We start from the raw sequence: 41605 nt of genomic DNA on the forward strand, positions 1-41605 counted from the left end.
ACAGGTCGTCCCACCACTTCATGGTGACGAGGTCGCCAAACCACATGTGCGCCATCTCGTGCAGCACCGTCTCGGCGCGCCGCTCGTACGAGTAGCGGGTGACCTTGGACCGGAACACGTAGTCCTCGAGGAAGGTGACCGCGCCGGCGTTCTCCATTGCGCCCGCGTTGAATTCGGGCACGAACAGCTGGTCGTACTTGCCGAACGCGTACGGCACCCCGAAGCTGCGGTGGTAGAAGTCGAAGCCCTGCTTGGTCTCGGTGAACAGTCGCTCGGCGTCCATGTGCTCGGCGAGCGAGGCGCGGCAGTAGATGCCGAGCGGAATGTGGCCGTGCTCGTCGGAGTAGCTGTCACTCCACCGCGCGTACGGACCGGCGATCAGCGCGACCAGGTAGGTGCTCATCTTCGGGGTGGTCCGGAACTGGTGCACGCCGGGCGTCGCGGCGAGCGTCTCGACTGTCGCGGAGTTGGAGATCACTTGCCAGTCGGCCGGGGCGGTGACCCGAATGTCGAAGGTGGCCTTGAGATCCGGCTGGTCGAAGCAGGCGAACATCCGCTTGGCGTCCGCGGTCTCGAACTGCGAGTACAGGTACACCGCCTGGTCGGTCGGGTCCACGAAGCGGTGCAGGCCCTCGCCGGTGTTCGAGTACTCGCAGTCGGCCTCGACGACCAGCTCGTTGTGCTCGGCGAGGTCGGTCAGCGCGATGCCCTCGGATTCGTCGTACCCGCTGACGTCCAGGATGCGCCCGTTGAGGGTGGCGGTGCGCACCCCGCGGGCGACGAGGTCGACGAAGGTCTGCCCGCCGGCCGTCGCGCCGAACGTGACCGTGGTCCGGGACAGGAACGTCTGCTCGCCGGGCGCCCCGCTGCCGTCGGTGAGGTCCAACTCGATGCTGTAGTTCTCGACCGTCAACAGCTCCGCGCGCTGCGCTGCCTGGTCGCGGGTCAGGTTCGGTGGGGCCACTTCGGGACGCTCCTCGGGAGTCGGGGACAGGTGCTCGGCTCCATCCCATCACGAGGCGCCGACGGCCACGACCCGCTGCCGTCAGAGGGGCGAAGACGGGTCCGACAGCCGGGCCGGATCGACCGGCTCGCCCGAGGTGATCAGTTCCTTGATCCGATCGGTCACGTCCCAGACGTTCACGTTCATCCCGGCCCGCACCCGATGGTCGCCGTCGAGCCAGAAGGCCACGAACTCGCGCCGGACCACGTCGCCGCGGACCACGACCCGCACGTAACTCCCCGCGGGCGCGTGCCCGACGTACTCCATGCCGAGGTCGTACTGGTCGGTGAAGAAGTACGGCAGGTTGGTGTACTCCTCGCTGCCGCCGAGCATCGCCCCGGCCGCCACGGCGGGCTGGTTGAGCGCGTTGGCCCAGTGCTCGACGCGGATGCGGGTCCCGAGGACCGGATGCTGCTGCGCCGCGATGTCGCCGACGGCCACGATGTCGGGATCGCTGCTGATCAGTCGGGCGTCGACCAGGACCCCGCCGTCGACGGCGAGGCCCGCCTCGCGCGCCAGTTCGACGTTCGGCGCCGCGCCTACCGCGACGAGTACCGCGTCCGCGGCCAGCACGTCGCCGGTGGCCAGGCGCACCCCGGTGGCCCGGCCGGACTCCGCGACGATCTCCTCGACCGTCGCACTCAGCCGCAGGTCGACACCGTGCTCGCGGTGCATTTCGGCGAACACGGTGCCCATCTCGGCACCGAGCGAGCCGAGCAGCGGCAACTCCGCGGCCTCGACCACCGTGACGGTGACGTCGTGCCCGCGGGCGGCGGCGGCGACCTCCATGCCGATCCAGCCGGCGCCGATCACCACCAGGCGCGAGCGCGGCTGCAGCGTGGCGAGCAGGGCGTCGGACTCCTCGACGGTGCGCAGGTAGTGCACGCCCGCTGCGTCGGAACCGGGGATCGGTGGTCGCCTCGACCGTGACCCGGTGGCCAGCGCCAGCTTGTCGTAGTCGATGGTCGATCCGTCCGGGAGGGTGACCCGGTGCGCGGTCGGGTCCAGTGCGGTGACGGTGGTCCCCAGCCTCAGGTCCACCCGGTGGTCGCGATACCAGTCGCCGTCGTGGACCGTGAAGTCGGCGAGCGCCTTCGCCCTCGTGAGGTGTTCCTTGGACAGCGGTGGCCGCTCGTAGGGGAGGTGCTCCTCCCCGCTGAGCAGCACGACCTTGCCGTCGAAGTCCCTGTCGCGAAGTCCCTCCGCGACTTTCGCTCCGGCGAGCCCGCCGCCGACGATGACGAACGTACGGTTCGGTGACATCTGCCACGCTCCGTTCCCGGGGGTCTCGTACCGTCGACGGTACTGCGCCGGACGCACCTCGGGAAGCAATCGCGGCGCTTCGCGGTTGTCGTGTGACGAGACCGGAATTCGATCCGTGGACCCAACCGATGGAGAGCGCCAAGTGAGTGAGACGAAGAAGGACACCGCCGATTTCTGGTTCGACCCGCTCTGCCCGTGGTGCTGGATCACCTCCCGCTGGATTCTCGAGGTCGAGAAGGTCCGCGACGTCGACGCGAAGTTCCACGTGATGAGCCTGGCCGTGCTGAACGAGGGCAAGGAACTGCCCGAGCAGTACCGGGAGCTGATGGACAAGGCCTGGGGTCCGGTCCGGGTGGCGATCGCGGCGGCGAAGGACCACGGCGACCAGGTGCTGCTGCCGCTGTACACCGCGATGGGTACGCGCATTCACGACCAGGGCAATCAGGACCTTCCGACGGTCATCGCGGAGGCGCTGGCCGAGGTCGGTCTGCCGGCCGACCTGGCGTCCGCCGCCGACACCGACGTCCACGACCAGCAGTTGCGGGCCAGCCACAAGGCGGGCATGGATGCGGTCGGTCCCGACGTCGGCACCCCGACCATCCACGTCAACGGCGTCGCGTTCTTCGGTCCGGTGCTCTCCCGCATTCCCCGCGGCGAGGACGCGGGCAAGGTGTGGGACGGCGTCGTCGCGCTGGCCTCCTACCCGCATTTCTTCGAGCTCAAGCGCACCCGTACCGAGGATCCCTCCTTCGAGTAGGCGCCACCGCCCGTGAGTCCTTCTCGTCCCTACGGGGGCCAGAAGGACTCACGGGGTGCCTGGTTCGGTCAGGACCCGAACCGCCCACCGCCCTCGGAGGACCCGGGCCGTCCGACACCGTCGGGATCGTCCCTGCGCCTGCGTTCCAGGACGAACTCGTCGACGGGACGCAGCTCGGCGAACGGGCCCTCGAAGGTGTAGTAGGTGACTTTCAGGCGGGTCTTGTCGCCGGGTCCGCGGCCCGGATCGACGTCGAAGGCCGCGAATCCGTGCGGGTTCGCGCGATCCTGGAAGGACGCCCACGGCGCGTCCTCGTTGACCCAGACCGAGTCCTTGTGGCCGGGCAGGATCGGGCTGTCCTTGTCGCTCAGTGCCACGATCACCCGGGCCTCCGGCCGGTCGTACAGGTCTTTCTCCGAGGTGGCGAAGTTACCGCCCCCGCCGATCACCATGTGCACCGTGCCTTTCTCGGTGTCGATCAGGTCCCTCCCGGTGTCGACCGGGATGGGTGTCGCGGTGTCGTTCCCACTCGAACCCCGGACGGCGTGGGATCGCTCGTAGTGGTGCTCGTGCCCGCACACCACCAGGTCGACGCCGTACTGATCGAAGAGCGGTCCCCACGCCTGCCGCACCCCGAGATCGCTGCCGTTGCTTCGTTGTGCGCTCGAGATCATCGTCTGGTGCATGCACACGACGATCCAGTCGATCCCTTTGTCGGCCCGGGCACCGCGTAGCTCGGCCTCCAGCCAGCGCCGCTGTGCGCCGCCGGAATAGCCCCGGATGTAGGAGTCGCCTGCGTCCTGGATCGCGACGTCGTCATTGCTGACGCTGATGATGCGGACCGAACCCGCGGTGAAGGAATACCAGAGACCCTGGAATGCGGGGTCGCCGCCGTTCGAGGGCAGAGCAAACATGTTCCGGTACGCGTCGAACCCGAATTGCCCGTTCGCCCTTTCGTTCTCGTGGTTTCCCGGACACGGCATCCACGGCCGGTACCGCGTCGACCTGCTGTTGCTGATGAACCAGTCGGACCAGGTTGGGGTACGCGGCTGGCCGAAGTAGGCCCCGATCGCCGCGTAGCACAGATCGCCGTTGAGCAGGTTGAACAGGGGTGATGCGCGCTCGATTGCCTGCACGATGTCGGCCGAGGCCTGGCTGCCGACGTCGCTGCTCGTGTAGACCGGGTACGGCCCGTTGCCGCCTGGAGTGCCGGGCGGAAACGCCTTCGCCTGGCGCAGGTTGACGGTGCCCTGGTCGCCGAAACTGGTGAATCGCAGCGGCTTGCGGCCCCTCGGCCCAGTAGTGAACACCCCCGTGTCGGGGGTCGCCCCGTCGTGCGTGGCGAAGTACACGTACCGGGTGTCGGGGGACAGGTCGCCGATGCGGGCGTGGTGTGCGAACAGTTCACCACCGTCCACGCCGTCGCGGTAGCGCCTGGTCTCCGCCTGCACCGTCCGCCCGGGGCCCCCTGTGACGGTGCCGAACTCGACGCGCGGATTCCGGACCGCGGCCGGCGTGATCCACGAGACGGTCATCTCGCGGGACGCATCGGATCCGAACTGCAGGTGTAGGCCGGTGACGCTCGGTGCCCCCAGTGCTCCCGTCTGCTGCCAGAGGTCGGGATTCCACCGCTTCTCGGTCTGCTGTCTGCCCCCGAGGATGCCGGCGCCGAGGGTCGCCGCGCCGCCGGTCAGTACTGAACGTCTGGAAAGTTCGAACATGTCCACCTTCCTGCGATGTGCGCTTGGCACCCGTGAGTCCTTCCGGTCCCTGCCGGGACCGGAAGGACTCACGGGCGGCGGAGCCGCCTCAGTTCTGGGGCAGCACCAGGATCTTCACGTGCTCGTCGGGGTTGCGCAGCGCGTCGAACGCGCCGGCGACGCCGTCGAGACCGACCCGGCCGGTGATGATCGCCTCGGCGTCGATCTCGCCGTCGGCCAGACGCTGCAGGGTGATGTCGTAGGCGTCCTCGTACGGGCCGTGGCCGAAGTTGATCGCGATCCGCCGGAACTGTCCGACCACGGGGATCACGACCTCGTCGCCGAACGGCGCGGCCAGCACCTGGATTCGCGAGTTGAACGGCATGGTGTGCATCAGGGTGCCCAGGATGCCGGCCCTGCCGCTGCACTCGTAGGCGATGAGGATGCCGGCGCCGGCCTGACCGACGAGCGTGTTGCCCTCGGCCACCATCCGGTTCCACAGCTCGATCGGGTCCTGCTCGTTCGGGTCGACCACGATGTCGGCGCCCATCAGCTTCGCCAGCTCACGCCGCTTCGGCGACGGTTCGGACGCGATCACCACCTGGGCGCCGCGGGCCTTCGCCGCGACGATCGCGCCGAGACCGATGGTGCCGCAACCGATCACCAGCGCCGAGTCCGCCGAAGTCAGCCCCGACTGCTGCATGTGCATCTCGCCGACGTGCAGCGGCTCGGCGAGCGTCGCGTGCTCGAGCGACAGCCCCTCGGGCACCTTCCGCACCCAGAACGCGTCGACGACGATGTGCTCGCCGAACGCGCCGTGGTACTCGTTGGAGAACCCGATGATCTTCGGGATCCCGGTGCTGGTGTCGGTCGCGAGCCCGATCCCGGTGACCTTGTCGCCGACGGCGAAATCGGTTACACCCGAGGCGATCTCGGTCACGATGCCGGCGTACTCGTGTCCGAGGACCACCGGGCGGTCGGTGTCGAAGGTCGCCAGCGGGTAGCCGGCGTTCTCCGCGACGTGCACGAACCGGCACGGGTCCTTGGACATACTCAGGTCGCTGCCGCAGATGCCGCAGGCGACGATCTCGATCCGAATCTGCCCGGGTCCGAGCGCGGGTGCGGCCGGGACGTCGGTCACGGTGAAGGTGCCGTCGTGGAACTGCGCCGCCCTCATGCCGGCGCCCCGGCGCTCTCGACGGGCTGGCCGTAGTAGTCGGTGTGGGCCTTGGTGATCGCGCCGACCAGGCCGCCGATGAGGTAGTCGCGGTTGTCCTCGGCGAACTGGAGGCTCGCCTCGCGGCCTCGGTTGCGGTTCTTGAAGTGCGGGATCACCTCGGACGCGAACAGCTCGTAGCTGCGCTTGGTGTCCTCCCAGTTCGCCATGTCCACGTGCAGGATCAGCATGGTGCCGAACCCGCCGGTCTTCTCGATCAGCCGCTCGATCTGGGCGATCGCCTCGTCCGGGGTGCCGATGATGGCCTGCCCGAACTCGCCGAGGGTGTCGTTGCGCCACTGGTCGATGACACCCTCGGGTGTCTGTGCCCAGTCCGGGTTCTGCCCGGTCTGGCGGTTGACGTATGCCGCCATCGAGCCGATCCGGCGGCTGACGGCCTTCTCGGCGTCGGCCCTGGTCTCGGCGAGGAACATCGGGTTGACCAGCCGCCAGGTGGACCGGTCGGCAACGTGGCCGTGCTCGGCGCAGACCTTCTCGTAGACGCCCCAGTTGCGGTCGAGGACCTCGAATCCGCTGGGGGAGCTGGCGGCGAGCGACAGCAGGGAGAGGCCGTGTGTGCCGGCCAGGACCGAGCCGTTCGGCGACATCGTCGACGCGGTCGCGATCTCGATGCCGGCCGGGTTGTACGTCGGCAGCTGGGCGCGGGCATCACGCAGGGTGAACCAGTCCGTCTCCATGTTCACCACCTCGCCGCGCAGCAGCGGCAGGATCGCCTCGAGCGCCTCGCCCTGCATGCGACGCTGGTCCGAGGGGTCGATGCCCATCATGTGCGCGTCGAGCGGGATCTTGCCCGGCCCGGTGCCGAGGATCAGCCGGCCGCGGGTCTGCAGGTCCAGCTGGGTGATCCGGTCCGCGGTGACCAGCGGGTGGTGGTACGGCAGCGAGGTGACGCCGGTGCCGAACCGGATGCGTTCGGTCCGCTCGGCCGCCGCCGCGATGAACACGTCGGGGGCGGGCACGATCTCGGCGCCGGTCGAATGGTGCTCACCCATCCACGCCTCGTCGAAACCGAGGTGGTCGAGGTGCTGCATGAGATCGATGTCGCGACGCAGCTGCAACGCGGGATCGGCGTTCAGCGGATGGTACGGGGCGAGGAATGCCCCGAACTTGATCGAGTCTGTGGTCCACATGGGCGGGCTCTCCTGGGAGTGGGTGGGGCGCCGTGAAATGAAGAACGTGAGCGGCATCACATCGATGCCGGGTTTCGTTCTATCACCGAGTTGGATCAAGTGATCCATAAATGTCCCGCTGAGCGGGCAACCCGGCGCGTGGCGGCGGGCGTGAGGGGGAGTACTAGGTGCCCAGCAGTCGGTCGAGACCGCCGACGACGAAGTCGACGAGATCCTCGTAGAACGAGGTCAGGCCGTCGGGTGACGGGTGCCTGCCCTCGCGGTTCCATTCGTCGACGCGGCCGAGGGCCTGCAGGAAGCCGGTCACCGAGATGGCCCAGCGCAGTTCGAGTCGGTTCGGGTCGGAGTCCGGATACGTTCGGCGAACCTCGCGCAGCAGCGCGGCCTCCACGTCCTGGCCGGTCGAGCGCAGTGCCGGATGACCCTCAGGGGACAGTTGCGCGATGATCTTCACCCATCGAAGGCCTCGAATTCGTTGCTGCAACAGCAGTTCGAGGTACGGATCGGTCAGCGCGCGCACCAGTGCCTCGGTGTCGGCGGGCTCCGGGTCGGCGGCGAGTGCAGCAACGTTGGCCGCGATCCGGTCGCGTACCGGACCGCCGAGGTCGACGAGTACCGCCGAGAGCAGGTCGTCCTTCGAGCCGAAGTGGTAGTGCACCGAGGCCGGTCCGAGTCCGGCGGCGGCGTTGACGGCGCGCACCGACACCGCGTCTACGCCCTGGGCGGCGAAGAGTCGCTCGGCCACCTTGACCAGTTTCGCGCGGGTTGCCGTGCCCTGTCGGTTTCCGGTGGACATGGCCCGAGCATGTCACACCTTGACGGACACCCGGGGTATGACTTCCAATGGGAAAGAATTGGATCGACTGATCCAATTCTTGAGTCGACGATGTCGAAGGAGGCGTGCGCGCCATGCAGCTCGAGGTGGACCTGGAATCGGCCGTTGCGGAGGTCGTGCTGACCGGGGTCGACGAGTACACGAGGCTCGCAGTGACGGTGGTCGGCGATCCCGACGCCGATCGTGTGAACGCCGCGCTCGCCGACTGGGGTGTCGTCGAGGACGAGTACGTCTGGCTCGAGATCGGCCGGCTCGAGCGTGCCCTCAACTCGCACCCCGACCGGCTGCCGGACTGGCTGCCGCGATTCGTCGCGATGATCGACTACGCCGCGTCCAAGGGTTGGGTCGACGAAGACAACCGGCGGGTCCGGGCCCACCGCGAACGCTAGCGCGGTCGGAAGAACAGCTGGCCGTGCCGCGAGCGGTCCCGCAGCGCGTGGGCCCGCCAGGTCAACACGGGATGGCCGGACAGCAGGTTCACCAGCCAGGGAAAGAAGCCGCGCTCGGTGACGGCGCGATCGGCCATCTCGTGGAAGCCCACCAGGTTCATCAGGTACTTGCCCGCGCCAAGCACGCCGATCGCACCGGTGGCGCCGTCCGGGCGATTGCACAGGCCGTGATTGTCGGCGGTGTACTCCTGGGCACGCGAGAGCGACGAGCCGATCACCGGGACGTAGTTGGACGCGAACATCCCGAGTTGACGCCAGTACGAGGTGTGCCCCGCGGCGATGTGCCCGACCTCGTGGCCGATGATGAAGGCGAGGGCGTCGGGATTGCGGGCGTGACCGCCGATCTCGAACAGGTCGCTGTACACCACCACGTACCGGCGGAACCCGTGCCCGGAGGCGAACGCGTTGATCCGGCCGTTGCCGAGCACGACGTAGCCGTCGGGCACCTCGCGCATACCGAATCGCGTCGCCGCCTCGACCAGCATCCGGTGGCCGTCTGGGAACTGGGTCGGCGTCATCTTCACGCCGTTGACGCGCTGGGCGGCGTACGTCTGCCCACGCACGACGAAAACGACGACGGGGGCGAGCAGCAGCAGGATCACCCAGTAGTCGAGCCGCCCGGTGAGCAGCAGTGCGACGGAGGTCAGGTAGGCGACGGCGGTGACGGTGACCGCCAGCGCCAAGAGCGGGATCTCCAGCCGGTGGCGCGCCGGCATGCCCCACGGCGAGAGTCCGCACGACGGAAGGCCTTGCGGCGGAGGGAAGCCCGGGGCGGGTGCCTGCGGCACGGGATGCGCCGTGACCGGCGTGTACTGCTCCATGGCATCCGACTGTAGGTGTGGTCGGCGCGGGCCCGCGTGGCGCGAGATGTCAGAATCGACACATGCGCGTATACCTAGGTGCCGACCACGCCGGCTTCGAACTCAAGAATCTGATCAAGGATCACCTCGTGGCGAACGGCCACGAGGCGGTCGACTGCGGTGCCCACGAGTACAACGCGCTCGACGACTACCCGGCGTTCTGCGTCGAGGCGGCTCGTCGGACCGTCGCGGACGAGGGCAGCCTCGGCATCGTGCTCGGCGGCAGCGGCAACGGCGAGCAGATCGCCGCGAACAAGGTGCCCGGTGCCCGCTGCGCCCTCGCCTGGAGCGTCGAGACCGCTCAGCTCGCGCGTCAGCACAACAAGGCCCAGCTGATCGGCATCGGCGGTCGCATGCACTCCACCGAGGAGGCGTTCGCGATCGTCGACGCGTTCCTCGAGACCCCGTGGTCCGGTGAGGAGCGGCACCAGCGCCGCATCGACATCCTCTCCGAGTACGAGCGCACCGGCGTCCCGCCCGCGCTGCCCGAGGCCTGAGTGCCCGAGGGGCACACGCTCCACCGATTGGCACGGGAGCACCAGCGACACTTCGCCGGTGCTCCCGTCCGCGTCTCCAGCCCCCAGGGTCGATTCGAGGCCGGCGCCGCCCTGATCGACGGTGCGGCGCTCGAGTCGGCCGAGGCCTGGGGTAAGCACCTGCTGCACCACTACGACAACGGCCGCATCGTGCACGTCCACCTCGGTCTGTACGGCAAGTTCACCGAGCTGCCCCTGCCGATGGGTGCGCCGGTCGGACAGGTGCGGATGCGGATGGTCGGCGCCGAGGTCGGCACCGACCTGCGCGGTCCCACCGCGTGCGAGATCTACGACGAGACGCAGCTGACCGCGCTGGAGAACCGGCTGGGTCCCGACCCGCTGCGGCCCGACGCCGACCCGGACCGGGCATGGCGTCGAATCTCGAAGTCCCAGACCGCGATCGGCGCGCTGCTGATGGATCAGGCGGTGCTTGCCGGCGTCGGCAACGTGTATCGGGCCGAGGTGCTGTTCCGGCACGGCATCCACCCGGATCGGCCCGGCGCGAAGGTCGGCCGATCCGAGTGGGACGCAATCTGGTCTGACCTGGTCGAACTGATGGCCGTCGGCGTCGACGCCGGGGTGATGCACGTGGTGCGACCCGAACACGACACCGGCGCGCCGTCGTACGCCGTCGACCGCCCGCGCACCTACGTCTACCGGCGAGCGGGCGAGGCGTGTCGCGTGTGCGGCACGCCGGTCCTGCATTCGGTCATGAAGGCGCGCAACCTCTTCTGGTGTCCCAGCTGTCAGGCGACGTGACGAGGAACGGCCCGGGTCGGGAGACCCGGGCCGCCTGATTCAGAAGTCGAATCCGCCGCCGTCGAATCCGCCGCCGTCGAATCCGCCGCCGTCGAACCCGCCCCCGTCGAATCCGCCGCCGTCACCCATGGCGCCGTAGTCGGTGTCGCCGCCCATGTCGCCGCCCATGTCGCCGCCCTGATCGCCCATGTCCCCGCCCGCCGCGTCCAGGCCGTCCTGGTAACCGTCGCCGTAGCCGTTCTCGAACGCCTGCGCGTCGTACCCGACACCGGACATGCCGCTGAACATCGCGGAGAACAGGACCATCGAGCCGACGCCCCACGCACCGGCGACGAGTGCGGGCTTCCACCACGGCTCGGAGTACCAGCCGGCCGGCACCGGACGGCCCGCGACGCGACCGCCGGGGTAGTAGTTCGGGGTCTGTGCGGAGGGGTTCGGCGACGCCGCGACCTGGCGTCCCTCGAACTCGACTTCGCGGTCCTCCGTGACCGAACCCGCGGACTTCTGGCCGTCGATGCTGGGCACCTCGGGACCCGGGTCCATGCCCATCGCGGTCCGCGCGGCGCGGATGTAGTACAGACCCTCGAGCGCGGTCTGCTTGGCCAGGCGCGCCTGCGCCGGGGTGCCCGCCTGCTCGATCTGGGAGCCGGCCGCGGTGTAGCGCTCGGAGGCGTCCGCGAGCGCCTGCTTCGAGGCGGTGTCGGTGCCGGTCAGGTTGTACACCTGCCCGCCGAGGCGTTCGATCGCCTGCCGGGCGTCCGCCTTCGCGTCGTCGAGCTGGTGGGCGGTGTTGCCGGCCGAGCGCTTCTGGCTCTTCATGACCAGGAAGACGACGGCGGCGATGATCACGAGGATCAGAAGGAGTTCCACAGGAGACCTTCCCGAAAGGACAAACCGGACACCGGCCAGTTTACCGGGGCCGCCGGTGTCGGTGGTTGATGCGAACATGTGTTCGTGTCCCACTCCGAGCGTCCCCCGGCGGATCACGCGACGATCCTGCACGCCGATCTCGACGCCTTCTACGCCTCCGTCGAGCAGCGCGACGACCCGTCGTTGCGGGGCAGGCCGGTGATCGTCGGCGGCGGGGTGGTGCTCGCCGCCAGCTACGAGGCCAAGGCGTTCGGGGTGCGGACGGCCAGCGGTGGGGCCCAGGCGCTGCGACTGTGCCCGCAGGCAGTGGTCGTGCGGCCCCGGATGTCCGCGTACGCGGAGGCGAGCAAGGCGGTGTTCGAGGTGTTCCGTGACACGACCCCGCTGGTCGAGGGCATCTCGATCGACGAGGCCTTCCTCGACGTCGGGGGACTATCGCGAATCGCGGGCAGCCCCGAAGAGATCGCCGCCCGGCTGCGACGCGACGTTCGCGAGCGGGTCGGGCTGCCGATCACGGTCGGGATCGCCCGGACCAAGTTCCTCGCGAAGGTGGCCAGCGCGGTCGGCAAACCTGACGGGCTGCTGCTTGTCCCGCCGGACCGGGAGCTCGAATTCCTGCACCCGTTGCCGGTCGAGCGACTCTGGGGAGTCGGCAAGGTCACCTCCCGCAAGCTCCGCGACTACGGCATCGAGACGGTTGGGCAGATGGCCATGTTGCCGGAACGTGAGTTGATGGCCGTCGTCGGGCAGGGGGCGGGCAGACACCTGCACGCCCTCGCGTGGGCCCGTGACCCGCGGCGGGTGCAGACCACGGGGCGGCGCCGGTCGATCGGGGCCCAGCACGCGCTCGGCCGCCGACCCAGGTCACTCGACGAGATCGACGCGACTGCCTCGGCGCTGGTCGATCGCGTGACCCGGCGGCTGCGGCGGGCGGGTCGGGTCTGTCGCACCGTCGTCGTGCGGATGCGGTTCGCCGACTTCACTCGCGCCACCCGTTCGCTCACGCTGCCGCAGGCGACGGCGCGCACCGAGACGATCCTGACCGCGGTGCGCGTCCTGCTCGACCAGGCGCGGCCGCTGATCCTCGGGCAGGGGCTGACGCTGGTCGGTGTCGCGCTGACCAATCTCGACCGCGAGGGTGCCGAGCAGTTGGCGCTGCCGTTCGAAACCGAAACCGAGACCGGGACGGCCGAGCGGCCGCCGCGCGACCTCACCGCCCTCGACACCGCGCTGGACTCGGTCCGTGACCGGTTCGGGGTGGTGGCCGTCACCCGAGCGGCGCTGCTCGGGAAGGATCGAGGCGAGAGCGTCCCGATCCTTCCCGACCAGTGATCGTCAGGCGCTCGCGGCCTCGTTCAGCCGCTCGAGGGTGCCGGTGGCCTCGAGGTACTCCTGGACCCACCGATCGATCACCGCGGCGGTCTTCTCGACCTTGGTGAACTGACCGACGACCTGACCGACCGGGTTGAACGCGACGTCGACGGTCTGGTCCGGGTACTTGTGGGTTGCGGCGACGGCCATCCCGGAGACCATGTACTGCAGCGGCATACCGAGCGGTTCGGGGTTGCCCTCCTGCTCCCACGCGTCGGTCCAGTCGTTGCGCAGCATCCGGCACGGCTTGCCGGTGAACGACCGGCTGCGCACGGTGTCCCGGCTGGACGCGTTCGCGTAGGCGGCCTGCTGGACGGCGGTGTTCTCGGCCTCCTCGACCATCAGCCACTGCGAGCCCGACCAGGCACCCTGCGCCCCCATGGCCAGGGCCGCCGCGATCTGCTGGCCGCTGCCGATACCGCCCGCGGCGAGCACCGGCACCGGGGCAACTTCCTTGACGACCTGCGGCCACAGCACGATCGATCCGACCTCGCCGCAGTGTCCGCCGCCCTCGCCGCCCTGGGCGATGATGATGTCCACGCCGGCGTCCGCGTGCTTGCGGGCCTGGTAGGGCGAGCCGCACAGGGCCGCGACCTTGCGGCCGGCCGCGTGGATGTGCGCGATCATGTCCGCCGGCGGCGTGCCGAGGGCGTTGGCGATCAGGGTGACCTTCGGGTGCTGCAGCGCGACCTCGACCTGGGGGGTGGCGGTGGCCTCGGTCCAGCCGAGAAGCTGCAACGCGTTATCGCTGCCGGCGTCGGGCAGGGGCACGCCGTGGTCGGTGAGAATCTTGCGTCCGAACTCGAGGGTTTCCTGCGGCACCATCGACTGCAGCATCTTTGTCAGCTCGTCTGCCGACAGGTTCGAGTCCATGCCCTCGTACTTGTTCGGAATGACGATGTCGACGCCGTACGGGCGGTCGCCGATGTGCTCATCGATCCACTTCAGCTCGATTTCGAGCTCTTCGGGCGTGAATCCCACCGCGCCGAGCACGCCGAAGCCGCCCGCCTTGCTCACGGCGACCACGACGTCGCGGCAATGTGTGAACGCGAAGATGGGGAACTCGATTCCGAGATCGTCGCAAAGGGGGGTGTGCATGCGGCATTCCTTCACTGGGCGGGGGCAGACTGAAACAGGTTCCACCCTAGATCGGCGTGGCTCCGGATGGTGGCGGTCTGCGAATGTCGCTGGTGAAGGTCGCTCCGGCGTCCCGAACACGACAAAGCCCCCCACCTGCCGGAGCAGGTGGGGGGCTTTGGGTCGGCCGATGGGCCGAAGCGAGGGGATGACGGGAATCGAACCCGCGTAGCTAGTTTGGAAGACTAGGGCTCTACCATTGAGCTACATCCCCGAGCACACGACGTCCTGGGATCGCCATGACTGTCGTCTGCGTTGGAGACTGTACATAACCTCGCTTTGGATTCGCCAATCGGGTGGCCGTAGGATTCCCATTCGGTAGCGGCCCGCGGTTCTCACCCGCGGTCGCCGATGCTCGCGGACCTAACGGGGTGTAGCGCAGCTTGGTAGCGCATCCGCTTTGGGAGCGGAGGGTCGCAGGTTCAAATCCTGTCACCCCGACCAGGGACAACGTAAGGAAAGCGTGAGTCTGAAGACCAGACCACGCCAACGAGATAGACCACACGAAGGAGCATGTCCGTGAAGAGCACCGTCGAGCAGCTGAGCCCGACGCGGGTCCGTATCAACGTTGAGGTGCCCTTCGAGGAGCTCAAGCCCGACTTCGACAAGGCGTACAAGGCCCTCGCGCAGCAGATCCGTCTCCCCGGCTTCCGTCCGGGCAAGGCCCCGGCGAAGCTGCTCGAGGCTCGCGTCGGCCGCGGCGCCGTGCTCGAGCAGGTCGTCAACGACGCGCTGCCGGGCCGCTACCAGGAGGCCGTCACCACCGGTGAGGTCAAGGTCATCGGCCAGCCCGAGATCGAGATCACCAAGATCGAGGACGGCGAGCTCCTCGAGTTCACCGCCGAGGTCGACGTCCGCCCGGAGATCACCCTCCCCGACTTCGCCGCCCTCGCGGTGACGGTCGACCCCGTCGAGATCACCGACGAGGCAGTCGACGAGCAGCTGCTGTCGCTGCGTCAGCGTTTCGGCACCCTCACCGGTGTCGAGCGGGCCGCGGCCGAGGGTGACTTCGTCTCCATCGACCTGTCCGCCACCGTCGACGGCGAGGACGTCCCGGAGGCCACCGCCGCCGGCCTGTCCCACGAGATCGGATCGGGGCAGCTGATCGAGGGCCTCGACGAGGCTGTCGTCGGCCTCAAGGCCGGCGAGTCCAAGGAGTTCACCACCAAGCTCGTCGCCGGTGAGCACACCGGCAAGGAGGCCGTCGTGACGGTCACCGTCGGCACGGTCAAGGAGCGCGAGCTGCCCGAGGCCGACGACGACTTCGCCCAGCTGGCGAGCGAGTTCGACACCCTCGACGCCCTCAAGGACGACCTGCGCGAGCGCGTCGGTCGCGTCGCGAAGGTCGAGCAGGCCGGCCAGATCCGCGACAAGGTCCTCGAGACCCTGCTCGAGACCGTCGAGGTCCCGCTGCCCGAGGCCGTCGTCAAGGCCGAGGTCGATGCGGCGCTGCACGACGCCATCCACGGTCTCGACCACGACGAGGCGAAGCTCGGCGAGCTGCTCGAGGCGCAGGGCACCACGCGTGAGCAGTTCGACGCCGACGCAAAGGCGTCCGCCGAGAAGTCCGTCAAGACGCAGCTGCTGCTCGACGCGATCGCGGAGGCCGACGGCACCCAGGTCGGCCAGCAGGAGCTGACCGAGCGGATCATCTTCCAGGCGCAGCAGTACGGCATGTCGCCGGATCAGTTCATCCAGCAGATCCAGCAGGCCGGCCAGCTCGGCGCCGTCTTCGCCGACGTTCGTCGCGGCAAGGCGCTCGCCGGCGTCGTCGAGAAGTTCACCGTCACCGACACCGACGGTGCGACCGTCGACACCGCCGAGCTGTTCGGCGGCGGCGAGTCGGAGGACGCGGCGGAGTCCGACGAGAGCTAGATTTCACGCCAATAGCGAACAGGGGCGGCACCGGGACTCCGGGGCCGCCCCTGTTCGTTAGTGTCAGTGACAAGAACCAACGTTTCAGTGATGGAGAAGGCAGGTACCGTGACTTCACAGAACCCGGCGGCTTCGCAGGGCCCCGCCATGACTTCGGCCACGTCAGGTCTGAATCTCAGCGACTCGGTGTACGAGCGCCTGCTGCGCGAGCGCATCATCTTCCTCGGTACCCAGGTCGACGACGACATCGCGAACAAGCTGTGCGCGCAGATCCTGCTGCTCTCCGCGGAGGACCCGACCCGCGACATCTCGCTCTACATCAACTCGCCGGGCGGCTCGGTGACCGCAGGCATGGCGATCTTCGACACCATGCAGTTCGCGGAGTGCGACATCGCCACCTTCGGCATGGGTCTGGCCGCCTCGATGGGCCAGTTCCTGCTCTCCGCCGGCACCAAGGGCAAGCGGTACGCCCTGCCGCACGCGCGGATCATGATGCACCAGCCCTCCGCGGGCATCGGCGGCACCGCTTCCGACATCGCGATCATGGCCGAGCAGTTCGCGCACACCAAGCGTGAGATGGCGCAGCTGATCGCCGAGCACACCGGTCAGACGGTCGAGCAGATCACCGCCGACTCCGACCGCGACCGTTGGTTCACCGCGACCGAGGCCAAGGACTACGGCTTCGTCGACCACGTCATCTCCCGCGCGCGGCAGGCCGGCGGCACCGGCAGCAACTAGCCGAACCCGCTCCGACGCCCCTCAACACTTTGGAGAAGAAGATGACCAACTTGTTCGATCCCCGCGCGCTGGGTGGCCAGGCTCCCGCCGCACCCCAGTCCCGCTACATCCTGCCGTCGTTCATCGAGCACTCGAGCTACGGCGTCAAGGAGTCGAACCCGTACAACAAGCTGTTCGAGGAGCGCATCATCTTCCTCGGCGTGCAGGTCGACGACGCCTCGGCGAACGACGTGATGGCCCAGCTGCTGGTCCTCGAGTCGCTCGACCCCGACCGCGACATCACCATGTACATCAACTCGCCCGGTGGCTCGTTCACCTCGCTGATGGCGATCTACGACACCATGCAGTACGTCCGGGCCGACATCACCACCGTGTGCCTCGGTCAGGCCGCGTCCGCCGCGGCGGTGCTGCTCGCCGCGGGTACCCCCGGCAAGCGTCTGGCCCTGCCGAACGCGCGCGTGCTGATCCACCAGCCCGCCACCGGCGGCATCCAGGGCCAGGTCTCGGACCTCGAGATCCAGGCCGCGGAGATCGAGCGGATGCGCCGGCTCATGGAGTCGACGCTGGCCAAGCACACCGGCAAGGACGCCGAGGTGATCCGCAAGGACACCGACCGCGACAAGATCCTGACGGCCGAGGAGGCCAAGGAGTACGGGATCATCGACGACGTGCTCGCCTACCGCAAGCTGTCCGCCCAGAAGTAGGGCACGGTGCGCCCGGACCCGCGTGGGTCCGGGCGCCTGCGGTCATATCCGGCCGCGCGAAACACCGTCAACAAGTCGACCGGGTTCCGAGACAACGGGTACGGTCACATGAGGGGCTCTCGCCCGCGACGGTCGGGGTTCGTCGAGAACCCGGACGTTCGCGGAGACATCGGCACCCGACGCAAGTGCAGCTGAGAAGGAAGTAGGGACCTGACGAGATGGCACGCATCGGTGACGGCGGAGACCTGCTGAAGTGCTCGTTCTGCGGTAAGAGCCAGAAGCAGGTGAAGAAGCTCATCGCGGGCCCCGGGGTCTACATCTGCGACGAGTGCATCGACCTGTGCAACGAGATCATCGAGGAAGAGCTCGCCGAGTCCAGCGAGGTCAAGCTCGACGAGCTGCCCAAGCCCGCGGAGATCCGGGACTTCCTCGAGAACTACGTGATCGGCCAGGACGCGGCGAAGCGGACGCTCGCAGTGGCGGTCTACAACCACTACAAGAAGATCCAGGCCGGCAACAAGGGTCACGACGTGCGCGGTGAGAGCGTCGAGCTGGCCAAGTCGAACATCCTGATGCTCGGCCCGACCGGCTGCGGCAAGACCTACCTCGCGCAGACGCTCGCGAAGATGCTGAACGTGCCGTTCGCGATCGCCGACGCCACCGCGCTGACCGAGGCCGGCTACGTCGGCGAGGACGTCGAGAACATTCTGCTGAAGCTGATCCAGGCCGCGGACTACGACGTCAAGCGTGCCGAGACGGGCATCATCTACATCGACGAGGTCGACAAGATCGCCCGCAAGTCCGAGAACCCGTCCATCACCCGCGACGTGTCCGGCGAGGGCGTCCAGCAGGCGCTGCTGAAGATCCTCGAGGGCACCCAGGCGAGCGTGCCGCCGCAGGGTGGACGCAAGCACCCGCACCAGGAGTTCATCCAGATCGACACGACGAACGTGCTGTTCATCGTGGCGGGTGCGTTCGCCGGACTCGAGAAGATCGTCTCGGATCGCGTCGGCAAGCGGGGCATCGGTTTCGGCGCCGAGGTGCGCTCCAAGGCGGAGATCGACGCGCAGGATCGCTTCGCCGAGGTGATGCCCGAGGATCTGATCAAGTTCGGCCTGATTCCCGAGTTCATCGGCCGCCTGCCGGTCGTCGCCTCGGTCACCAACCTGGACAAGGAATCTCTGGTCCAGATCCTGTCCGAGCCCAAGAACGCCTTGGTCAAGCAGTACACCCGCCTGTTCGACATGGACGGTGTGGAACTCGAGTTCACCGCGGACGCGCTCGAGGCGGTCGCGGACCAGGCGATCCTGCGTGGTACCGGTGCCCGCGGCCTGCGCGCCATCATGGAAGAGGTCCTGCTGCCGGTGATGTACGACATCCCGAGCCGCGACGACGTCGCCAAGGTGGTGGTCACCGCGGAGACGGTCAACGACAACGTGCTGCCGACCATCGTGCCGCGCAAGCCGGAACGGGAACGCCGCGACAAGTCGGCGTAATTGACACAGCGCCGCGACAAGTCGGCGTAGTCAATCGGACGACGACGAAGGCCCCCACTCGAGTGGGGGCCTTCGTCGTTGGTCGGGGTGTCACGCCTTTTCGCACAGGAAGGCGATGACCATGTCGCCCAGCATCTTTCGCTGGTGCTCACGCAGGTCGGGCGCGACCAGATCCTGTCCGAACAGGGCTTCCCAGGTGAACCGGTGCGAGACCCGGAAGCCGGCGTAACTGCTCAGGATCATGTGGATGTCGAGCGCGTCGACGTCGGCGCGGAACAGTCCCTGCCGTTGGCCCTCGGCGAGGATCCGCGAGACCAGGTCGGCGGCGGGTTCGCCGAGGCCGCCGAGCGACTCGGATTTGCGCACGTGCTCGCCGCGGAGCATGTTCTCGTTCGCGACCAGACGGATGAAGTCCGGATGCTTCTCGTGGTGGTCGAAGGTCAGTTCGGCGAGTGCTCGGACGGCGGCGACCGGATTGAGGCCCTCGAGGTTCAGCCGGCTCTCCTGCTCGCGGATCTCGCCGTAGGAGCGCTCGAGAACCGCCTGGTACAACCCCTCCTTGTCGGAGAAGTAGTAGTAGATCATCCGTTTGGTGGTGTCCGTGCGCTCGGCGATCAGGTCCACGCGCGCGCCGGCGAAGCCCTTGTCCGCGAACTCCGTGGTCGCGACCTCGAGAATGTTCTCCCGGGTGAGGTCACTGTTGCGCCGGCGCTTGGGGGCTTCGGCGGCGCTGCTCTGCGTGGGCGGCATGGCGCCACTCTAATCCGGTGGTCTCAGCTCAGTCGCTCGAAGACTGCGGCCAGGCCCTGCCCGCCGCCGATGCACATGGTCTCGAGGCCGTAGCGCGACTCGCGACGGTCCATCTCGCGCAGCAGGGTCGCCAGGATGCGCGCGCCGGTGGCGCCGACCGGGTGCCCGAGCGAGATACCGGAGCCGTTCGGGTTCACCCTGGGGTCGTCAGCCTCGAGACCCCAGGTCCGCAGTACCGCCAGTGCCTGTGCGGCGAACGCCTCGTTCAGCTCGATCACGTCCATGTCGGAGAGCGTGAGTCCCGCTCGGCCCAGGGCCTTCTCGGTAGCCGGCACGGGTCCGATACCCATCGTCCGCGGCGCGACGCCCGCGACCGCCCAGCTCGCCATCCGGGCCAGGGGACGCAGGCCCAGTTCGCGTGCCTTGGCTGCGGTTGTGACGATGCAGACCGCCGCGCCGTCGTTCTGGCCACTGGCATTGCCGGCGGTGACGGTGGACTCGGGGTCGACGGAGGACCGGATCGCTCGCAGCCTGGCCAACAACTCCATGGTGGTGTCTCCGCGCGGATGCTCGTCGGTGTCGACGACGATCGGATCCGACTTGCGTTGCGGAACGGGAACTCCCACGATCTCGTCGGCGAACCGCCCGGCCTGCTGCGCGGCGACCGCACGCTGGTACGACTGCACGGCGAGGGTGTCCTGGTCCGCCCGGCTGATGTAGTACTCGGCCCGCAGGTTCTCCGCGGTCTCGATCATGCCGCCCGGAACGGGAAAGTTCTTGCCACCGGCGGTGACTCGGGCGCGGGCGAGGCGATCCATCAGGGCGACGGCCTCGCCCTTCACGCCCCAGCGCATCCCGGTCGCGTAGAACTCCGCCTGGCTCATCGACTCGACCCCGCCGGCAAGGATCAGGTCCGATCCACCGGTGGAGACCTGCATGCACGCCTGGACGATCGCCTGCAGCCCGGACCCGCAGCGCCGGTCGACCTGTAGACCCGGGACATCGATGCCGAGTCCGGCGTCGAGGGCCGCGACACGGCCGATCGCCGGGGCGTCGCCGCCGGGGGAGGCCTGACCGAGGATGACGTCGTCGATCTGCCCGCCGTCGATCCCGGTGCGGGTGGCGAGTTCGGTGATCACCGTCGCTGCAAGGGTTTCGGGCGCAATGTCCTTGAACACCCCACCGAATCGGCCGACCGGGGTACGCAGGGGTTCACAGATGACGGCGTCGTGCATGCTTGGTTCCCCGGATTTCTACGGTTGCGACTGCATGCGCACGAGATCGAGACCGATGGCCTCGACGGTGCTCAGAAGCTCGGGCAGCAGTTCCTTGCGGACGGCTGCCGCGGAGTAGCGGGCGGCCTGGGTGGAGATGTTGGCGGCGGCGATGACCGTGCCGGTGTGGTCGCGGATCGGGGCGGCGAGCGAGCGCAGCCCTTCCTCGAGTTCCTGGTCGACGATGCAGAACCCGTCGGTGCGCACCCGCTCGATCTCCTCGTGCAGCGCCTCGGGAGTCGAGATGGTTCGTCCGGTCAGCGGTGTGAGGCGCACTCGCGAGAGGTACTCCTCGAACTCCGGCTCGGGCAGGCCCGCCAGCAGTACCCGGCCCATCGAGGTGGCGAACGCGGGAAACCGGGTGCCGATGGTGATGCCGACGGTCATGATTCGGCGAACCGGCACGCGGGCCACGTACACCACGTCGTCGCCGTCGAGGATCGACACCGAGGCCGACTCCTGCACCCGCTTGGCGAGTGACTCCAGGTGCGGTCCTGCCACTTCCGGCAGCGTCAGCGCAGACAGGTAGCTGTAGCCGAGTTCGAGCACCCGGGGGGTGAGCCAGAAGACCGACCCGTCCGTGCGCACGTAGCCGAGTTCGACGAGGGTGAGCAGGAACCGGCGGGCGGTGGCCCGGGTCAGGTCGGTGGACTTGGCCACCTCGCTCAGGGTCTGCCGGGGACGCTCGGCGTCGAACGCGCGGATGACGGACAGCCCCCTGGCGAGGGACTGGACGTAGTCGGGTGACGGTTCGGTCATGGGCCGGCCTGCTCCTCGGTGTTCGCGGAGTCGGCGTCAGCGCCGACGGTGCCGGTCGATCCGACACCTTCCGCGAGTGCATTCTTGCCGAGCGTGAAGGCGCGGTTGCTGTTCGGCACGCCCGCGTAGACGGCGGTGTGCAGGAACACCTCGACGAGTTCCGCCGGGACCATGCCGTCGCGCAGGGCCGCCCGGATGTGCATGTCGAGCTCGTGCTCGTTCCCGATCGCGGTGAGGATGGCGAGGGTCAGCAGGCGCCGGGTGTGGTGGTCCAGGCCTGGCCTGCTCCAGATGTCGCCCCACGCGGTGCGAGTGATGAAGTCCTGGAACGGTTCGGTGAATTCGGTGGTGCCGGCGATGGCGCGATCGACATGGGCGTCGCCGAGCACACTGCGGCGCACCCGCATGCCCGCCTGGTAGCTCTCGGTGCGCTGCGCGGGGCCGGCCGCGTGCGCGGCGATCAGCGCGGTGACCCTGCCGGCCTGCTCGACATTGGCGAGGTGGGCGGCCGGATCGAGGACGTACAGAGTCGAGTTGGCGATGCCCTCCGCGATGTACCCGAGGTCCGCGGGAGTGGTGGAGGGGTCCTGCTCGCCGGCGACGACCAGGGTCGGTGCCGCGATGCGGGCGAGGTCGGCGCGGCCGTCCCAACCCGACAGCGCCTCGCAGCACGCCGCGTAGCCCTCGTCCGGTGTCGCCGTGACCATCTCCCGCGACGACGCGACCAGATCGGGGTCGCGGGCCGCGAGGCCCTCGGTGTACCACCGGCCGACGACGGCGTCGGCGATCGACCCGGTGCCCTGCGAGCGGACCGTGGCGGCACGGTCGAGCCAGCCCTGCGGTTCGCCGAACTTGGCCGAGGTGCACAGCAGGGTCAGTGTGTGCACGCGGGTGGGGGCGTGCGCGGCGATCCACTGGGCCACCGCGCCGCCCAGGGAGAGCCCCACCAGATGTACGGCGGGCAGTCGCAGGGCGTTCAGCAGGGCGAGCACGTCGCCGCCGAGGTCGCTGATCGTGTACGGACCTGCCGGAACGGGGGATTCGCCGTGCCCGCGCAGGTCGACGGCGAGGACGTTGCAGTCGGCCGAGAGGGCGCGCAGCTGCGGGTCCCACATCGAGCGGTCGGAGCCGAGCGAGCCGAGCAGCGCGATCGTCGGTGCCCCCGGCCCGGGGCCGGAGATCTGGTGGGCGAGGGTGACCGTCACTGGTCCTTCTCCTTGGTGGTGGTCCGCGCGGCCAGTACGCGGTCGACGAGATCGCAGGCGTGGCCGAGATAGCGTGCGGGGTCGAGAAGTTCGCGTACCGAGTCCGGGTCGAGGTACCGGGTGACCTCCGGATCGGTGTCGAGGGGCCGACCGGCCGCGCACGCCGCGGTGACGAGTTCGCGGGCGGTGTCGGTGTACCCGGCCAACGCTCCGGTGACCCGTTCGGCGAGGAGCATGCCCCCGGTGGCGTCGAGGTTGTGGCGCATCGCTGCGGCGTCGATGTGCAGTCCACCCAGGCAGTCCGCCAGCCGATGCGCCGCGCCGCCGGTGAGCCGGAGCAGATCGGTGACCGTCTCCCACTCGGCGTGCCAGGCGCCCGCCGCGCGTTGGAACTCGTGGTCCATGTTGCCGAGCACAGTAGCCACCAGTCCCGGCACGCGCCGCGCGGCGCCGCGGGCGGTGACGGCCGCGACGGGATTTCGCTTGTGCGGCATCGCCGACGAGCCGCCCGGCGCGTCCTCAGCGACCTCGCCGACCTCCGTCGCGGCCATCAACACGACATCGGTCGCGACCTTGGCGACGGCGCCGGCAGCGACACCGAGCGCCGCCGCCAGGCCGCCGATCCGGGTGCGGTCGGTGTGCCACGGCACCGTCTGGCGGGCCAGGCCCAGTTCGTCGGCGAGCCGGTCCGCGACCTCCAGCCCGTGCGGGTGCAGTGCAGCGAGAGTGCCTGCCGCCCCACCGAATTGGACCGGCAGTCCGGCGAGCGCGCCGGTCAGTCCGGACCGTGCCCGGTCGAGCGACGAGCACCAGCCCGCGGCCAGTGCCCCGAACGTGGTTGGCAGGGCCTGCTGGCGGAGGGTGCGGGCCGCCATCGGGGTGCCCCGGTGCCGGGCCGCGAGGAGGGCGGCGGCGTCGGCGGCGGCCGCGAGGTGCGCCGCGACCACGGCCCCGGCGCGGTGGGCGATCAGCATCAGCGCGGTGTCGAGGACGTCCTGGCTCGTGGCACCGGTGTGCACCACCGAGCCGGGGACACCGGCCGGGGCGCACTGGGCGCGTAGGTGTTTGACCAGCGGGATGACCGGGTTGCCGCCGGCAGCGCCCTCGACACCGAGCAGTGTCGGGTCGAGGGTGCGGGACAGGGTGCGGGCGGCCGCCGCGACCGCGACCGCCTGGTCTGCGGGGATGAGGCCGGAGTCCGCGGCGGCGTGCGCGAGGGCTGCCTCGACCTCCAGCATCGCCGACACCCACGCGCGGTCGGAGAGCAGCGCGCTCAGGCTCCCGGCGCCGAACACCGGATCGAACAGTTCACCCCGCGTCACGAGAGCCCCCTAGAAACGGAAGAACGGCGTCTCGGCGCCATTCGGGTCGGCGTCCTGCACCACGATGTCGAGGTGGTAGCCGTCCGCGGTCGCGGCCGCAATCAGCTTGGCGCGCTGGGCTTCCGGCAGGGACGACAGTACCGGGTCGGTGGCGTTCACGGCCTCCTCGTCGGGGAAATACAGCCTGGTCACGGCGCGATTGAGCATGCCGCGGGCGAACACGGAGACGTTGATGTGCGGCGCCTCGGTGAGTCCGTCCTCGGCGGGCAGGGCGCCCGGCTTGACGGTGGTCATGCGCGCGGTCCCGGTGTCGTCCGCCGGTGCCCGGCCGAACCCGCGGAAGGTGCAGCCCTGCGTCCCGCGCGGATCGGCGGGGTGGTCGAAGCGGCCCTGCGCGTCGGCCTGCCAGGTCTCGACCAGGGCGTCGGCGATCGGCTCGCGGTTGCCGTCGTAGACGGTGAAGGACACCACGATCGCACCCTCCGTGGCTGTGGGCGCGACGTCGGCTCCGTCCGGCCAGGGCAGGCCGATGTGCAGGTATGGACCGACCGTCTGCGATGGTGTCGGCCCGAACTTCACGGTGGTGAAGTCGCCCGGGATCACCGGGTAGCGCGGTGCGAAGTCAGTCATCGTGGTCGTCCTCCTCGAACGGGGTGGCCTCGCTGCCGCGCAGCACGATGTCGAAGCGGAAGCCGAGGGCCCAGTTGTCGGTGGTGGCCTCGTAGTCGAAGACGCTGACCATCCGCTGGCGGGCGCCGTCGGGCACCGAGTTGTAGATCGGGTCCTGGAAGAACATCGGGTCGTCCGGGAAGTACATCTGGGTGACCAGTCGCTGGGTGAAGGCCTGGCCGAACAGTGAGAAGTGGATGTGGGCGGGGCGCCACCCGTTGTGGTGATTGCCCCACGGGTACGCGCCCGGCTTGACCGTGGTGAACGAGTAGTGACCGAGTTTGTCGGTCATCACCCGGCCGACGCCGTTGAAGTAGGGGTCCAGCGGGGCGGGCCACTGATCGCCCTGGTGCCGATAGCGACCGGCGGCGTTGGCCTGCCAGATCTCGATCAGGGTGTTCGGCACCGGCTTGCGGTCGCTGTCGAGGACCTGGCCGTGCACGACGATGCGCTGCCCGCCCGCTTCGCCACCGTTGACGAGAGTCAGGTCGGCGTCCGCCGCGGTCACTCGGTCCTCGCCGAGTACCGGTCCGGTGAGCTCGGTCAGGCGCTGCGGGAGCAGCGTCAGCGGTTGCTTGGGGTGGCGCAGGGACGTCGTCCGGTAGTCGGCGAAATCGAGTGGGGCTTCCTCGCCGTTCTCGATCCCGCGATACCGCGGTGGCAGGTGCAGCATGCTCGGGCCTTCTGTTCTCGGCGGGTACTCACGCGTCACGGATGTTCGTGATGTGGACATGAAGTCGCTATGCGAACAAGCATAGGTCCGCTCGGTGCCGCGGGCAATGCCCGGGCCGAAGCATGTTCGCAATGCGGATGCGTGTTCACATTACGTACAAAGCGGGCTATCGTGGTCAGCGTGATGGACAAAGTCATTCCCACAGCAGCCCAAGCGGTCGCCGACATCCCGAACGGTGCCTCCCTCGCGGTCGGCGGGTTCGGGCTCGTCGGAGTGCCCGAGGCGCTGATCGCAGCCCTGCTCGAGCAGGGCGCGACGGACCTCGAGACCGTCACCAACAACCTGGGCACCGACGGCTTCGGTCTCGGCATCCTGCTCGCCGAACACCGCATCCGGCGCACCATCAGCTCCTACGTGGGGCAGAACAAGGAGTTCGCCCGGCAGTATCTGGCGGGTGAGCTCGAGGTGGAGTTGACCCCGCAGGGTTCGCTGGCCGAGCGGATGCGGGCCGGCGGCGCGGGCATCCCCGCCTTCTTCACCCCCGCGGGCGTCGGCACCCAGGTCGCCAGCGGTGGTCTGCCGCGCAAGTACGACGGCAGCGGTGGTATCGCAATCGCCAGCCCGCCCAAGGAGACTCGCGAGTTCGACGGCGTCACCTATGTGATGGAACGCGCCATCGTCACCGACTACGCGCTCGTGCACGCGTGGAAGGGCGACCGGCACGGCAATCTCGTGTTCCGCAAGAGCGGGCGCAATTTCAACCCGCCCGCGGCCACCGCGGGCCGGATCACCATCGCCGAGGTGGAGCACCTGGTCGAACCGGGCGAGATCGATCCGGACGAGGTGCACACCGCCGGCATCCACGTCCAGCGCGTGGTGCACGTTCCCGTACCGGGGGACAAGCAGATCGAGAAGAGGACGGTGCGCTCATGAGCTGGACCCGCGACGAGATGGCGGCCCGCGCCGCGCAGGAACTCGAGGACGGCCAGTACGTCAACCTCGGTATCGGCATGCCGACGCTGATCCCGAACTTCATCGCCGACGACGTCACCGTCGTGCTGCACTCGGAGAACGGGGTGCTCGGGGTCGGGCCCTATCCAACCGAGGGTGAGGTCGACGCGGATCTCGTCAACGCAGGCAAGGAGACGATCACGGTCTTGCCGGGAGGGTCCTTCTTCGACTCGGCGCAGTCGTTCGGAATGATCCGTGGCGGCCAGGTGGATGTCGCGGTACTCGGCGCCATGCAGGTCAGTCAGGCGGGCGACCTCGCGAACTGGATGATTCCCGGCGCGATGGTCAAGGGGATGGGCGGCGCGATGGACCTGGTGCACGGCGCCAAGCGGGTCATCGTGCTCACCGACCATTGCAGCAAGGCGGGTGAACCGAAGATCGTCGCCGAGTGCTCGCTGCCGCTCACGGGTGAGCGCTGCGTGCAACGCGTCATCACCGACCTCGCGGTCCTGGACGTGACCGACGACGGTCTGCGGCTGGTCGAGACGGCGCCCGGCGTCACGGTGGACGAGGTGTTGGCGAAGACCTCGGCGCCGGTGCGGGTAGAGGTCCCCGCGGTCTGATCGGTTAGGGTGCCGCGGGTGAGCAGTTCGACCCGCGATGCCGAGAAGTCCCTCCTGGACGGGCTGCGCGGGGTCCTCGTGGGCTCGTTGCCGGATACTGGGCGTCGCTTCTCGGCGCTGCTGGCGTCGCTGGTGTCGCACACCGCCTTGGTGATCTTCACCCGGGAGTGCACCGGCCGGCCGCGCAAGGTCGCCGGCGATCCCCGGATCGTGGACCGCGTGACGGTCGCCGAACTCGACCGGGTGCGCGCGGATCTCGGCCCGGCGCAGCAGGATTCGTCGATCGTTCGCCGCACCTCTGTAGTGCTCGGTGGACGCGAACACTCGGTGTACGCGATCCTCGACCGCACCGACACGCTGCTCGTCGTCGTCCCGCGCGGCAAGGCGGACGTCGACACCGGACTGCTCGCGGCGTTGTTCTCCGTCGTCGCGCTCGGCATCCAACTGCAGGTCCGGCACGCCAGCCCCGCCTACCTCGCCGAGTCGCGGGCCGCGTCCGCCGAACGTGCCCGCACCGTCACGGAACTGACGCAGGCGCACGCGGCGACGCTCGAGACGATTCTCGCGACGCTGCGTTCCCCCGACCTCGACGACACCCGGGCGCGCGCCACCGCACGGGAGTCCGCGACCTCCGCGCTGATCGGGTTGCGGTCGGCCGTCGACCAGCATCGGGAGATGGCCGAGGAGGCCGTCACCACCGCGTTCGCCCGGCTGCGCGGAGAACTGCGCGGCCTGGTGCCCGAGGGCGTCGACGTCGAACTCGTCGAACCACCGGTCGGCGGCCGCGGGCTGCCGGGCGAGGTCGCGCACGGCGCCCGGGCCGTCGTCCGGGGTGCGGTGCTGGGTCTGGCGGTCCAGCCGGACCTGAGTCGCGTGCGGGTCGCCTGGGACTGCGACGGCGCGAACCTCCTGATCGACATCCGCGATGACGGTCGCGGCGCCGTGGACCTGGCCGAACTCGGCAGACAGCTGCGCCCGCGGGTCGAAACACTCGGCGGTACATATGAATCCGAGTCGACCGCCGGGTGGGGCTCGCGATTGACGGCGATGCTGCCTCTCGACCACATCGAGACGGGCGAGGGAAGTCACGCCCTGTCGGTGCTCGGCCCCCGCGAGATCGAAGTCCTCGAGCATCTGGTCGCCGGGCGCCGAAACCGGGCGATCGCCGAGCGTTTGCAGGTCAGCGAGAGCACCGTGAAATTCCACGTGGCGGCCGTGCTGCGCAAGCTCGACGTCGGCACCCGTGGCGAGGCGGCTGCCGTCGCCACTGAGGCCGGGGTTCGGCCCGCACCCTGACCGGACCTCGCACTTCGGCCAGGTGCAACCATTCTTTCGATCAGGTCTTCACGGCCGGTCGTGGGGCTACGGTCGACATGCGGGTATCGCGATGTGTGCACCCGCGTCGCCGACAAGTGAGGAGACCATGCCATGCCGCAGCAGGTTCGAGGAGTGATCGCACGCGCGAAGGGCGCTCCGGTGGAGATCGCCGAGATCACGATTCCCGACCCCGGGCCGGGCGAGGTCGTCGTCGCGATCGCCTCGTGCGGCGTGTGCCACACCGACCTGACCTACCGCGACGGCGGCATCAACGACGAGTACCCCTTCCTGCTCGGACACGAGGCGGCCGGGATCGTCGAAAGCGTCGGCGCAGGAGTCGAATCCGTCGAGGTCGGCGATTTCGTCGTCCTGAACTGGCGGGCCGTGTGTGGCCAGTGTCGCGCGTGCAAGAGGGGTCGTCCGCAGTACTGCTTCGACACCCACAACGCGAGCCAGAAGATGACTCTCGAGGACGGCACCGAGCTGACCCCGGCGCTGGGCATCGGTGCGTTCGCCGACAAGACGCTGGTGCACGCGGGCCAGTGCACCAAGGTGGACCCGTCCGCCGATCCGGCCGTCGTCGGGCTGCTCGGCTGCGGCGTCATGGCAGGAATGGGCGCCGCGATGAACACCGGCAATGTCGGTCGCGGCGACTCGGTGGCGGTGATCGGCTGCGGCGGTGTCGGCGACGCGGCGATCATGGGTTCGCGCCTCGCCGGCGCGAACAAGATCATCGCGATCGACCGCGACCCCAAGAAGCTCGAGTGGGCCGTCGAACTCGGTGCCACCCACACCATCGACGCGTCGAAGGTCGACGACGTCGTCGAGGCGATCCAGGAACTCACCGACGGCTTCGGCACCGACGTCGTTGTCGACGCCGTGGGCCGGCCGGAGACGTGGAAGCAGGCGTTCTACGCCCGCGACCTGGCCGGCACCGTCGTGCTCGTCGGCGTCCCCACCCCGGACATGACGCTGGAGATGCCGCTCGTCGACTTCTTCTCACGCGGGGGCTCGCTCAAGTCGTCCTGGTACGGCGACTGCCTGCCCGAGCGCGACTTCCCGATGCTCGTCGACCTGTACCAGCAGGGCCGGCTGCCGCTGGAGAAGTTCGTCACCGAACGCATCGCGCTCGACCAGGTCGAGGAGGCCTTCGAGTCGATGCACCGCGGCGAGGTGCTGCGCTCGGTGGTGGTCCTGTGAGCCTGCGGGTCGATCGCGTCGTCACGTCGGGAACGTTCAGCCTCGACGGCGGCACCTGGGACGTCGACAACAACATCTGGCTGATCGGTGACGACTCCGAGGTCGTGATCGTGGACGCCGCCCACACCGCGCAGCCGATCATCGACGCCGTCGGCGGGCGGAAGGTCGTGGCGATCGTGTGCACCCACGGCCACAACGACCACGTCACCGTCGCCCCGGAACTGTCCGAGCGCCTCGACGCGCCGATCCTGCTGAGCCCGGCCGACGATGTGCTGTGGGAGATGACGCATCCCGGTGTCGCGCACGGCTCGCTCGAGGACGGGCAGCGGATCACCTTGGCGGGCACCGACATCCACGTCATCCACACGCCGGGTCACTCGCCGGGCTCGACGTGCCTGTACTTGCCCGAGGCGGGGGAGCTGTTCACCGGCGACACCCTCTTCTCCGGCGGCCCGGGCGCGACCGGGCGGTCGTACTCGGATTTCCCGACGATCATCGGCTCGATCCGCGACAGGTTGTTCGCGCTCCCCGCGGAGACTCGGGTGCACACCGGGCACGGTGACGGCACCACCATCGGCACCGAGTCGCCGCATCTCGAGGAGTGGATCAGGCGGGGGAATTGATTTGAGGGTGGCGCCCACGCTCAGAACGGTGGTGGTTCGGGGTTTCGGTGCGCCGCGATCGGGGCGAGGGCGCCGCGTCGCCCGGTGATTCGGGGCCGTAGGCCGGCGAGGGCTGCGGTCGCGGCGTCGGGGCGGTAGGTGAGTGCGCCGGAGGGTGGCACGAGCAGCCCGCCGTGGCCGTCCCGGAACACGCCCTGTGCGAGGGCCGGATTCGCCTGCACGGCAGCGAGGATCGCGTCGGCGAGCGTGCCGACGCTGGTCGGTGGAACTTGCGGTGGCGGTGCTCCGCGCGGGGCGCTGGGGACGGGTCCGGCCCTGCGTCGACTTCCGCGGGCCAGGAACGAGCGGACGCAGAATCGCGGCGGTGGTGACGGCGGCGGGTCGGTGCTCGTGACATCGGCGACAGCAGTGTCGACGCTGGTGGACTGGGTATTCGCGGTGTCCGTCGCCTCGGCGTTGGTCGGTGGGGCGTTCCGATCCTCGCCCTCGCCCTCGCCCTCGCCCTCGTGCTCGACGAGCCCGAGCTCCTCCTCGAGTTCCAGGATCTCGGTGAGCATCGCCTGCCAGGTGCCGTCGGCCGCCAACTGGCGCGCCAATTCCGGGTCTATGAGGCCGTGACCGTGCAGGTGGGCGGGCTCGGACAGCAAGCCGAGCAGCGTCGGCAGGTCGACCGTGATCTGCGTGAGCGGTGCTCGGCGCCCGGGCAGCGCGTCGGCCCCCGCGGCGGCGCAGTCGGCACGACCGCACGTGCACTCGAGATACGGCTCGCCGTGGACGAGGGCCAGGACGGAGTCGACCGCTCGCTCCTGCGCGCCGCGCCGGTCGTGACGGCAGACGGTACCGGCGAACTCGGATACCAACTGCATGAACGCCTCGCCCTCCTCCGGTGAGACGGTCATCTCGACGGTCGAGCATCCTCGACCGCGGCGCTTGACGACCCGGCGTTCGAACTTCTGGGCGTCCGCCCGCTGCTCGGCCGCTTCATCTGGGCTGTGCGCGGTGACCAGTCGTTCTATCTCCGTCGCCAGCGGACCGGGCGAGAGGTGTCGGGCAGCGGCGAGAATCTGAGATTCGAGAGCGGCCGTCGTCGAGGCGGTGAACCCGGTCGTCTCCCGCGAGATCGCCCGTGCCCGAGCAAGGTCGAGATCACCGGCCTCGAACGCGGCCCTGGTCAGCGGCAGTCGTAGTCGCAGATCCATCCCCAACGATGCGAAGGATTCGGCAACAGTCTTCGAGCATCCCAGGCGGACGGCCAGTTCCGCGATCGCCGCATTTCCGCAGTCCGTGATCTTCCCGGACCCCAGCTCCGTGTCGCGCTCGATCCACGCATCCCACAGGCGACCGGCCGCCAGGACCTTCCGCGCCGCGGCCTTGTTCTCGGTTCGGCAACTTCCGGCTATCTCCGCCAGCAGTGCGGCGTCAGCTTCCAGGGTGGAGTCGGCGACGGCCGCTCTGGGCCCGTCACCTCTCGGCTCCACCCTGAACTCGAACATGCATTCGATTGTATCTCGCAGTGTCGACACCCGTAGCGGTTTCGGTGGATGTGTCAGGGACCGGGTGGTCGCGCGAGCTCACCGACTCAGCAGTGCCTTGGCGATGCGGACTTCCGGGATGCCGATCCTCTGGGCTGCAACGAGGAAGGTCGGTGCTCCAAGAACGAACACGGCCGTCAGCGTCGCTGCAGCGGCCGTGCGGGGGTTGTCGAGCAGGCGGTGCGAGATCCCGACCGCAAGGATGCAGACCACACCGGCAACTATCGATGCCCACAATGCCCGCGCGAAGGTCTCGAGCACTGCGTGGAATCCGAGCAGGCCGTATCGGTGGCGGAGGATCAGATGGCCAGCGACGGCGCCGACGAGGTATGAAAGGGAACTCGCGACCGGCAGCGTCACCACAATTGCCGTGTCGGGCAAGGTCGTGACGCTGAGTGCGACCACACCAATCTTCGTGGCCACCATAGCCAGGTTGACGAGTGCCGGGGTGCGCATGTCGTTGTCTGCGTAGAAGACTCGTAGTTGCAGCATGACGGGAGCGAACGGCGGAAGGCCGAACGCTGACAGTGCCAGCGCGATCCCGATGAGGCGGGCTGATTCGACATCGACACGACCGAGGAACATCACCGTGGTCAGCATTGGCCCGAGAAGGGTCATCGCGACGGCGGCGGGAACGAGAGCGACCATCGAATAGCGGGCCGCGCGGCCCATGTCGGCAACGAGAGCATCGTGGTCTCCGACGGCAGCTGCGTGGGCGATCTGCGGCATCAGCACGGTCAGCAAGGACACACCGAGGATGCCGTACGGCACCTGGAACAGCAGATCGGCATACGTGCAGGTCGAAACGCCGCCGTGGCTGAAGGCCACTCGGAGAATGACGGCGACGCCGACCTGGCTGATGACGACGTACAAGACCACCCAGCTGAGCAGCTTCGTCCCCACCCGAATCGGGCGCCACGTGTAAGGGATCGGCCGAACTCGCCAGTTCCACCGAAATCCGGTACACCGCAACGCCCGGACCGACCACGCTGCCTGGGCGACAATTCCCGCAGTGGTCCCGAGCCCGAGTACGAGGATCTGAGCTGTGGTCATAGAGGCCGGAGCCAACGTCACAGGGCCCGGCATCACCGCGAAGATCCCGACCGTTGCGATCACGATCAGGTTGTTGAACACGGGCGCCCACGCGGCCGGCGTATAGCTGTCGCGCACGTTCAACACCGCTGTCACGGTCGCGGCTATCGCATAGAAGAAGATCTCAGGGAGCAACAGGTACGCGAGCAAGGTTGCCAACTGCGACTGCTCCCCGCCCGAGACGAGCGCGGAGACCAGCAGCGGTGCAGAGGCGACAGCAACCGTCGTGACCAAGCTCGCGGCGATCACCGTCGCCAAGAGAAGGCGTTGGGTGAACAGTCGCGAGTGAATCCGCCCACGGAGCCGTGCTCGCGCCAGGACCGGAACGAGGACGCTGCTCATCACCCCGCCGAGAATCAGCTCGTAGACCATGTTCGGCATGCTGTTCGCGCCGTTGTAGGCATCGCCAACGGCCGCTGTGCCGAGCACCGCCGCCAATGCGAGAGTCCGGATGAAACCAGTCGCACGACTCGCTGTCGTCGCAACAGCCACCGCGCCAGTCGCACGCGCGAACGCACCCCGAGAAACCGCCATTCGACCATCGTGCCCCAATCGGGCCCGTCCGGGCGCGCGCAGCCGGACTCGGCTTCCCCGAGAACGAGGATTTGGCCGGTCTCCGGGTGGTCGCACGCTCCGTCGTGACGGCGCCTCACCGCACGAGCTACGCCAGCTTGATGCGCTGCTCGCCGGCATAGACGTTCATGGTCTCGCCACGCAGGAACCCGACCAGGGTCAGACCGGACTCCGCGGCAAGGTCGACGGCGAGCGAGGACGGCGCGGACACGGCGGCCAGCATCGGGACGCCGGCCACGACCGCCTTCTGGACCAACTCGAAGGAGGCGCGGCCACTGACGCCGAGGACGGCCTCGGACAACGGAACCCGGCCCTCGGTCAGGGCCCAGCCGAGCACCTTGTCCACCGCGTTGTGGCGGCCGACGTCCTCTCGCAGGGCGAGCAGCGCGCCGTCCGCGGTGAACAGGCCCGCCGCGTGCAGTCCCCCGGTCGAGTCGAACACCCGTTGCCTTGCCCGCATGGTGGTGGGCAGCTCGGCCAGCACCGAGGTCGTGACCGTCAGGGGCGAGTCGGCCAGATCGTAGGGCGCGCGGACCCGTACCGCGTCGAGGGAGGCCTTGCCGCACACCCCGCAGGCGGAAGTGGTCACGAAATTGCGCTGTCCGATCTCGGGTTCGGTGGCACCCGGCGCCAGGGCGACGTCGAGGACGTTGTAGGTGTTCGCGCCCTCGTCGTCGACACCGTCGCAGTAGCGGATCACCGAGATGTCGCGCGCGGAGCCGATGATGCCCTCCCCGAGCAGGAACCCGTGCACGAGGTCGATGTCGTGGCCGGGCGTGCGCATCGTGACGGTCAGCGACCGGCCGGCCATCCGGATCTCCAGGGGTTCCTCGACCGCGAGGGCGTCCGGCCTGCGGACGGACCCGCTCTGGCCGATCCGCAGCACCGACCGCCTGGCGGTGACGCGTCCCATCAGTTGCTCCCGACCGGCTCCAGTCGCACGACGACGGCCTTCGAGACCGGCGTGTTCGACTTCGCCGCAACGTGATCGAGCGGAACCAACGGATTGGTCTCCGGGTAGTAGGCGGCCGCATTGCCCTTCGGGGTGTCGTACTCGACCACCCGGAAGTCGGTGACGCGGCGTTCTTCGACCGAGCCGTCGGCGCCGGTCCACTCGGAGACGATGTCCACCGCCGCGCCGTCGGTCAGGCCCTGCTCGGCCAGATCGGCGGCGGACACGAAGATCACCCGGCGCCCGCCCTTGACTCCGCGGTAGCGGTCGTCGAGGCCGTAGATCGTGGTGTTGTACTGGTCGTGGCTGCGCAGCGTCTGCAGGATCAGCCTGCCTGGGGGAGTGCGCACCCATTGCAGCGGGTTCGCCGCGAAGTTGGCCTTGCCTGTGCGGGTGGGGAATTCGCGCCGATCGCGCGGCGGGTGCGGGAGTTGGAACCCGTCCGGCTGGCGGACCCGCTCGTTGTAGTTCTCGCAGCCGGGCACGACCCGGGAGATGGCGGCGCGGATCCGGTCGTAGTCAGCCGTGAACCTTGCCCACGGGACCGGGTGGTCCGGGCCGAAGAGCGCCTGCGCCAGGTCGCAGACGATCGCCACCTCGCTGCGCAGGTGCTCGCTGACCGGGGTCAGGCTGCCGCGGGACAGGTGCACCATCGACATCGAGTCCTCGACGGAGACGAGCTGCTTCCCGCTCGCCTGGACGTCCTTGTCGGTGCGTCCGAGGGTCGGCAGGATCAGCGCGGTGGTGCCGGTGACCACGTGCGAGCGGTTCAGCTTGGTGGACACCTGCACCGTCAACGAGCATCGGCGCAGCGCCTCCTCCGTGGCGGCGGTGTCCGGGGTGGCGCGGAGGAAGTTGCCGCCCATCGCCATGAACACCCCGGCCTTGCCGTCGCGCATAGCTCGGATCGCGTCGACGGTGTCGTATCCGTGCCTGCGGGGGCTGGTGATCGAGAATTCGCGGTCGAGGGCGTCGAGGAACGCGTCGGGCATCTTCTCCCAGATGCCCATGGTGCGGTCGCCCTGCACGTTCGAGTGCCCGCGTACCGGGCACACCCCGGCGCCGGGCTTGCCCATCATGCCGCGCATCAGCAGCAGGTTGGTGATCTCCTGAATGGTCGCAACGCCGTGCGCCTGCTGGGTCAGTCCCATTGCCCAACAGGCGATCGTGCGCTGCGAGCGGATCAGCGCCGCGGCCGTGTCGCGCAACTGGGTCATGGTCAGGCCGGTGGCCTCCAGCACGGTGTCGAGGTCGACACCCCGGACCTGCCGTTCGTAGTCGTCGAAGCCGGCGCAGTGCCGCTCGACGAAGTCCCGGTCGACGACGGTGCCGGGGGCGGCGTCGTCCGCCTCGAGCAGCAGCCGTCCGAGGCCCTGGAACAGTGCCATGTCGCCGCCGAGGCGGATCTGCAGGAACTCGTCGGCGATGTCCACGCCGCGACCGATCACACCGCCGACCTTCTGCGGGTCCTTGAACCGGATCAGGCCCGCCTCCGGGAGCGGGTTGATCGCAATGATCTTGGCGCCGTTGCCCTTCGCGGCCTCGAGTGTCGAGAGCATCCTGGGGTGATTGGTGCCGGGGTTCTGTCCGGCGATGAGGATCAGGTCGGCGAACTCGAGGTCGGGAACCGTCACCGAGCCCTTGCCGATGCCGATGGACTCGCTCAACGCGCTGCCGGAGGACTCGTGGCACATGTTCGAGCAGTCCGGCAGGTTGTTGGTGCCGAAGCTGCGGATCATCAACTGGTACAGGAACGCGGTCTCGTTGCTGGTACGGCCCGAGGTGTAGAAGACGGCCTCGTCCGGGGTGGCCAGCGACCGGAGTTCGTCGGCGATCAGCCGGTATGCCTCGCCCCAGTAGATCGGTGCGTAGTGGGTCGCGCCCTCGCGCAACACCATGGGGTGGGTCAGCCGGCCCTGCTGTCCGAGCCAGTAGTCGGTCCGGTCGGCGAGTTCGGCGACGGAGTGGGTGGCGAAGAACTCGGGGGTGACGGTGCGCAGGGTCGCCTCCTCGGCGACGGCCTTGGCACCGTTCTCGCAGAACTCGGCGGGCTTGCGGTGACCGGGTGTCTCGGGCCAGGCGCATCCCGGGCAGTCGAAGCCGTGTCGCTGGTTGAGTCGGGTGAGCGTCCTGGCGGTGCGGACCGTGCCCATCTGCTCGACCGCCCGCTGCAGGGACACCAGGACCGCGGGCACGCCCGCCGCGTGATCCTTGCTGGGGCCGACCTCGAGGCGGGATTCGTCGATGTCGCTGTCGGGTCCCTTGCGCGTCATGTGTCCATAGTGGACTGGACCGCAACCTGCCGAAAGTCGTACCGCATCGAATGGCCTACGATTTCGGCTAGCCTTACCTAGCTTTTGTTGAATCGTGGAGGAGAGTCGATGGCAGACGCAGGTCGCATCACGCGTCGTGGGTTTCTGGTCGGAACGTCCGGTGCGCTGCTCGCGCTCGCGGCGGCGGCCTGCAGCAGCGGCGGTGACGGGGGCTCGGCCGGCTCGGCGGGCGCCACGCTCACCGACAAGTACGGGCAGACGCAGGTCGGGGCGAACCCGCAGCGGGTGGTGAGCGTCGGGTACAACGACCAGGACGCCATTCTCGCGCTCGGTCTGGTCCCGGTCGGAGTGTTCGACTGGTACGGCAACCGGCCCGACGCGGTGTGGCCCTGGGCGCACGACCTGCTCGGCGGCGCGAACCCGGCGATCGTCGGCACCGCGAACACCGGCATCGAGGTCGAGAAGGTCGCGGCCACCAACCCGGACCTCATTCTCGGTACCTACTCGGGCGTGACGCAGAGCCAGCACGACAAGCTCAGCGCGCTCGCGCCGACCGTGACCCAGCCCAAGGAGTTCGCCGACTACGGCGTGCCGTGGCAGGACCAGACCCGGATCATCGGCACGGCGCTCGGCAAGTCGGACAAGGCCGAGGAACTCGTCACCTCGGTGCAGGACAAGTTCACGTCCGTCTCCGCGGCCAATCCGGCGTTCAAGGGCAAGACCGTGATCGTCGGTGCGCTCAAGGGCCCCGGCCAGTTCGGCGTCTACGGGCCGGAGGATCCGAAGGTCAGGTTCTTCACCGAGCTGGGATTCGTCAACCCGACTGTCACGCAGCAGATCACCACCACCAACTTTGCGCCGATCAGCACCGAGCAGCTCTCGCTCGCCGACGCCGACCTGTTGGTCTGGTATGCGGGCGGCGGCTTCGGCGACAAGCTGCGCGCCGAACTGGACAAGACGCCCGTCTACCAGCAGCTGCGCTCGGTCAAGGAGGGGCGGACGATCATCCTCGAGGACGAGGCGGCCGAGGCAATGACGTGGAGCACCGTGCTGTCGCTGCCGTACGCGCTCGACAAGATCCCGCCGCGGATCGCGCCGCTTCTGACGAAGTAGCGGTCGCTGAGAAGACTTCGGGCGCGGGGCGCTAGGGCACCAACACGACCTTGCCGACGTTGCGGCGCTCGGTGAGGATCCGGTGTGCCTCGGGCGCCCGGTCGAACGGAACGACATCCGAGACGACCGGGCGCACCGTCCCGTCCTCGATCAGCGCGCGCAGCGGTGTGATCCATGGTTGCAGGGTGCCGCGATCGTCCCAGAGCCGCAGCATGTTCAGGCCGATCACCGCCTTCGACTCGGTCATCTGGTCCATCGCGTTGAATCCGCGGATCATCCGCAGCGCCTGCGGCGCGGCCTTGAGCAGGTTGCGTTTGTCGCCGGAGACCACCGAGCTGGCGCCGAACGCGACCAGCCGGCCGCCCGGGCGCAGCAGCCCGTAACTGCGTTTCAGCGAGGCGCCGCCGATCGCGTCCATGACGAGGTCGATCGGAGGCAGGCCGCGGTCCCAACCGCGACGGGTGTAGTCGAGGGCCACGTCGACGCCGAAACCGCGGATGGCGTCGTGCTTTCCGGGGGAGGCGGTGCCGTAGACCTGCGCGCCGTGCCGCTTGGCGATCTGCGTCGCGGCGATGCCCACGCCGCCCGCCGCCGCCTGGACCAGGACCCGCTCGCCCTCGCGCAGGCTGCCGTAGCCGATCAGCCCGGCCCAGGCCGTCGCGTAGTTCACCGGAATCGCCGCGCCCTCTTCGAAGCTCAGTGCGTCCGGCAGGGCAGTCGCATCGCGCTGGCGCACGCACACCTGCTCGGCGTAGCCGCCGAATCGGGTACCCGCGAACACCCGATCGCCGACCGTGAAATCGGTTGTGTCCGGCCCGGTTTCGACGACCTCTCCGGACACCTCGTACCCCACCACGCTGGGCAGCGGGGGAGCGTCGGCGTACAGACCCAGCCGAGCCATCACGTCGGCGAAGTTCACCCCGGCCGCGCGGACCGCGATGCGTACCCCGTCGGCGGGCAGTGGCGGGGACGGTCGCTCCTGGACCTGAAGGACGTCTGCTTCTCCGTGCCTGGTGATCACGACTGCGCGCATGACTGCACCCTAGTTGCTAACCGAGGCCGCGCTCGACGAGTCCGGCGAGCAGTTCCGGGGCCTCGAGGGCCGGCCAGTGGCCCACGTCCGGAAGGATCGTCACCTCGGTCCCGGGGCGCAGCACCGACAATCGGGCCGGCATGTCGACGACCGCGATGGGATCGTCCGCTCCCCACAGCAGGGTGAGATGACCGGTGTAGTCGACGAGTCCGGCGGTCCACCGAGCTTGGTGCTCGCGACGTTCGAGCAGGTAGCGGTTCTGGCGGGGGAGCAGCCTCCCGCCCCGGCCGTGCTGGATCATCCGCACCAGGGTGTCGATCGCGCCGTCCGGTGCGGGTGAACGGGGACCGAAGCTGCGTGCGAGCGCCCGGGCGAGCAGCCAGTCCGGGGGATTCACCGGCAGCGCCCTCGCCGGCATCCGCAGCATCGCGCGCTGCCCACCCGTCAGATGGGCCAGGTCGATGAAGATCGAACCGTTGGTCAGGAAGACTCGTTCGGGGACGAGGCCGAGCTCGCCGTCGTTGTGTCGGTGCAGCAGCTCGGCAACGACGGTGTCGCCCATGTCGTGAGCGAGCAGCACGCAACGCTCGATCCCCAACTGGGACAACACCGACTCGACCAGGTCGGCCTGGTCGAACAGCGAGTACCGCGCCGTCGGCGGCTTGTCGGAGAAACCGAATCCGAGCAGGTCCAGCAGCACCACCCGCCGTGACGACGCGAGGCGTTGCGCGACCGCGGCGAAGTCGTGGGACGAGCCGGGGAAACCGTGCACGACGACGATCGGCGGCGCGTCGCCAGATCCCAGCTCGGCGACGAAGATGCTGTTCGCGCCGACGGTGAGGTGACGGCCGAGGCGACGCCAGGCCTGCAGTGCCGGTGGTAGGGAACCGCTCATTTCGCACAGTCTGCCGGACACGGCGGCACGACGCGTCGGTCTCGTGGCAGGATCCGGCACGGGCGTTCCGACACGAACAAAGGACTGCAATGGTGAGTATCCCTCGCACCGCGCTGGTCACCGGGGCCTCGTCGGGCATCGGTGCGGCCGTGGCCAAGACCCTGGTGGAACGCGGCTGGCGGGTGTACGGAACCGGTCGTGATCCGTCCACCATCGCCGACCGGATCCCGGGCGTCGAGTACCTCGCGCTGGATCTCACCGACTCCGCGAGCATCGAGGCCTGTGCGGCGGCGGCCGGCGAGGTCGACGTGCTCGTCAACAACGCCGGGGAGAGCCAGAGCGGGCCGATCGAGGAGCTGCCCATGGAGGCGATCGAGCGACTGTTCCAGACCAACGTCTTCGGTGCGGTGCGGCTGACCCAGCTGGTCTTGCCCGGGATGCGGGCGCGCGGCTACGGGCGCGTGGTGATGGTCGGCTCGATGCTCGCCAGCTTCCCGCTGGCCTACCGGTCGTCGTACGTGGCGACGAAGGCGGCGATCAAGGGCTTCGCGACGGCCGCCCGACGTGAGGTGGCGCCCTACGGCATCGGGGTGACGACGGTGGAGCCGGGCTCGATCAGCACCGGAATCGGGTTGCGGCGCACGCACTATCTGGTCGAGGGTTCGCCGTACACCGCGGAGTACCGCACGATGATCTCGCGGCTCGACGCCAACGAGGCCGCCGGCATCTCGGCGGACACGGTCGCCGCGACCGTCGTCAGGGCGATCGACGCCGGCCGCCCGAAGCAGCTGTACGCGGTCGGCAGCAACGCCCCGTTCGTGTTCGCGCTGCGACGGCTCGTCCCGCGGACCGTTGTCGAACGGATCGTCGCGCGCCGGCACGGACTGTAGGGGCCGAGAGCCCCGCTGGCGCGCATGTCGCGCGGCCCCGAAAGGACGAGGACCTCGCGGTATCGGTGCGTGTACGCACACCGATACCGGAGGTCCTCGCCTACTTCGTCAGGCCACGCCGGCCGCAACCTGCGTGGGAACTACACGTGATCAGGAAGACCCGAACAGGTTCCCCAACGAACCACTGGAGCTGCCGGCGGGACCGGTGCCGACCTCGGTGACGGTGACCTTGCCGACCTCTGCGGTCGAACCCAGGTGGCCCGGGGCGCCGCTGTAGACCGCGGTGATCTGGTGTTCACCGGCAGTCGGGAACGCGTACGAGAGGGTCGCCTTGCCGTCGACCAGTCCGACCGGCGCACCGATCGCCGTTGCACCGTCCATGAACTGGACCGTGCCGCCGGCCGGGGTCGGCGAAACCACCGCGATCAGATCCACCGCAACGCCCTTCGGCGGGTTCGTGGGCAGGGTCGTCACAGTGGTGGTGGCCACGTCCGACGCGACCGGATCCGTCACCTCGAGCGCACCCGGCTGCGAGACCGACGCCAGGTATCCGGCCGCGCCGGAGAACTCGGCCGTGATGGTGTGCGTTCCCGCCGTCGCGAAGGTGTGGTGCACCTTCGCCGCACCGTCGACCACGTTCACGGCGGTGCCGATGACGGTGTCGCCGTCCTTGAAGGTGACCTCTCCGCCCGAGGGAATCAGATCGCCGTTCGGCGCCTTCACTTCCGCCCACAGATCAACGGCCACACCGGTTTTCACGTCAACCGGAAGGGTCAGTGCGGTGTGGGTCACGACGTCGACCGGAGCCGGAGTCGTCACCGTCACCGTGTGCGCGGCCGAGGTCGACGCCACGAACCCCGGCGCGCCGGAGAACACCGCGGTGATGCTGTGCGCACCCTCCGTCGCAAACGACTGCGCGATGCTGCCCTTGCCCTCGGCGTCGAGGGTGACCGGGCCGCCGAGGTCGGTGCTGCCGTCCTTGAACTGCACGGTGCCACCGGACGGAGCGGGCGAGACCTGCACGGCGAGCGTCACATCGTCACCCTTGGTCGCCGCGCTCGCACCGGTGATGGCGGTGGTGGTGGCGACCTCGGCCGGGGACACCTCGATGTTGTGTGCGGTGGAGGTGGAGGTGAGGAATTCGCCGGCGCCGGCGTAGACGGCGG

Annotated in this window: 39 protein-coding genes and 2 tRNA genes (1 of these 41 running past the window's edge); 17 read left to right on the top strand and 24 right to left on the bottom strand. The window is 69.0% G+C overall.

Going from position 1 to position 41605, the window contains the following annotated elements:
* Nucleotides 1-964 carry the 5' end (the start) of an aminopeptidase N gene (pepN, locus tag ACFVH2_RS12485; protein WP_378427889.1) on the bottom strand. Its footprint begins 1616 nt before the window's first position, so 964 of the gene's 2580 nt are visible here — the first part of the coding sequence; its start codon is at nucleotides 962-964; its stop codon lies beyond the left edge, outside the window.
* Nucleotides 965-1045: 81 nt separating this feature from the next.
* On the bottom strand, nucleotides 1046-2266 hold the full coding sequence (locus ACFVH2_RS12490) for an NAD(P)/FAD-dependent oxidoreductase (RefSeq protein WP_378427891.1): 1221 nt from the start codon (nucleotides 2264-2266) through the stop codon (nucleotides 1046-1048).
* 142 nt (nucleotides 2267-2408) lie between these two features.
* Between ACFVH2_RS12490 and ACFVH2_RS12495 the strand changes: the two genes are divergently transcribed.
* Nucleotides 2409-3023: a DsbA family protein gene (locus ACFVH2_RS12495; protein WP_378427893.1), complete on the top strand. Its 615-nt coding sequence runs from the start codon at nucleotides 2409-2411 to the stop codon at nucleotides 3021-3023.
* A 68-nt stretch (nucleotides 3024-3091) separates the two neighbouring features.
* Here the strand turns inward: ACFVH2_RS12495 and ACFVH2_RS12500 are convergent, their stop codons facing one another.
* The 4 genes from ACFVH2_RS12500 to ACFVH2_RS12515 all read right to left on the bottom strand — a co-directional run bounded on the left by ACFVH2_RS12500 (nucleotide 3092) and on the right by ACFVH2_RS12515 (nucleotide 7886).
* Nucleotides 3092-4744 carry a purple acid phosphatase family protein gene (locus ACFVH2_RS12500; RefSeq protein WP_378427895.1) on the bottom strand — a complete coding sequence of 551 codons (1653 nt, stop codon included), beginning with the start codon at nucleotides 4742-4744 and terminating at the stop codon, nucleotides 3092-3094.
* Between the two features lie 88 nt (nucleotides 4745-4832).
* A complete protein-coding gene (locus tag ACFVH2_RS12505) occupies nucleotides 4833-5900 on the bottom strand; it encodes an alcohol dehydrogenase catalytic domain-containing protein (RefSeq protein WP_378427897.1) in 1068 nt (355 codons plus the stop codon).
* Nucleotides 5897-7090 (bottom strand): LLM class flavin-dependent oxidoreductase, encoded by a 1194-nt coding sequence (locus tag ACFVH2_RS12510; RefSeq protein ID WP_378475706.1) that lies wholly within the window; start codon nucleotides 7088-7090, stop codon nucleotides 5897-5899. The genes ACFVH2_RS12505 and ACFVH2_RS12510 overlap by 4 nt, the downstream gene beginning before the upstream one ends.
* A 163-nt stretch (nucleotides 7091-7253) precedes the next feature.
* Nucleotides 7254-7886 carry a TetR/AcrR family transcriptional regulator gene (locus tag ACFVH2_RS12515; protein ID WP_378424014.1) on the bottom strand — a complete coding sequence of 211 codons (633 nt, stop codon included), beginning with the start codon at nucleotides 7884-7886 and terminating at the stop codon, nucleotides 7254-7256.
* Nucleotides 7887-7990: 104 nt separating this feature from the next.
* Between ACFVH2_RS12515 and ACFVH2_RS12520 the strand changes: the two genes are divergently transcribed.
* Entirely contained in the window at nucleotides 7991-8314 is a 324-nt protein-coding gene (locus tag ACFVH2_RS12520; protein WP_378424016.1) for a hypothetical protein, read from the top strand.
* Here ACFVH2_RS12520 and ACFVH2_RS12525 read toward each other — a convergent pair.
* Entirely contained in the window at nucleotides 8311-9195 is an 885-nt protein-coding gene (locus ACFVH2_RS12525) for a M48 family metallopeptidase (protein ID WP_378424018.1), read from the bottom strand. The genes ACFVH2_RS12520 and ACFVH2_RS12525 overlap by 4 nt on opposite strands.
* A gap of 62 nt (nucleotides 9196-9257) precedes the next feature.
* On the opposite strand from ACFVH2_RS12525, the gene ACFVH2_RS12530 reads away from it, so the two are divergent.
* Nucleotides 9258-9731, top strand: a complete 474-nt coding sequence (locus ACFVH2_RS12530; RefSeq protein WP_378424020.1) for a ribose-5-phosphate isomerase — start codon at nucleotides 9258-9260, stop codon at nucleotides 9729-9731.
* Nucleotides 9732-10529: an Fpg/Nei family DNA glycosylase gene (locus tag ACFVH2_RS12535; protein ID WP_378424023.1), complete on the top strand. Its 798-nt coding sequence runs from the start codon at nucleotides 9732-9734 to the stop codon at nucleotides 10527-10529.
* Between the two features lie 39 nt (nucleotides 10530-10568).
* On the opposite strand, the gene ACFVH2_RS12540 is transcribed toward ACFVH2_RS12535, so the two are convergent.
* Complete coding sequence (locus tag ACFVH2_RS12540; protein WP_378424025.1) at nucleotides 10569-11399, bottom strand: DUF1542 domain-containing protein; 831 nt, start codon at nucleotides 11397-11399, stop codon at nucleotides 10569-10571.
* Nucleotides 11400-11477: 78 nt separating this feature from the next.
* Between ACFVH2_RS12540 and dinB the strand changes: the two genes are divergently transcribed.
* Nucleotides 11478-12731, top strand: a complete 1254-nt coding sequence (gene dinB / locus ACFVH2_RS12545; protein ID WP_378424027.1) for a DNA polymerase IV — start codon at nucleotides 11478-11480, stop codon at nucleotides 12729-12731.
* A 3-nt stretch (nucleotides 12732-12734) separates the two neighbouring features.
* Here dinB and ACFVH2_RS12550 read toward each other — a convergent pair whose 3' ends face one another.
* Both ACFVH2_RS12550 and ACFVH2_RS12555 read right to left on the bottom strand, forming a co-directional pair.
* Nucleotides 12735-13868, bottom strand: a complete 1134-nt coding sequence (locus ACFVH2_RS12550; RefSeq protein WP_378424029.1) for a nitronate monooxygenase — start codon at nucleotides 13866-13868, stop codon at nucleotides 12735-12737.
* 182 nt (nucleotides 13869-14050) lie between these two features.
* Nucleotides 14051-14121, bottom strand: a tRNA-Gly gene (locus ACFVH2_RS12555).
* 153 nt (nucleotides 14122-14274) lie between these two features.
* Between ACFVH2_RS12555 and ACFVH2_RS12560 the strand changes: the two genes are divergently transcribed.
* The 5 genes from ACFVH2_RS12560 (at nucleotide 14275) to clpX (ending at nucleotide 18720) form a co-directional block, all read left to right on the top strand.
* Nucleotides 14275-14351: transfer RNA gene (locus ACFVH2_RS12560), tRNA-Pro, on the top strand.
* A gap of 75 nt (nucleotides 14352-14426) precedes the next feature.
* Nucleotides 14427-15782 carry a trigger factor gene (gene tig / locus ACFVH2_RS12565; protein WP_378424030.1) on the top strand — a complete coding sequence of 452 codons (1356 nt, stop codon included), beginning with the start codon at nucleotides 14427-14429 and terminating at the stop codon, nucleotides 15780-15782.
* Nucleotides 15783-15872: 90 nt separating this feature from the next.
* Nucleotides 15873-16520, top strand: coding sequence for an ATP-dependent Clp protease proteolytic subunit (locus tag ACFVH2_RS12570; RefSeq protein ID WP_378424032.1), 648 nt, complete (start codon nucleotides 15873-15875; stop codon nucleotides 16518-16520).
* Between the two features lie 41 nt (nucleotides 16521-16561).
* Entirely contained in the window at nucleotides 16562-17224 is a 663-nt protein-coding gene (locus ACFVH2_RS12575; protein WP_378424034.1) for an ATP-dependent Clp protease proteolytic subunit, read from the top strand.
* Between the two features lie 218 nt (nucleotides 17225-17442).
* Nucleotides 17443-18720 carry an ATP-dependent Clp protease ATP-binding subunit ClpX gene (clpX, locus tag ACFVH2_RS12580; protein WP_378424036.1) on the top strand — a complete coding sequence of 426 codons (1278 nt, stop codon included), beginning with the start codon at nucleotides 17443-17445 and terminating at the stop codon, nucleotides 18718-18720.
* Nucleotides 18721-18810: 90 nt separating this feature from the next.
* On the opposite strand, the gene ACFVH2_RS12585 is transcribed toward clpX, so the two are convergent.
* Genes ACFVH2_RS12585 through pcaH form a run of 7 tightly spaced genes read right to left on the bottom strand, consistent with a single transcriptional unit; the run spans nucleotide 18811 to nucleotide 25372 of the window.
* Nucleotides 18811-19470: a TetR family transcriptional regulator gene (locus ACFVH2_RS12585; RefSeq protein ID WP_378424038.1), complete on the bottom strand. Its 660-nt coding sequence runs from the start codon at nucleotides 19468-19470 to the stop codon at nucleotides 18811-18813.
* A gap of 23 nt (nucleotides 19471-19493) precedes the next feature.
* On the bottom strand, nucleotides 19494-20705 hold the full coding sequence (locus ACFVH2_RS12590) for an acetyl-CoA C-acetyltransferase (protein ID WP_378424039.1): 1212 nt from the start codon (nucleotides 20703-20705) through the stop codon (nucleotides 19494-19496).
* 18 nt (nucleotides 20706-20723) lie between these two features.
* Nucleotides 20724-21503: an IclR family transcriptional regulator gene (locus ACFVH2_RS12595; protein WP_378424041.1), complete on the bottom strand. Its 780-nt coding sequence runs from the start codon at nucleotides 21501-21503 to the stop codon at nucleotides 20724-20726.
* Nucleotides 21500-22708, bottom strand: a complete 1209-nt coding sequence (gene pcaD, locus ACFVH2_RS12600) for a 3-oxoadipate enol-lactonase (RefSeq protein WP_378424043.1) — start codon at nucleotides 22706-22708, stop codon at nucleotides 21500-21502. The genes ACFVH2_RS12595 and pcaD overlap by 4 nt, the downstream gene beginning before the upstream one ends.
* On the bottom strand, nucleotides 22705-24030 hold the full coding sequence (gene pcaB, locus ACFVH2_RS12605; RefSeq protein WP_378424045.1) for a 3-carboxy-cis,cis-muconate cycloisomerase: 1326 nt from the start codon (nucleotides 24028-24030) through the stop codon (nucleotides 22705-22707). Before pcaB ends, pcaD begins: the two co-directional genes overlap by 4 nt.
* A gap of 9 nt (nucleotides 24031-24039) precedes the next feature.
* Nucleotides 24040-24660: a protocatechuate 3,4-dioxygenase subunit alpha gene (gene pcaG, locus ACFVH2_RS12610; RefSeq protein WP_378424046.1), complete on the bottom strand. Its 621-nt coding sequence runs from the start codon at nucleotides 24658-24660 to the stop codon at nucleotides 24040-24042.
* The gene (gene pcaH, locus ACFVH2_RS12615) at nucleotides 24653-25372 is read right to left on the bottom strand and encodes a protocatechuate 3,4-dioxygenase subunit beta (RefSeq protein WP_378424048.1); all 720 of its coding nucleotides are present in this window, start codon (nucleotides 25370-25372) and stop codon (nucleotides 24653-24655) included. Before pcaH ends, pcaG begins: the two co-directional genes overlap by 8 nt.
* A 183-nt stretch (nucleotides 25373-25555) precedes the next feature.
* Here pcaH and ACFVH2_RS12620 point away from each other — a divergent pair, with 183 nt between their 5' ends.
* The 5 genes from ACFVH2_RS12620 (at nucleotide 25556) to ACFVH2_RS12640 (ending at nucleotide 30086) form a co-directional block, all read left to right on the top strand.
* Nucleotides 25556-26305 carry a CoA transferase subunit A gene (locus ACFVH2_RS12620; protein ID WP_378424380.1) on the top strand — a complete coding sequence of 250 codons (750 nt, stop codon included), beginning with the start codon at nucleotides 25556-25558 and terminating at the stop codon, nucleotides 26303-26305.
* A complete protein-coding gene (locus ACFVH2_RS12625) occupies nucleotides 26302-26946 on the top strand; it encodes a CoA transferase subunit B (RefSeq protein ID WP_378424050.1) in 645 nt (214 codons plus the stop codon). Before ACFVH2_RS12620 ends, ACFVH2_RS12625 begins: the two co-directional genes overlap by 4 nt.
* An 18-nt stretch (nucleotides 26947-26964) precedes the next feature.
* Nucleotides 26965-28242 carry a LuxR C-terminal-related transcriptional regulator gene (locus tag ACFVH2_RS12630; protein ID WP_378424052.1) on the top strand — a complete coding sequence of 426 codons (1278 nt, stop codon included), beginning with the start codon at nucleotides 26965-26967 and terminating at the stop codon, nucleotides 28240-28242.
* A 132-nt stretch (nucleotides 28243-28374) separates the two neighbouring features.
* Nucleotides 28375-29463, top strand: a complete 1089-nt coding sequence (locus ACFVH2_RS12635; protein ID WP_378424054.1) for an S-(hydroxymethyl)mycothiol dehydrogenase — start codon at nucleotides 28375-28377, stop codon at nucleotides 29461-29463.
* Nucleotides 29460-30086: an MBL fold metallo-hydrolase gene (locus ACFVH2_RS12640; RefSeq protein ID WP_378424056.1), complete on the top strand. Its 627-nt coding sequence runs from the start codon at nucleotides 29460-29462 to the stop codon at nucleotides 30084-30086. The genes ACFVH2_RS12635 and ACFVH2_RS12640 overlap by 4 nt, the downstream gene beginning before the upstream one ends.
* 20 nt (nucleotides 30087-30106) lie before the next feature.
* Here ACFVH2_RS12640 and ACFVH2_RS12645 read toward each other — a convergent pair whose 3' ends face one another.
* The 4 genes from ACFVH2_RS12645 to ACFVH2_RS12660 all read right to left on the bottom strand — a co-directional run bounded on the left by ACFVH2_RS12645 (nucleotide 30107) and on the right by ACFVH2_RS12660 (nucleotide 36508).
* Entirely contained in the window at nucleotides 30107-31579 is a 1473-nt protein-coding gene (locus ACFVH2_RS12645) for a DUF222 domain-containing protein (protein ID WP_378424059.1), read from the bottom strand.
* 78 nt (nucleotides 31580-31657) lie between these two features.
* Nucleotides 31658-33139, bottom strand: a complete 1482-nt coding sequence (gene murJ, locus ACFVH2_RS12650; protein WP_378424061.1) for a murein biosynthesis integral membrane protein MurJ — start codon at nucleotides 33137-33139, stop codon at nucleotides 31658-31660.
* Between the two features lie 232 nt (nucleotides 33140-33371).
* Complete coding sequence (fdhD, locus tag ACFVH2_RS12655; protein WP_378424063.1) at nucleotides 33372-34196, bottom strand: formate dehydrogenase accessory sulfurtransferase FdhD; 825 nt, start codon at nucleotides 34194-34196, stop codon at nucleotides 33372-33374.
* Nucleotides 34196-36508 carry an FdhF/YdeP family oxidoreductase gene (locus tag ACFVH2_RS12660; RefSeq protein ID WP_378424065.1) on the bottom strand — a complete coding sequence of 771 codons (2313 nt, stop codon included), beginning with the start codon at nucleotides 36506-36508 and terminating at the stop codon, nucleotides 34196-34198. Before ACFVH2_RS12660 ends, fdhD begins: the two co-directional genes overlap by 1 nt.
* 108 nt (nucleotides 36509-36616) lie before the next feature.
* Here ACFVH2_RS12660 and ACFVH2_RS12665 point away from each other — a divergent pair, with 108 nt between their 5' ends.
* Complete coding sequence (locus ACFVH2_RS12665) at nucleotides 36617-37621, top strand: iron-siderophore ABC transporter substrate-binding protein (protein ID WP_378424067.1); 1005 nt, start codon at nucleotides 36617-36619, stop codon at nucleotides 37619-37621.
* A 31-nt stretch (nucleotides 37622-37652) separates the two neighbouring features.
* On the opposite strand, the gene ACFVH2_RS12670 is transcribed toward ACFVH2_RS12665, so the two are convergent.
* Both ACFVH2_RS12670 and ACFVH2_RS12675 read right to left on the bottom strand, forming a co-directional pair.
* Nucleotides 37653-38654 carry a zinc-binding dehydrogenase gene (locus ACFVH2_RS12670; protein ID WP_378424069.1) on the bottom strand — a complete coding sequence of 334 codons (1002 nt, stop codon included), beginning with the start codon at nucleotides 38652-38654 and terminating at the stop codon, nucleotides 37653-37655.
* Nucleotides 38655-38670: 16 nt separating this feature from the next.
* A complete protein-coding gene (locus tag ACFVH2_RS12675; RefSeq protein WP_378424071.1) occupies nucleotides 38671-39549 on the bottom strand; it encodes an alpha/beta fold hydrolase in 879 nt (292 codons plus the stop codon).
* Between the two features lie 89 nt (nucleotides 39550-39638).
* On the opposite strand from ACFVH2_RS12675, the gene ACFVH2_RS12680 reads away from it, so the two are divergent.
* A complete protein-coding gene (locus tag ACFVH2_RS12680; RefSeq protein WP_378424073.1) occupies nucleotides 39639-40439 on the top strand; it encodes an SDR family oxidoreductase in 801 nt (266 codons plus the stop codon).
* Nucleotides 40440-40589: 150 nt separating this feature from the next.
* On the opposite strand, the gene ACFVH2_RS12685 is transcribed toward ACFVH2_RS12680, so the two are convergent.
* Nucleotides 40590-41605: Ig-like domain-containing protein (locus ACFVH2_RS12685; RefSeq protein WP_378475707.1), on the bottom strand; the 1016-nt coding region annotated here is incomplete at its 5' end.

The organism is Rhodococcus sp. NPDC127527 (assembly GCF_042672245.1).
Taxonomy (GTDB): Bacteria; Actinomycetota; Actinomycetes; order Mycobacteriales; family Mycobacteriaceae; genus Rhodococcus_G.

Bases quoted from the DNA above. Each gene is read 5' to 3' on its own strand.
- pcaH (WP_378424048.1), bottom strand. From the start codon at position 25,372: ATGCTGCACCTGCCACCGCGGTATCGCGGGATCGAGAACGGCGAGGAA.
- ACFVH2_RS12595 (WP_378424041.1), bottom strand. From the start codon at position 21,503: ATGACCGAACCGTCACCCGACTACGTCCAGTCCCTCGCCAGGGGGCTG.
- ACFVH2_RS12575 (WP_378424034.1), top strand. From the start codon at position 16,562: ATGACCAACTTGTTCGATCCCCGCGCGCTGGGTGGCCAGGCTCCCGCC.
- clpX (WP_378424036.1), top strand. From the start codon at position 17,443: ATGGCACGCATCGGTGACGGCGGAGACCTGCTGAAGTGCTCGTTCTGC.
- ACFVH2_RS12525 (WP_378424018.1), bottom strand. From the start codon at position 9,195: ATGGAGCAGTACACGCCGGTCACGGCGCATCCCGTGCCGCAGGCACCC.
- ACFVH2_RS12550 (WP_378424029.1), bottom strand. From the start codon at position 13,868: ATGCACACCCCCCTTTGCGACGATCTCGGAATCGAGTTCCCCATCTTC.
- ACFVH2_RS12530 (WP_378424020.1), top strand. From the start codon at position 9,258: ATGCGCGTATACCTAGGTGCCGACCACGCCGGCTTCGAACTCAAGAAT.
- ACFVH2_RS12500 (WP_378427895.1), bottom strand. From the start codon at position 4,744: ATGTTCGAACTTTCCAGACGTTCAGTACTGACCGGCGGCGCGGCGACC.
- ACFVH2_RS12585 (WP_378424038.1), bottom strand. From the start codon at position 19,470: ATGCCGCCCACGCAGAGCAGCGCCGCCGAAGCCCCCAAGCGCCGGCGC.
- ACFVH2_RS12665 (WP_378424067.1), top strand. From the start codon at position 36,617: ATGGCAGACGCAGGTCGCATCACGCGTCGTGGGTTTCTGGTCGGAACG.
- ACFVH2_RS12660 (WP_378424065.1), bottom strand. From the start codon at position 36,508: ATGACGCGCAAGGGACCCGACAGCGACATCGACGAATCCCGCCTCGAG.
- ACFVH2_RS12675 (WP_378424071.1), bottom strand. From the start codon at position 39,549: ATGAGCGGTTCCCTACCACCGGCACTGCAGGCCTGGCGTCGCCTCGGC.
- ACFVH2_RS12590 (WP_378424039.1), bottom strand. From the start codon at position 20,705: ATGCACGACGCCGTCATCTGTGAACCCCTGCGTACCCCGGTCGGCCGA.
- ACFVH2_RS12505 (WP_378427897.1), bottom strand. From the start codon at position 5,900: ATGAGGGCGGCGCAGTTCCACGACGGCACCTTCACCGTGACCGACGTC.
- ACFVH2_RS12625 (WP_378424050.1), top strand. From the start codon at position 26,302: ATGAGCTGGACCCGCGACGAGATGGCGGCCCGCGCCGCGCAGGAACTC.
- ACFVH2_RS12515 (WP_378424014.1), bottom strand. From the start codon at position 7,886: ATGTCCACCGGAAACCGACAGGGCACGGCAACCCGCGCGAAACTGGTC.
- ACFVH2_RS12510 (WP_378475706.1), bottom strand. From the start codon at position 7,090: ATGTGGACCACAGACTCGATCAAGTTCGGGGCATTCCTCGCCCCGTAC.
- fdhD (WP_378424063.1), bottom strand. From the start codon at position 34,196: ATGGGACGCGTCACCGCCAGGCGGTCGGTGCTGCGGATCGGCCAGAGC.
- ACFVH2_RS12670 (WP_378424069.1), bottom strand. From the start codon at position 38,654: ATGCGCGCAGTCGTGATCACCAGGCACGGAGAAGCAGACGTCCTTCAG.
- ACFVH2_RS12645 (WP_378424059.1), bottom strand. From the start codon at position 31,579: ATGTTCGAGTTCAGGGTGGAGCCGAGAGGTGACGGGCCCAGAGCGGCC.
- ACFVH2_RS12635 (WP_378424054.1), top strand. From the start codon at position 28,375: ATGCCGCAGCAGGTTCGAGGAGTGATCGCACGCGCGAAGGGCGCTCCG.
- ACFVH2_RS12620 (WP_378424380.1), top strand. From the start codon at position 25,556: ATGGACAAAGTCATTCCCACAGCAGCCCAAGCGGTCGCCGACATCCCG.
- ACFVH2_RS12570 (WP_378424032.1), top strand. From the start codon at position 15,873: ATGGAGAAGGCAGGTACCGTGACTTCACAGAACCCGGCGGCTTCGCAG.
- ACFVH2_RS12680 (WP_378424073.1), top strand. From the start codon at position 39,639: ATGGTGAGTATCCCTCGCACCGCGCTGGTCACCGGGGCCTCGTCGGGC.
- ACFVH2_RS12490 (WP_378427891.1), bottom strand. From the start codon at position 2,266: ATGTCACCGAACCGTACGTTCGTCATCGTCGGCGGCGGGCTCGCCGGA.
- pcaG (WP_378424046.1), bottom strand. From the start codon at position 24,660: ATGACTGACTTCGCACCGCGCTACCCGGTGATCCCGGGCGACTTCACC.